Consider the following 57,671-nt stretch of genomic DNA (forward strand, 5'->3'; position numbering starts at 1 on the left):
GAGGACGGCGACCGCGAACGCGATGTCGGTGGCGGCGGGGATCGCCCAGCCGCCCCGTGCTTCGGCCGGGCCCATCAGGTTGATGAGCGTGTAGATGACGGCGGGGACGGCCACGCCACCGGCGGCGGCGAACATCGGCACGAGCGCCTTGCCGGGGTCGTTGAGGTCACCGGTGACGAACTCCTGCTTCAGCTCCAGGCCAGTGAGGAAGAAGAAGACGGCGAGGAGCCCGTCGGCCGCCCAGTGGGCGAGGGACAGCTTCAGGTCCAGCCAGGGGGTCTCGAACCCGACTTCGGTCTGAGCGAGGGAGGTGTAGAAGTCGTTGAAGCCGGCGTTGGCGAGGATCAGCGCGATGAGGGTCGCGATCATCAGGGCGATGCCGCCGGCGGATTCCTTCGTGAGGATGTTCTCCACGCGGGAGTACTCGCGGTAGGTGCCGCGCTCGAGGATGCGGTGGGGGACTTTGTGGGGTTCGCCGGCGAGGGGCTTGTCGGGAGTGTTCACTGCGCGGTCTCCAGGTGGGTGAGGAGGGCGGCGAAGAAGTCCTCGCAGGCCGCGAGCTGGTCGAGAGAGACGAATTCGTTGGCGCCGTGGGCCTGGGCGATGTCACCGGGGCCGATGACCACGGCGCTCATGCCGGCGTGCTCGTAGATCCCGGATTCGGTGCCGTAGGTGACCTTCTCGGCCTGGACGTCGCGGCCCAGCGTCTTCGCGAGGGTGGCGGCGGGGCCGTCGGGGGCGGCGTCCAGGGGGTAGAGGAGGGAGTTGATGGTCAGCTGCGCGCCCACCTTCTTCGCGGCCGACGGGTCCGCGGGATCGTCGGGGACCGCGGCCTTCATGGCGGTGTCGAGCTCGTCGATCTTCGCCTGGATGTCGCGGACCACGGCGGGGACGTCGACGCTGGGAAGGGCGCGGAACTCGAACGTGAGGTGCGCGTGGTCGGGGACGGTGTTGCCGGCGATGCCGGCGTCGACCACGTTGACGCCGCCCGTGGTGTGGGGGACGGGGAACGCGTCGTCGCTGGGGCCCTCCTCGACGAGGCGGTCGATGACCTCGCGGTGGTACCAGGTGATGAATTCGCCGGCGTAGCGGATGGCGTTGAGGCCGCGCGGCAGCAGGGACGAGTGGGCGGCGATGCCGTGGAAGGTCGCCTGGAAGGAGTTCATGGACTTGTGGGAGGCGATCGCGGTCATCATGGTCGGCTCGCCGACGAAGGCGACGCGCGGGTGGATGCCGAGGGCGTCGAGCTGCTTGACGAGTTCTCGGGCGCCGTTGCAGGTGGTCTCCTCCTCCCACGTGGCGGCGAAGATGACGGGTTCGTCGAGGTCAGCGGCCTGGAAGCGGCCGGCCATCTGGGCGAACACGGCGAGGTAGGACTTCATGTCGCAGGTGCCGCGGCCGTAGAGGAGGCCGTCGCGCTCGGTGGCGGTGAAGGGGTCGGAGTCCCAGTCCTGGCCGTCCACGGGCACGCAGTCGGCGTGGCCGGCGATGAGGACGCCGCGGCGCTCACCGGCAGCGGGTGCCTCGGCTGCGTCGGCGGAGCTGGTGGCCCCGTCGGCCGACGGGTTCGCGCTGGTGGCGCCGTCGGTGGGGGAGTCGAGGCGGTCCACCCCGCCCTTGCCGACCCCGGACAGCTCCCCGATGAGGTCGCGGGAGAGCTGGTCGCTGGGGGTGAGGGCGCGCTCGGGGAGGAGGGCGCCGACGGATTCCTGGCCTCCGTCGGCCCCGCCGGCCTGGTGGCGGGAGGGGAAGACGCCGATGAGGTTCGCGTTGATGCCGTCGTCCTCACGCAGTACGTGCGTGATCACGCCGTGGTCGCTGAGCCACCGTTGGAGGAGTTCGATCGCGGGCACGTTGCCGTCGCGCGAAGTGGTGTCCAGGGCGATCAGCTGCTCGACCGCGGCGCGCGGAGTGTCGGGCAGTGAGATGTTCACGTCGTCGGGAAGGTCTGCCATGGCGCCACTCTATGCCCCACCTCCTGGGTCGGGCAGGGGCGTCCGCCCGGAGCTGTCCGGTACCCCGTGGACGGCGGTCTGGGAGATGATATGGGTCACCCACCGGTGTAGAGTGTGCCGGTTCCACTGGAAGCACCCGATGCCCTCGGGCGCCGATCACGAGGAAGGCCACTCATGTCCTCCGCAACCCCCACCAGCGGCGCCGGCGGCACCCCGAATGCCGCCAGCGGCGCGACCACTGCGCCCGAGCACGGCGGCGGCGAGCTGAAGAAGGCCATCGGCCCGAAGCTGCTGCTCCTGTTCATCGTCGGCGACATCCTCGGCACCGGCGTCTACTCCCTGACGGGCAAGGTCGCCGGCCAGGTGGGCGGCGCCGGCTGGATCCCCATCATCATCGCGTTCGGCGTCGCACTGCTGACCGCCTTCTCCTACCTCGAGATGGTCACGAAGTACCCGCAGGCCGCCGGCGCAGCGCTCTACGTCCACAAGGCGTTCGGCATCCACTTCCTCACCTTCATGGTGACGTTCGCGGTGCTCTCCTCCGGCATCACCTCCGCCGCCACCAGCTCCGTGTTCCTCGCGAAGAACTTCCTCGCCGCGTTCCACCTCGACACGTCGATGAGCGAAGCCTCCGCCTCCACCCTCGTCACCGTCATCGCGGTGGTGTTCATCAGCCTCGTGGCGCTGATCAACCTGTACGGCGTCAGCGAATCGGTGAAGGCGAACGTGGTGCTGACCGTCATCGAACTGTCCGGCCTGGCGCTGGTGCTGGGAGTCGGCTTCCTCGCCATCGGGCAGGGCAACGCCGACCTCTCCCGCGTGGTCCTGTTCGAATCGCAGACCGACAAGTCCCTGTTCATGGCGACCATCGGCGCCACCGCCCTCGCGTTCTTCTCCATGGTCGGCTTCGAGGACTCCGTCAACATGGCCGAAGAGGTGAAGGACGCCCCCAGCACCTTCCCGAAGATGCTGCTGGCGGGCCTGTCCATCACCGGCGTGGTGTACGTGCTGGTGTCCATCACCACGGTCGCCGTGGTGCCGATCGGCCCCCTCACCGAGTCCGACACCCCGCTGCTCGAAGTGGTGCACCACGGCGCCCCGGGCCTGCCCATCGATGACATCTTCCCGTTCATCTCGATCTTCGCTGTCGCCAACACCGTCCTGATCAACATGATGATGGCGTCGCGCCTGCTGTACGGCATGGCCCGCCAGGGCGTGCTCCCGGGCTTCCTGCGCGGCGTGCTGAAGACCCGCCGCTCCCCGTGGAGCGCGATCATCTTCTCCACCGTGCTCGGCGTGGGCCTCATCCTCGCCGTCCGCTTCGTGTTCGCCGAGGACACCATTGCCGCGCTCGGCGGCACCACCGCCCTGCTGCTGCTCGCCGTGTTCTGCCTGGTGAACATTGCGGTGCTGGTGCTGCGCCGGGATCGCGTGGACCACAAGCACTTCACCACCCCCACCGTGATGGCGGTGCTCGGCGCAGTGACCGCCGGGTTCCTCGTGGGGCCGTGGGCGCAGGACCCGAAGAACTACACGATCGCCGCGGGCCTGCTCGGTGTGGGTCTCGTGCTGTACGTGATCACCTACCTGTACAACGGTGCTGTGCGCGCCCGCCGCACCCGCTTCCACAACCCTGACGAGATCGGCAAGGAATGACCCGATGAAGATCCTGCTCGCCTACGTTCCCTCCGCCACCAGCGAAGCCGCCTTCGAGTACGCAGTCGCCGAAGCCGCCGCCCACGGCGGTGAGCTGCTCGTCCTCGCCTCCGAATCCAGCGGTGTGGCCCGCAAGGACCGCGCCGTCACCGACCGCCGCCCCCTCACCGAGCGGCTCGATGAGACCGGCCTGGAGTACACCATCCGGACCGTGCCGCGCCGTGACGACCCCGCCGACGACATCCTCCGCGCCGTCCGCGACGACGCCGTGGACCTTGTGGTGATGGGCATCCGCAAGCGCACCCCGATCGGCAAGATCCTCGTGGGCTCCACCTCGCAGCGCGTGGTCATGGAGGCGCCGTGCCCGGTGGTGCTGGTGAAGCCGAAGGACTTCGTGCAGCCGCAGGGATTCTGAGCAGGGGTCTGGCGAGGATGCTTGCACACTGCTAGCATGCAGGTATGTCCACTCTGTACATCCGGGATGTGCCTCCCGACGTTTCCGCAGTTCTCAAGAAGCGTGCGGCTCTTAGTGGTCAGTCCCTGTCCGCGTATGTGGTGGACGAACTGACCGCAGTGGCTGCTCGACCATCGAAGGACGAACTCATGGCACGTCTTGATTCCATCTCGAGGTCGAGCGCCCCGACACGAGACGAGATTCTGAGCGAGCTGCACAAGTGCCGCCCATAGCCGTTCTCGATGCGTCTGCCATCGTCGAGATGCTGGTCGGGGAAGCCGACAGAACGTGGTGGTCCGACGTCCTCGCGTCCGACCTCCACGCCCCGCAGCTTCTCGACATCGAGGTGATGAGCGTCCTGCGAGGCTTGGAACGGGGGCGTCGGATCACAGCAGAGTCGGCTGAACAAGCGTGGGCAGTCATGAGTGATCTTTCGATCACGCGCCATCCGTTCGCCGTGACCGCTCCACGCGTCTGGGAGCTGAGGCACCAGTTCACTACCTACGATGCGTCGTATGTGGCGCTGGCCGAGGCGCTCGATGCGCGGCTGCTGACGTGCGACCGAAAGCTCGCAGCCCCCGGCCATCGAGCTCTCGTCACCGTGCTCTGATCCGCTTCTGCTCAGATCTACAGCGACGCCTGCCACGCCTCGTGCAGCGCGGCGAAGCGACCGCCGGCGTCCACGAGCTCGGCGGGGGAGCCGTCCTCGACCACGCGGCCGTCGTGCAGCACGAGCACGCGGTCGGCGATCATCACGGTGGACAGGCGGTGCGCGATGATCAGCGCGGTCCGGTTGCCGAGCAGGCGCGTGAGCCCCTCCTGCACCATCCGCTCCGATGGGATGTCCAGTGAACTGGTCGCCTCATCGAGGATCAGCACGCTCGGGTCGGCGAGGAACGCGCGAGCGAACGAGATCAGCTGCCGCTGACCCGCGGACACCCGCCCGCCGCGCTTGTTGACGTCCGTGTCGTACCCGTCGGGCAGCGCCTCGATGAACTCGTGCGCCCCGATGGCTCGGGCCGCCGCTTCGATGTCCTCGCGGCTCGCGCCGGGGCGCCCCAGTTCGATGTTGTCGGCGATGGTGCCGGAGAACAGGTACGCCTCCTGCGTCACCATCACCACGTGCCGCGTCAGCTCCAGGCCGGTCATGTCCCGCAGGTCGACGCCGTCGAGCTCCACGGTGCCGCCGGTGACGTCGTAGAAGCGGGAGATCAGCTTCGCGATCGTGGACTTGCCGGCGCCGGTCTGGCCCACGAGCGCCACGGTCTGCCCGGCCGGGATGTGAAGGTCCAGCGGGTGCAGCACGAGGGGCCCGTCGGCGCTGTAGCGGAAGGACGCATCGCGGAAGTCGATCTCCCCGCGGCCCTGCTCGATGCGGCGCGCCCGCTCCGGCTGCGGGTCCTTGACGGTCGGCTCCTCCCACAGCAGCGATGCGATCTTCTCCAGCGCCGCCACCGCGGACTGGAACGAGTTGTAGAACCCGGCGATCTCGTCGATCGGCTGGAAGAAGCGGCGGGAGTACAGGACGAGTGCCAGCAGAGCACCGACGGACAGGTCACCGGAGAGCACCCGCAGGCCGCCCACCACGAGCACGGCGGTGATGGTGAGGTTCGCCAGCCACCGCAGGGACGGCTGGTAGATGCCGAACACGTTGATGGAGCGGACCGTGGCGGCGCGGTAGTCCTCCGCGAGCTGCGCGTACCGTTCGTTGTTCTCCTCTTCGCGGCGGAACGCCTTCACGGCGCGGATGCCGTTCATCGCCTCCACGAACTGGACGATCAGCCGCGCCGAATGGGTGCGGATCGCGCGGTACGCCTCCCGGGACGCCCGCTGGAACCACACGGTGACCGCCACGCACGGGATCAGCATGATGAGCATGACGGCGCCGGTCACCCAGTCCATCCAGACGATCGAGACGGCGGTGAAGACCATCGACAGGCTGGAGCCGATGAGGATCGGCACACCGAATTCGAGGAGTTCTCGCAGGGCCTCCATGTCCGAGGTCTGGCGGGACACGATCCGGCCCGAGGTGTAGCTCTCGTGGAACTCGAGGCTGAGGCGCTGCGTGTGCCGGAACACTCGGCGCCGCAGCTCCAGCAGCATCTGCTGCCCGATCACGGTGGACTGGCGGATGTACCCGAAGGTGAGGGCACCGGCGATGACAGCCGCGGCCACGTGCAGCGCGGCGGCGGCGAGCGCCGGCCCGGAGCGGCCCTCCATGAGCGCAGGCAGGCCGTTGTCGATGCCCCAGGCGATGATGGCGGGCCCGGCGACCACGGCGATCTGCGCCGCCACCACCATGATCGCGACGAGCACGAACTGCAGCTTCACGGGGGCGAGGAGTTCGCGCAGCAGCTGCATGGAGCGGCGGCGGGACTCACGGTTCTCCTCCGCGGTGACGGGGACGGCGCCGTCGGCGTCGAGGCCGTTGCCCTTCGCGGAGGTGCTGTTCGCGGCGGTGCTCATCGTGCCTCCATCCCTTCCGCGGCCTCGCCGCTGATCGCTTCGATCTCGCCGGTGAGGGTGTCCACCGAGGTGTTGCGGCGGTTCTCCTCCTGCTGGTGCGCGATCACGTACCGGTACCGTTCGGACGTCTCCATCAGCTCCGCGTGCGTGCCGACTGCGGTGATTCGGCCGCCGTCCAGCAGCGCGACCCGGTCGGCGAGCGCCACGGTGGAGGTGCGGTGCGCCACGATCAGCGTGGTGGTCTGATCCAGCACCTCGCGCAGACGCTCGGTGACGCGCTCTTCGGTCTTGGTGTCGAGGGCGCTGAGGGGGTCGTCGAGGAGGAGGACTTCGGGTCGGGCGGCGATGGCGCGGGCCAGGGCGAGGCGCTGCCGCTGCCCACCGGAGAGGCTCAGGCCCTCCTCGCCGATCGCGGTGTCGACGCCGTCGGGCAGGTCGTAGGCGAAGGAGGCGTCGGCGGTGTCGAGCGCGAGGTGCAGCAGGTCCTCGCGCTCCTGGTCGCTGAGGGCGGCGTCGGCCCCGAGGAGCACGTTGGTCCGCACGGAGTCGGAGAAGAGGGTGGCGTCCTCGAATGCGACGGCGGTGCGGGTGTGGAGGTCCTCGAGCTGGAGGTCGCGCAGGTCGGTGCCGTCGATGGTGATGGCGCCTCCGGTGACGTCGTACAGGCGGGCGACGAGCTGCAGCAGGGTGGACTTGCCGGACCCGGTGATGCCGACCAGCGCCATCGTCTCCTTCGGGCGGATGGTGAGGCTGGCTCCGTCGATGATGTCGGGCATGCGGTCGGGGGCGTCGGCGTAGCGGAAGTGGACGTCCTGCAGGACCACTTCGCCGCGCGCAGTGGGGGAGGGGGAGGCCGACGGGTGCTGCGCCTGCCCCGGCTCCGGCGAGGTGATGGTGTTCTCGGCGTCCATCACCTCGAAGTGGCGGTCGAGGGCGGTGGAGGTGTTGACGAACATGCCGAGCAGCTGGCCGAGCATCCGCACGGGCCCGGTGACGAGGACGGCGGTGGTGAAGTACGCGGCGAGCTGGCCCACGTTCATGTGCCCCGACGCCGTCAGATGCAGGCCCACCAGCAGGGACAGACCGGTCGCGATCTCCGGCAGGGTGAACATGACCATGTCGAAGCGGGCGATGGCGGTGGCTTTGCGGACCTCGGTGAGGCGGAGGTCGTCGGCCTGCGCGGTGAAGCTCTCCAGCGCGGTGGGGCCGCGACCGAACGCCTTGAGCACGCGGATGCCCTGCACGGACTGCTCAATGGTGGTGGCGAGGTCACCGGTCTGGTCCTGCGACTGCCGGGACAGCTGCGAGAACGTGCGGCTGAACCGGTAGGAGTAGATGCTGACGGGCACGGCGGCTGCGATGAAGATCAGCGCCAGGATCCAGTTCGCCTTCACCAGCAGGGCGAGGCCCACCACCACGGTGACGATCGTGGTGACGCCCATGATCATGCCGAACGCGATGAAGCGGCGGATGAGGTTGGTGTCGGTCATCGCGCGGGACAGCAGCTGCCCGGAGCCCCACTGGTCGTGGAAGGCGACCGGCATGTCCTGGATCTTGCGGTGCAGCCGGACCCGCAGGTCCCGCTCCACCGTGGTGGCGGGGCCGATCACGAAGATGCGGCGCAGGAACAGCAGGAGCGCCTCGAGGGTGCCGAGCGCGAGGACGATCGCGCCGCCGGTCCACACCACGGAGGCGGGGCCGCCGGGGCGCAGGTCGGAGTTGACCATCTGCTCGAGCACCTGCGGGATCATCAGGGCGAGCACGGAGGAGCCGAGCGCCACGATGAGGCCGAGGATGAGGCGAATGCGGATGGGGGCGATCAGGATCCAGAGTCGTCGCATCGCCAGCCGCATCGTCTATCGCTCTCCTTCGTGTTGCACAGGCCGCCCATCCTATGTGATGCAGGTCGCCTGCCGCACGTGGTTTCGCAGGTCAGCGCTTCGGAGCGACACCATCGACGGCGTCGATCGCCTCCCCGGAGGTGGCGCGGACGAGGGTGCGCTCGCCCACGAGCACGATCGGAAGGGCATCGAGCCCGCCGAGTTCGGCGGTGAGGGTGCGGGCGTCCGCATCGTGCACCACGTTCACCCAGCTGAAGCGGTCGTCGTTGGACCGCAGCGCCACCTGCATCTGCGCGGAGCCCTTGTTGGACGGGGCCCACAGGATGATTCCGTGGCCGTCGGCGCGCCGCGTCAGCGCCTGCGCGAGCGGTTCGTGCAGGCCCCGGCGCAGCGGTGAGGTCCAGAACGCCATGAATGCGCCGAACGCCAGCATCACCGCACCGTAGACGGGGTGAGAGGAGGCTGTGAGCAGAACGCCGATCGCCGTGAACACGAGGAACAGGGCGACGGGTTTGACCCACAGCCGCCCGAGCGGCAAGGGGGCAGGAGTGATGCGGCCGGGGCCCTCCGGGGTGGGGGAGGGGGCCGACGGGTTCACGGATCGCGACGACATGTCCCCATCGTCCCACGTGGGCAGTTATCCACAGTCCGCGGAGCCCATCGCCATCGGTGCGCGGGCCCGGCAAGAATGGATGCCAGAGGGAGAGGAAACGGCCCCGGCGCTGCTGAGGGGGATAGCGCCGGGGCCACTTCATTGCCCGACCAGATCGAGCAAGGGGTTACACGGTGCCGGTGCGCAACGCTTCCTCTAGGTATTCGGCCTGGCGCATTGCCAAAGCGACGATCGTGAGTGTCGGATTGGCAGCGGCGCCGGTTGTGAACACCGAGCCGTCGGAAACGAACAGGTTCGGAATGTCGTGGGCCCGGCCGAAGGCATCGACTACACCATCGTCCGGACGCTCACTCATACGGCACGTCCCGAGATTGTGTGTGGACGGGTATGGCGGAGTGCGATGAGTCGATGTCGAACCCACTGCTTCGTAAAGGGCCTCCGCTGCGCTGTAGGCATGTTCGCGCATGGCTAGATCATTTGGATGATCGTCGTAATGCACATTTGCGACCGGCAGGCCGAACTGGTCGCTGACAGTGGGGTTCAGCGTGATCGCGTTGGACTCCTGCGGCATGTCTTCACCCACCAGCCAGCAACCAGCCGTATTCGCATAACCGTCGAGGATGGACGTGAAGTTGCGTCCCCACGCTCCGGGCTCTGCGAAACTGGCCAGGAAAGCCGGCCCCAAGGAGATTGTTTCGATGTAGTAGCCGCCGGCGAAGCCGCGGCCGGGATTGTGAACGGATTCATCGGCGATCAGGCCAGCCATGGTCTCACCCCGGTACATGTGCACAGGCTTCGAGAACTGTGCGTATACGCTGCCCGTCAGGTGGCGCATGTAATTGCGGCCGAGCTGCCCCGAGGAGTTCGCAAGGCCGTCCGGAAACAGAGCATTTGCGCTCTGCAGAAGCAGACGCGGGTTTTCGATGGCGTTGCCTGCTACACAGACCACGGCGGCTGCCTGACGCTGCAGGTTGCCGTCTTCGTCGAAGTAGAGGACCCCTTCGATTCGGCCCTTCGAGTCCGTGGTCAGCTCGGCGACATGGCAGTTGGGGCGAAGATCGAGCTTTCCAGTCTTGACAGCACGCGGGATCTCTCGCACCATCGTCGACCACTTCGACTTGTTCTTATCGCCCTGGAAGTTGAAGCCATCCTGGATCGACGCCGGCCGGCCGTCGTAGGGTGCCGCGTTGGTGCCGTAGGGACCGGTTGCGTAGTGCTTGTAGCCCACCTTCTCCGCACCCCCGGCGAGCACCTTGTAGTTGTTGTTCGCCGGCAGCGGCGGGCGCCCGCCGCGATGTGTGGATCCGATCGCGTCCTCGGCACGCGTGTAGTACGGCTCCAGATCCTCATAGCTGATGGGCCAGTCGAGAAGATTCGCACCGTCGATTCGCCCGTAGGTGGAACGGGTCTTGAACTCGTGGGGTTTGAAGCGCGGTGTCGCGCCCGACCAGTGAGTGGTGGTCCCGCCGACGGCCTTCACGATCCACGCGGGCAGGTTGGGGAAGTCCTTGGCGATGCGCCACGACCCGGAGGTCGTCCTCTGGTCAGTCCACGCCATTTGGTTGAAGGCTTCCCACTCAAGGTTCACGTAGTCCTCGTTGTGCAGGTAGGGGCCCGCCTCCAGCAGCACGCATTCGATGCCCATTCGTGTCAGTTCGTAGGCCATGGTGCCGCCACCGGCTCCGGAACCCACGATGACGACCGACGGGGTTGTGAGCTCGATCTTCTTCATTGCCCGCTCCTCCCGGTCCGGTTCGGCTGTCCTGACTGTCGGTTCTGCCCCACGGGTACTGCAGCCGGTCGGACATCTGCGGCGCCGCTGGCGCCAGGGATTGGGGAAATGACATGAGCCAACGGCTCGCCTCCGTACTCCTCGATCCGAGGTTCCGGCAGCCAATCGAGGTCGTTGAAGCCGCGGTCGATGTATCCGCCCTTGTCGAAGGAGGGGCCTTCATACCCGAGCGTTGCCCACACCTCCTCGTCCTCGTACAGGTTCACAACGGCGTTCTGCCGCACGAACCCGAAGAACGGTGTGTGCTGGATCTGCATGAGCAGCGGGTGTGCCTCGTCGGGCTCCATGTCGATGAAGGTGCCGTTGGACAGTGCTTCCAACGACCGCAGCCCTTGGTGGAGCTTCACTTCGGCCCACGGTGACGCGGCGGCTTCCCGCAGAACGATGTCCGCGGTCCGCTCATACGCCGTGATGGGCACCGAGTCATGCGGGAAAATGGCCCGGATCAGATGGGTGAGATAGACCTTTTCGTCTGGGAGTTGGCCTGCTCTTCTCCCGGTTTCAGTCTTCTTCGACTGCATGACCCCTCCTTAGGTCGTGACGTGATGGCCGCCACAGTAGGAAGAGGGGTCTGGGTGCTCAAGAGGTGTTCTCAGGGCACGAGAATCAGCCTCCGCGGGAGTGTCAGAGTCGGTTCGCGCCCAGGCGGTACGCCCGTGAGGCCCGCGCTGCGGAGGCACGCAGCCGTGATTCGATGTGGCGCTGCCGCCCGTCGTAGGCACCCGACGGAGCCGATATCGCCAGTGACCCGATCAGCAGTCCGTCGCCTGCCCGAATCGCAGCAGCGGCACACGATATCCCTGGCTGGAACTCTTCGTGCTCCCACGCAACACCGCTCTCGCTGATCGCCGCCAGCTCCTCAAGGAGCTCGTTCGGATCGGTCCTGGTGTTCGGGGTGTGCTGCTGAAGAGGAGTCCCAGACACGCGTTCGTGCTGCTCGTCGTGGGAGAGGGATGCGAGGCCGATCTTTCCGAATGCCGTCGCGTGGGGACTCTCATGGAAGCCGAACCCCATCTTCCCCAGACGGGGCGCGTCAGCGGAGTCGGCGACGTCGACCACGACGAAATCGGTGCCGCGATGGACTGCCAGGTAGCAGGCGAGATGGAGGTCATTGTGGAGGCTGCGCACCTCTCGGCGGACAGCGAGCGGCACACCGATATCGTCGTGGAGGCCCTTTGCCAGCACGTGCAGCCGGTAGCCCAGCGCAAACCTGCTTTCGGCGCGGAGATGCACCATGTACCCGAGGTCGATGAGTTCGCTGCATGCCCGGTACACCGTTGGGAGTGGGATGGAAGTCCGTTCCGCGATCGACTTCGCGGAGGCGCTTCCCTGAGACGCGACAGCTTCGAGGATTGCGAACGTCCGCTCCACCTGTCCGTGAGGTGGGTTCTGAGCCGCCTGAAGATCCGCCATTGCGCAAGGCTAGCCCACGAGCAGCGGCGCTGAGGGCTTCTTGCGCGATGAGAAGAGCTGTGGAAGTCGAGGGGCGGCACAGCCCAGGATGGGCACATCGTCCGAGGCAGTCCACCAGTTCAGGAAAGGGAAGACGATGATCCTTATCAATGTGAAGTTCGAGGTCAAGCCGGAGCATGCGGACAATTGGCCCTCAATCTCCGAGGAGTTCACCGAGGCGACTCTGCAGGAACCGGGGAACCTGTGGTTCGAATGGTCGCGCAGCGTCAAGGACCCCAACACGTACGTTCTGATCGAAGCGTTCACCGACGAGGGAGCCGCCCCTCATGTCGAGTCCGAACACTTCAAGGCAATGCAGGAGGAGTTCCCCGCCTATCTGGCGTCGACTCCGCAGATCGTATCGGTCCAGGTGGAGTCCGACGGCTGGGGCCCCATGGGCGAGATCAGCGTCGAGTGACCGGCGGGTCGTGAGGGTCTGATCGATCGGTCGACCGGGCCCTCACGCCAGCGTCGTCGGTCCTACCCTGGAGTCCTCTGTTGTTGCGGCTCCCCCATGCAGTTGTGAGGTGGTTCAGTGTGATGCCCGTGAGCGCAACCGTCATCGGCCTGATGTCCGGCACGTCCCATGACGCGATCGACGCCGCCGCAGCCCAGATCCATCTCGAGGACGGCGCAGCCGGACCCACCCTCGTGCTCCGCCCCCTCGGCCTCGTCTCCGCACCCTACGAACCCGGCCTGCGCCGCGCCATCACCGCCGCCCTCCCGCCGAATCCCACCAGCATGGGCGCGGTGTGCGAACTCGACACCCGCATCGGCCAGGCGTTCGCCGACCTCGCCGCCCGCGCGGACACCGAGCTCTGCGACGGCCGCGCCGACCTCGCCGTCTCCCACGGCCAGACCCTCTTCCACTGGGTCGAGGGCGGTCAGGTCCGCGGCACCCTGCAGCTCGGGCAGGCGGCATGGATCGCGGAGCGCACCGGCCTGACCACCGTCAGCGACCTGCGCTCGCGGGACGTCGCCGCCGGCGGCCAGGGCGCCCCACTCGTCTCGCTCATCGACGTGCTCTGGCTGCACGGCCTGCAGGCCGGCGAGGCCGACGGGATCGCACCGGCCGGCAGCGCAGCCGCCGTGAACCTTGGCGGCATCGCCAACGCCACCGTGCTGCGCCCCGGCGCCGACCCCATCGCCTTCGACACCGGCCCCGCGAACGCCCTCCTCGACGCCGCCGTCCACGACCGCACCGGCGGCCGTCAGAGCGCCGACGTCGACGGTCTGCTCGCGCTCGCCGGCAGCACCCACCCGCGCCTGCTCGAAGCGCTGCTGGCCGACGGGTTCTACGAGCGGCCCGCCCCGAAGACCACAGGGAAGGAACTGTTCCACCCGGGCTACATCGCTGAGCGCGCCCGCGCCGCCGACCCGCCGGTCGACCTGGATGAGCTCAGCCTCGAGGACCTCGCCGCAACCCTGACGGAGCTGACCGGGCGCACCCTCGCCGGCGCGCTGACCAGCGCGAACACCACCGGTGCGCCGGGCCTGGTGGTGCTGTCCGGCGGCGGCACCCGGAACCCGGCGATCGTCGCCGCGATCCGCCGGCACCTTCCCGCATCGAACGTCCGCATCAGCGACGAGCTCGGGTTCGACTCCGCCGCGAAGGAAGCGCTCGCGTTCGCCGCGCTCGGCTTCTTCACCGTCCACGGCCTGCCCGGCGCCCTGCCGTCCTGCACCGGCGCCGGCCGCGCCGCCGTCCTCGGGTCCATCACCCCCGGTACGCGCGGCGCCCCGCCGCTGAGCGGGAGCCCATTCGGCGCCGCGAACCCGTCGGCCCGCGTTCCCGCCCCCATCGCCCTCCGAATCGAGCAGCCATGACCCACCACAGCACAGTGCCCGGCGCGATCCGCGACGCCGTCGGCGACCCGAAGCGCCTCACCACCCGCCTCATCGACCGCGCCGCCCGCGCCGGCGACGCCTCCCACTACCTCCTCACCCCCAGCGCCGTCATCACCGCCGCCGACGCCCCCGAAGTGGGCCGGATCCTCGCGGCCGCCACCGCCAGCCGCACCCCGGTCACGATCCGCTCCGGCGGCACCAGCCTCTCCGGCCAGGCCTCCACCGACGGCATCCTCATCGACGTCCGTCAGCGCTTCCGCACCATCGACGTCCTCGACGGCGGCGAGCGGGTCCGCGCCGGCTCCGGCATGACGATCGCCCAGGTCAACAACCACCTGCGCCGCTACCGCCGCCGCCTCGGCCCCGACCCGGCCAGCGAAGCCGCCGCCACCATCGGCGGTGTCATCGCCAACAACTCCAGCGGCATGGCCTGCGGCACCGAACAGAACACATACCGCACCCTCGAATCGATGTGGCTCGTGCTGCCCACCGGCACCCTGATCGACACCGCTGACCCGCACGCCGACCGCCGCCTGCGCGACCTGGAGCCCGACATCCATGACGGCCTGCTCCGCCTGCGCGAGCGGATCCGCTCGAACCCGGCGTCCGTCGCAGCGATCCGGGAGCGCTTCGCGCTGAAGAACACGATGGGCTACGGCATCAACGCCTTCCTCGACGCCGAGCACCCCATCGACATCCTCCGCCTGCTCATCATCGGCTCCGAAGGCACCCTCGGCTTCGTCGCTGACGCCACCTTCCGCACCGTCGGCGTGCCCCCGTTCGTCACCACCGGCCTCGGCGTGTTCCCCAGCCTCGACGCCGCCGCCCGCGCCCTGCCGGCGCTCGTCGACTCCGGCGCCGCCACCCTCGAACTGATGGACTCGACCTCGATCACCGTCGGCCAGGAGCTCGCGGATGCGCCGCCGGAGATCACCGGGTTCCGGCCCGACGGCGAAGCCGCCCTCCTCATCGAATACCGCGCCGAGACTGCAGCGGCCCTGGCCGACCAGCAGGCCGCCGCGGGCCGCATCCTCGCCGGTCAACAGCTACGGGATCAGGTCCGGTTCAGTGAGGACCCCGTCGGCCGCGCGTCCGCGTGGGCGCTGAGGAAGGGGCTGTACGCCTCCGTTGCCGGTGCGCGCCCCATCGGCACCACCGCACTCCTGGAGGACATCGTGGTGCCGCCCGCCTCCCTCGCCGACACCTGCGCTGACCTGCAGGACCTGTTCGCCGAGCACCGCTACGGCAGCAGCGTCATCTTCGGCCACGCGAAGGACGGCAACATCCACTTCATGCTCACCGACCGCTTCGAGGGCGATGACGCGCTCGGCCGCTACGACCGGTTCACCGAGTCCATGGTGGACCTCGTGCTCTCCCACGGCGGCAACCTCAAGGCCGAGCACGGCACCGGTCGCGCGATGGCGCCGTTCGTGCACCGCCAGTACGGTGACGAGCTCTACGACGTCATGGTGCAGCTCAAGCGCCTCATCGACCCCGCCGGCATCATGAACCCCGGCGTCATCATCAGCGACGACGCCGACGCGCACATGGCGAACATCAAACTGAACCCGCCGGTGGAGGACGAAGTGGACCGCTGCGTGGAGTGCGGCTACTGCGAACCCGTCTGCCCCAGCCGGGACCTCACCCTCACACCGCGGCAGCGGATCGTGGTGCGCCGCGCCGCCGAAGCAGCGCTTGCCCGCGGTGACCTCGACACGGTGGCGGAGCTCCGCGCCGACTACGACTACGAGGGTGTGCAGACCTGCGCGGTGGACGGAATGTGCGCCGTCGCCTGCCCGCTGGGCATCGACACGGGTGCGCTCGTGAAGCGCCTGCGCCGCGAGAAGGCGAACCCGATCCACGCCGCCGCGTGGGCGGGGGCGGCCCGCGCCTGGGCGCCCGTCAGCCGCGGCGCCGCCGGTGCGCTGGACGCCGCCGGGGCACTGCCGCCGTCGGTCCCCGGGGGTCTCTCACGCGCCGGCCGCGCTGTCCTCGGGGCCGACGTGGTGCCCCGTTACACACCGGACCTGCCCGGAGGCGGCGCCGCCCGCCACCTGCTCGGCCGCACGCTCGGCGCGCGCGACGGGGACCTCGTGGGCATCTACCTGCCGGCGTGCGTGTCCTCCATGTTCGGGCCGGCCGACGGATGCGGCAGCGACAGCAGCTGCGGCGACGGTGGCTGCAGTGACGGCGGCTGCAGTGGCGGCGAGCGGGACCGGCACGGCGTGGCCGGCGCCCTCGGCACGGTCCTGGAGCGGGTGGGGCTGCGAGTCGTCATCCCGGACGGCATAGACACGCTGTGCTGCGCCACCCCGTGGACGTCGAAGGGGTACGCGGCGGGCGTCGGCGCGATGCAGCGCCGAGTCAGCGGCGCCGTGCGGCGCGTGGTGCGCGAGCTCAGCGCTGCCGGCGCCCCTGCCGATCTGCCGATCATCTCCGACGCCTCCAGCTGCACCGAGGGCTACGCCTCCATGCTCGCCGACCAGGGATTCCGTGTGGAGGATGCGGTGGAGCTGGTGGCCCGCGAAGCACTGCCGCGCCTGCTGTGCACCGGGGCCGACGGGACCGCCCCCACCGGTGCGGCGCTTCAGCCGCAGGTGGAGGAGATCGTCCTGCACCCCACCTGCTCCTCCACGCAGATGGGGCTGAACCCTGCGCTCATCAAGGTCGCCGAAGCCGTTGCGGACACGGTGACGGTGCCCGCGATGTGGTCGTGCTGCGGCTTCGCGGGCGACCGCGGCATGCTTCACCCGGAGCTCACGGACGCCGCCACCGCTGACGAGGCCGCCGAGGTGCGCCGAGGCGTCGACACCGCTGATGACCGCGACGCCGCAGAACTGCGGGGGAGCGGCGCTGCACGCGGCAGCCGCGCGTTCGCGTCCTGCAACCGCACCTGCGAGATCGGCATGTCCCGTGCTACTGGCGAGGACTACCGCCACATCATCGAGCTGCTCGCCGACGCGGCCCGCGCCGGCTGATAGGCGGAATCCGTCGGCCCCTCAGGTCAGCGGTGACGCGGGCCCGCTGCAGGGGGAGATGGCGCTGCCGTGGTGGGCGGCCTGGTGGCAGAGGATGCCGGCGAATTCGCTGATCGCGGGGATCTTCATCGCGCCGGGGCGGTTCACGATGCCGATCGTGCGGGACGGGACGCCGTCCACGGTCCGCACCACCACGTCGTGGTTCGGGGCGGATTCCAGCGAGACGTCGGACATCAGCGCGATGCCGGTGCCGTGCGTGATCAGGCGCTGCACCACGGTGGAGTCGTCGGTGGAGTAGCGCACGCGCGGCGTGAAACCGGCGGCATCGGCAGCGCACATCAGGTTCGCGCTGCAGCGCTCACAGCCGGCGATCCACTCGTCCTCCGCGAAGTCGGACAGCGACAGGTGCTCCTTCTGGGCCAGCGGGTGGTCCTTCGGCAGCACGAGCCGGACCTGGTCCTCCAGAATCGGGGTCCACTCCAGGCGGCCCTCGTCGTCGAGCTTCGTGTCGGGGTAGCGGAAGATCATCGCCACGTCGATCGTGTTCGCCGCGATCCCCGCGATCGCCTCCGGCGGCTCCATCTCGTTGAAGCTGAGGGCGATGCCGGGGTGGCGCTCCGTCATCTCCGCCAGCGTGGGCGGCAGCAGCACCGCAGCGGCCGACGGGAACGTGGTGAAGCGGACCCGGCCCTTCTTCAGCGCCACGATGTCCTCCATCTCCGTAGTCGCCGCCTTCATCGTCTTCGCGATCTGGGCCGCGTGCACCGCCAGGCGCGTGCCCGCCTCGGTGGGGGTGACGCCGCCGGAGGAGCGCAGCAGCAGCTGCATGCCCGTCTCCTTCTCCAGCGCCGACAGGTGCTGGGAGACGGCGGGCTGGGTCCAGCCGAGTTCGCGCGCGGCGGCGCCGATGGAGTGGTTCTTCACAACGGTGTCGAAGATGAGCAGCCTGCGGGGATCCATGCCCGAAGCCTACTACCGGGCCCGTCGGCCGCTGAGGCCCCGCCGGGGCGCCGACGGATGCGGCTTTCCGCACACCCCGCCTTGCAAAAACCCCATTTACGCAACACCGAGGTTGCACAAACGCGTGACCTGTGGGCAGACTGATCCCGCGAACTGAGGTTCGCCTAACCAAACCACCACGACCGTGCTTTCCCAGCCGGCCCACAATCCCGGAGACCTCATGACCGACTTCCGCACCCGCGCCACCGCCTTCTCCCGCCGCTCCGTCCTGCGCACCGGCCTCGCCGGCGCAGCCGCCGCCGCTGTCACCGCCACCCTCGCCGCCTGCGGCAGCTCCTCCGCCGATTCCGGGAAATCCGACTCCGGGAAGTCCGGATCCGCCTCCGGCGGGACCGTCGAGGTCACCACCGCCCGCGGGAAGGCCACCGCCCCGAAGAACCCCGGCAAGGTCGCCGTGCTCGACATCAGCCTCGTGGACACCATGGTGGAGCTCGGCCTCACCGACAGCATCGTCGCCCTGCCGAAGAAGAACCTCCCGGAGCGCCTGAAGTCCCAGTTCTCCAGCGACAAGATCGTCGACACCGGCGCCCTGAAGGAACCGGACTTCGACTCCATCGCCCAGGCCGGCCCCGACCTCATCATGATCGCCGGCCGCACCGCCGGCCTCTACGACCAGCTCACCCCCATCTCGAAGAACGTCCTCGACTTCACGGTCGACCCCAAGGACTTCCTGAAGAGCTTCACCGCCACGACCGAACAGATCGGCGCGGTCTTCGGCAAGGAGAAGGAAGCGAAGAAGAAGATCGAGGAGATCGACGCTCGCGTCGAGGACATCAAGAAGAAGGCCGAGAAGCTCGACGGCACTACCGCCATCCTCATGGTCTCCGGCGGCAAGGTCAGCACCTACGCCCCCGGCTCCCGCTTCGGCGGCATCATCTACGACGCCCTCGGCTTCAAGCCGATGGTGGAGTCCACCAAGGACGCAGCCCACGGCGACACCATCTCCTTCGAGTTCATCGCCGAGAAGAACCCGGCCCGCGCATTCGTGGTGGACCGCGACGCCGCCATCGGCGACGAAGGCAAGGGAGCCAAGGCCGTCCTCGACAATGACGTGGTCAAGCGCGCCGACGCGTTCAAGAACGACGCCGTCGTGTACGTCGACGCCCACGCCTGGTACATCTCCAGCACCGGCATCGCCTCCTTCAACTCCATCCTGGACGACGCCGAGAAGGGCCTCGCAGCAGCCAAGTGACCGCCCGCGCCCTTCCCGTCGTCCCCCGGCGGGAGAGAACAGCGAACGCCGCCGCACTGATCGCCTGTGCGGCGGCTGTCGCCGTCCTCGCCGCCTGCTCCCTCGCCGTCGGCGTAGGACGCCTGTCCCTCTCCGACCCGGCCGCCTCCTGGGACCTGATCAGCCAGTCCCGCCTGCCGCGCACCGTCGCCCTCATCCTCGCCGGCGCCGCCATGGCGATCTGCGGCGTGGTCATGCAGATGCTGACCCGCAACCGCTTCGTGGAGCCCTCTACGGCCGGCACTACTGAATCCGCCGCATTCGGCCTGCTCATCGCCACCCTCGTGGCGCCCGGTCTGCCGATCTGGGCGAAGATGCTGTTCGGCACCGCCGCGGCGGTCGCGGGAACCGCCCTGTTCATCTCCATCCTGCGGGCGGTGCCGATGCGCAACGTCCTCATCGTCCCGCTGATCGGCCTCATGCTCGGCGGCATCATCTCCTCCGTCACCACCTTCATCGCCTACCAGGGCAACCTGTCCCAGGGCCTCGGCGCATGGATGAGCGCGGACCTCTCCGGGGTGGTCAAGGGCCGCTACGAGATGCTGTGGCTGCTGGCGCTCGTGGTCATCGCCGTGTGGATCATGGCGGACCGCTTCACCGTCGCCGGCCTCGGCGAGGACTTCACCACGAACCTCGGCCTCAACCATCGCCGCGTCATGACGATCGGCCTCAGCCTGGTGGCTCTGGCCACCTCCGTTGTGGTGATCATCGTGGGTGCGATTCCGTTCCTCGGCCTGATCGTGCCGAACATCGTGGCCCTGTTCATCGGCGACAACATCCGCCGCGCCATCCCCTGGGTCGCGTTCCTCGGCTCCGGCATCGTGCTGGCCTGCGACATCGTCGGCCGCCTCGTCCGCTACCCCTACGAAGTGCCGCTCGGCGTGGTGATGGGCATCGCCGGGTCGCTGATCTTCCTCATCCTCCTGCTGAAGAGGAGCACCCCCGTTGACTGACTCCCGCTACGAGACCCGCTCCGCGGAGGTGGAGGGGCCGACGGATGCCGGCCTCGGATCTAGCCGCGCTCTGCGGCTCCCGTCGGCCCTGCGCAGCCTGCAGGCCCTCGGCCCGTGGGCCCGCATCGGCATCGCCGCCGCCCTAGCCGTCGTCCTGATCGGCGTGTTCCTGACCATCGACCTCGGCGGTGCGTGGCAGTACATCCTGCGCCGTCGGTCCATGACGGTGCTGACGATGGTGCTGGTGGGATCCGCGATCGGGATGGCGACCGTCGGCTTCCAGACCATCACCCACAACCGCATCCTCACCCCCTCCGTGATGGGCTTCGACGCCCTGTTCATGATGGTGGTGACGGTGACGATCGTGATGTTCGGCGCTGCCCGCATCCAGCAGGCGGAGGACTGGACAGTGTTCGCGATCCAAGCGGCCGTCATGATGATCGTCTCCACCGCTCTCTACGGGTGGCTGCTGATCGGGGCGAGGCGCGCCCTGCATGTGCTGCTGCTGGTCGGGATCATCCTCGGGGTGCTGCTGCGCTCCCTCATCAGCTTCATTCAGCGCCTGCTGGACCCCAACGAGTTCCAGGTGCTGGAGGACATGAGCTTCGCCAGCTTCAACCTCACCACCGTGCCCGCGCTCGCCACCGCCGTGGTGCTGCTCGGCATCGGGATCGCGGTGCTGCTGCGTCTGCACCGGGTGCTCGATGTGATGGCGCTGGGCCGCGACCTCGCCGTGGGCCTCGGCATCCCGTACCAGCGGATCCAGATGCTGGTGCTGATCGCGGTGACCCTGCTGGTGTCCGCGGCGACGGCGCTCGCGGGTCCCACCACGTTCTTCGGCCTGCTGGTCGCGCACATGGCGTACGCGACGGTCGCCTCCGAGAAGCATCGCCACACACTGCCGATGGCGGCGGTGATGAGCGTGATCGCGCTCGTGGGCGGCCAGCTCATCCTCGAGCGCGTCCTCGGCTTCGCCACCGCCCTCAGCGTGGTGGTGGACTTCGCCGGCGGCCTGCTGTTCATCCTGCTGCTCATCCGCAAGAAAGGGCTGTGAGCCATGATCATCTGCGACGGCGTCACCAAGAGGTACGGCACCACCACCGTGGTGGACGATGTCCGCCTGCTGATCCAGACCGGCGGCCTCACCTCCATCATCGGCCCCAACGGCGCCGGCAAGTCCACCCTGCTGTCGATGATGGCGCGCCTGCTGACGATGGACGGCGGGCGCGTCAGCGTGGACGGCCTGGATGTTGCCGCGACGGATTCGGCGGTGCTGGCGCGGCGGCTCGCGATCCTGCGGCAGGACAACCACCTGGACATCCGCCTCACGGTGCGGGACCTGGTGGCGTTCGGCCGCTACCCCCATTCGAAGGGCCGCCCCACCATCGAGGACCGCGTGCACGTGGACCGCGCCCTGGACTACATGGACATGGGCCACCTGGCGGACCGGTTCCTTGACGAGCTGTCCGGCGGTCAGCGGCAGCGGGCGTTCGTGGCGATGACGCTCGCCCAGGACACGGAGTACATCCTGCTGGACGAGCCGCTGAACAACCTCGACATGCCGCACGGCGTCGCGATGATGAGCGTGCTGCAGCGGGCGGCGAAGGAGCTCGGCAAGACCGTGGTGGTGGTCATCCACGACATCAACTTCGCCTCCGCCTATTCGGACCGCATCATTGCGATGCGGGAGGGCCGCGTGATCGAACAGGGGACGCCTGCCGAGATCGTGACGCCGCCGGTGATGCAGGAGGTGTACGGCCTCACCGTGGATGTGGTGGAGCACGGCGGTCACCCGTTCGCGCTGTACTTCCATGCGAGTGCCGTGCGCCCCACGGACGAGGCAGAAGCGGCGCCGAGCGGCCAAGAGACGGGTCGCGTGCGGTAAAGAAGGGGTCAATTCCTGGTCAGCTGTCTAGGCGGCCGACGGGACCGGGGCGGCCGGACCAGCTGAGACCGGCTCGGAGACCGTGCTGTGACCTTTGCTGTGTCCGATCTGGTCGACCAATCGGTAGATGCGTCGTAGTGTTGGAAGGTCTGCACTTGTGCAGTCGCTATTCTGACGGAGACGATCACATCTCGGAAACGACGGTACGCCAGTGACTATTGAAGACTTCTTCCGGCTTCTCCTGCGCAACGCGCTGCTGATCAGTCTGCTCACGCTGCTCGGCCTCGCGGGTGGCTATGCCTTCTCGTACACCAAGCCCACGGTCTACGAGGCGACGGCGCTCGGCTACGTGACCGCCCGCGTTGAGACGGACGCGAACGGGCAGGAGATCCCCATGGGCGGCAGCGTCCCCGCTGCCGGTGGGGACGCGGAGAAGTACGGAACCGCGCAGACCTATCTGCCGCTGTTCAACACCCCGACTGTCGGCCAGGCCGTCATCGACGATCTGGGCCTGCAGGGCACCAGCGCCCACGCGATCGCCTCGAACCTGACGGCATCGATCGACCCGAACGTTCCGATCATCACCGTGAAGGCGCGCGCCTCCTCCCCGCAGCGAGCCCAGGAGATCGCGAATTCGTCCATCACCGCCGTGAACCGCGAGGGCGCGTTCCTGCTCACCGGTGACCGCGACTCCAAGGACGCGCCGATGACCCTCATCTCGTATGAGGCGGCGGACGTCCCGAGCGCCCCCGTTGCGCCGAACCGGATGAAGTTCGCCGCGGCCGGTGCCGCCGCCGGTCTGGTGCTGGCGCTCGCGCTGTCCTGGCTGCGCAACCGCAACGATTCCCGCGTGCGCACCGTGGACGACATCAAGTCGAAGACCCCCGTCACGGCGCTCGGCGTGCTTCCGGACTCCCGCGACCTCACTCGTTCGAAGTCCGGGGAGCTGCCGGAGCCGAAGGAGTTCCACTCGAAGGAGGCGCTGCGCAAGCTGCGCACGAACCTCCGCTTCGCCAACGTGGACAACCCGCCGCGCTCCATCGTGGTGTCGTCGTCCGCGCCCGGTGAGGGCAAGTCGACCGTGGCGGCGAACCTGGCGCGCGTCATCGCCCGCTCCGGTGAGAAGGTCATTTTGATCGACGCTGACCTGCGCCGCCCCACGGTCGCGAAGGCGTTCCAGGTGGACGGCGCGGTGGGCCTGTCGCAGCTGATCGCCGGTTCCGTGGACCTCGAGGACGCGCTGCAGCCGTCGGGAGTGCGCGGCCTGTCCATCCTGCCGGCGGGCCAGATTCCGCCGAACCCGTCGGAGCTGCTGGGCTCCAACCGCATGGCGGACATCGTGTCGCGCCTGTCCGCGGACCACTTCGTGGTGATCGACGCCCCGCCGATCCTCGCCGTCACCGACGCTGTTCTGCTCAGCCGCCACACGGACGGCGCCCTGATCGTCGCGGTCCCGGGCCGCACCCGCGTGGAGGGGCTGAGCCGCTCCATCGAATCGGTCCGCGCCGTCGGCGGCACCGTGCTCGGCGCGGTCATGAACCGTGCCTCCGGCAACCTCATCACCCGTCTCGCCTACGGTGACGCGGAGTACGGCTACTCGGCGTACGGCTACGCGGCGACCACGTACACGTACACGGAGGACCGCAAGGGCAACAAGGTGCGCCGCCGCAAGCGCAAGCTCGAGGAGGACCTCGAGGCGCCGGAGCACGGCATCGGTGAGGATGCGGAGATCCGCCCCGCCGGTGTGCCCGCGTCGGCCGCGATCGCTGCGGCGCCGGCAGCTGCCGCCAAGCCTGCTCCCGCGGCTGCGAGCCCCGCCCCTGCAGCCGAGCGCCCTGCGCCCGCAGCCGAGCGCCCTGCGCCGTCGGCGCCCGCCGCAACCGCTGTTCGGCCGACGGATGCTGACGAACCGGCGACCGGACCCGTGCGCCGCTCCCGCCTCGGCCGTCGCGCCCGCTCCCTCGGAACGGACGAGCAGAACTGATGGGCTCCTCGCGGCGCAGCGTCGGCGTCATCATCCCCAGCTACGGACCGCTCGATGACGCGGCCCGCGTGCTGGCTGACCTCGCCGACACCGCCCCGGCAGCCCGGACCGCTCCAGCCGCCCCGCAGCGCATCCTCGTGATCGACGACGCCTTCCCCGGCGGCATCGACGCGAGCGTCCTGCCGGGCCGAGCCGAACTGATCCGCCGCGAGGAGAACGGCGGTTTCGGCGCCGCCGTCAACACGGGACTGCGCATCCTCGACGAGGACGGCATCGACCTCGCCCTCGTCCTCAACTCCGACCTGCAGCTCCCGCCGAACTTCCTCCCGGACCTGCTCGAGCACGCCGAACCGTGGCAGCCCGCCGTCATCGGCTGCCGCAACGAGACCGAGGACGGGCACAGCGGGTACGCCGCCCGGCACTTCCCGACCGTCGGCCACCAGGTGGTGGAATGGCTGCACCCCCTTGCCTCCCAGCGGCACCGACGGATCCTGCACACCGCCGTGGGCCACGACATGGACGCCGAAGCCGGCACCGGCATGATCCCCGTGGACTGGGTGAGCGGCGCCGTCATGCTGCTGCCCGTTGCCGAGGTGATGGCGGCCGGCGGCCTCGACGAGGACTTCTTCATGTACACCGAAGAAGTGGACCTGCAGAAGCGCCTCGCCGAGCGCGGCATCGCCCGCCTCCTGGACGCCGACCTCACCGTGGTGCACGCCGGCGGCGGCAGTTCGGGCGGGGAGGAGCGCCGACGGGGCTGGCTGACCAGCGCCCGCGACCTGTACGCCGCGCGCCACCTCAGCACCCGTCGGCTCCGCGCCGGCCTCACCGCCGCCAGCGTCATCAACCTCGGCTGGAACAGTGCCCGCCGCGCCGCCGGCCGGGACGTGCGACCGCTGGAGAACTTCCGCTTCGAAATGGGCCTGCTGCGCACCGCGCGGGCCTTCACCGCTGAGCGCACCCGCACCGGAAGGACCCGCTGACATGATCCGCAAGCGCCGAGCAGAGACGACTCCGCGCCGCGCTCGCCACACGGGGCTCGCACACCCCGAGTCCCTCAGCGACTGGCAGCAGTGGCAGGACTCCCAGCGCCGCCTCCAGATCGCGAAGGCCGCCGTCACCGGCCGGATCAGGAACCGCGGCCGCGCCCCCGAAGCGCCCGCCGCCCCGGCGCTCACCCTCACCGAACGCGCCGGCACCACGTCGGGACGCCTCCTGATCCCCATCGACACGCTTTCCGCGACCTCACTGAATGCCTGTCTGAGTGTCCTGCCGTATGTCTCAATGTCGGTGGCTGTGCTGCATCCTGCGGCGCTGGATCTCACGAGTGTCCTTGGCGCCGGTTTCGTCCAGCGAGCGCTGGACTGCCCGTCGGACCCCGATGTGGTAGCAGCGCAACTCGTCAACGATGCGCCCACCGCGGTTCTCACCACTTCCACGCACCTGGATGCGGGCGCAGTTGCTGATGAGGTCAGTCGGCGTGCTGGAATCTCGCAGTACGTTGTGCAGCACGGCGCCCTCACCCCGTTTGCGCCGCCGCTGCCGCGGGAGGCGCATCTGCTCGCCTGGACCGACGCCGACGCCGACTTCTGGACCTCCTCCCGCCGCGACATCACCGCCACCACGGTGGGCAGTCAGCATCTGTGGGAAGCTGCCCAGAACCCCCTCGAGGACGACATCGACGAACGCCCCATGTTCCTCGGCCAGCTGCACGGCGCCGAACTGCCGCGCACCGTGTCCGGCGGCGCCGCCGTCCGCTTCTGCCGCTCCACCGGCGCCCTCTACCGCCCGCACCCGCGGGAGGAGGACGCCCTGTCCCGCGCCCAGCACTGGACGATGAAGAAGGCCGGCATCGAGTTCGCGGACACCAGCGTGCCCCTGTCGCAGGTGCCGAACCAGGTCGTCGCCGTGTTCTCCACCGGTGTCCTCGAAGCGTCCGTGCGCGGCATCCCCGGCTGGGTGTACGCCGAGCGGCCGCCCATGTGGGTGGTGGAGTTCTGGCGCCGCTACGGCATGGCCACGTGGGGGTCCTCGGAGCCGACGGCGCCCCCCGCGCTCATCGACGCCGAACCCGCGACCCTGATCGCCCCTGCCCTCGGCGGTGCCGCGTGAGCATCCTCGCCGTCATCCCCGCCCGCGGCGGATCCAAGGGGATCCCCCGCAAGAACCTCCTCGAAGTGGGCGGGCAGCCCCTCATCGCGTGGACTATCGCGCAGGCCATCGGCGCCGGTGAGGACGTCCACGTGGTCGTCTCCACGGAGGACGCCGAGATCGCGGAGGTCGCCGCCTCCTACGGTGCCCATATCATCGACCGTCCCCCGGAGCTCGCCGTGGACACCGCCCCCACCGAACCGGTGATCCTGCACGCCATGGACCAGGTGGAGAAGGACGGCATGGAGCTGGAGGGCGTGATGCTGCTGCAGGCCACCAGCCCCGTGCGGCGCCCGGACACGATCCGCCGCGCCATCGACCAGTTCCGCACCACCGGCGCGGACAGCCTCGTGGGCGTGACGCCCCAGTCACCGTTCTTCTGGCACCCGCCGACGGGGCAGGACCCGTCGGCCCGCGCCGACTACGACTGGCGCAACCGGCCCCGCCGACAGGACCTCCAGCCGCAGGAGATGTTCTACTTCGAGAACGGCAGCCTGTACCTGACGGCACCCCATATCTACCGTGACACCGGCAACCGCATCGGCGGCACGATCTCCCTCTTCATCCTCGACGAGGTCGAAGGCGTGGACATCGACACCATTGCCGACGTCGCAGCTGCCGAGCAGATGCTCGCCCGGATCGGATGGACACTCACATGATTCTCGACCGCTCAACCGCCCCCTACCTCGTAACCGACCAGGACTCGATCCTGGAGGCACTAGCCCGCATCTCGGAGAACCGCAGCCGGGTCGTGTTCGTCGCCGATGAGCACGGCGCGGTGCAGGGGTCCCTGACCGACGGGGACGTGCGCCGCTGGCTCGTCACCCAGACCACTCCGGACCTGCAGCAGCCGGCTCTGTCCATCGCGAACCGCGACTTCGTGCACGCCCGCTACGGCACCCCCGTCCCGCAGATCGAGGCGCTGCTGCGCCCCGGGGTGGACCGCATCCCCGTGCTGGACGCCGCCGGCCGCCTCGTGTCCGTCGGCTCCGCCGGCGAGGACACCCTCACCATCGGATCGCGCACCATCGGTCCGGGCCGCCCCGCCCTGATCATCGGCGAGATCGGCAACAACCATCAGGGCGATGTTCAGCTCGCCAAGCGCCTCGTGGACGAATGCGTCCGCGCCGGTGTGGACACGGTGAAGTTCCAGCTGCGGGACATGGCCTCGCTGTACCGCTCCGGCGGCGGCCACTCCCACGGGGAGGACCTCGGCCCGCAGTACACGATGAACCTGCTGGCGAAGTACTCCCTCAGCGTGGAGGACATGTTCCGAGTGTTCGACCACTGCGCGGACCGCGGCGTGGACGCCATCTGCACGCCGTGGGACATCGTCTCCGCCGACGCCCTCGAACGCTACGGCCTGCCCGGCTACAAGATCGCCTCCGCGGACCTCACCAACGATGAGCTGCTCGGCCACGTGGCCGACTTCCACCGGCCGATGATCGTCTCCACCGGCATGTCCACGGAGCAGGAGATCACCGGCGCCGTCGACATCCTCCGCGGCCACGGCGCCCCCTACGCCCTGCTGCAGACCCAGTCCACGTACCCGGCGCCGTTCAAGGACGTGAACCTGAAGTACATGGACCGCCTCGCCGAACTGGGGGACTGCCTCGTCGGCTACTCCGGGCATGAGCGCGGCTGGCACGTGCCCGTGGCGGCGGTGGCGCGCGGCGCCGCCATCATCGAGAAGCACGTCACGATCGACAAGTCCCTCGAGGGCAACGACCACAAGGTGTCGCTGCTGCCCGATGAACTGGAGCGCATGGTCCGCGAGATCCGCGACGTGGAGGAGGCGCTCGGCTCCGCGCAGCCGCGTGAGCTGTCCACCGGTGAGCTGATGAACCGCGTGAACCTCGCGAAGTCCCTGGTCGCGGCCCGTGACCTGCGCGCCGGTGACACGGTCACCGCCGCCGACGTCGACGTGAAGTCACCCGGGCGGGGCCTGCAGCCGAACCGTCGCGACGCCCTCATCGGCACCACCCTGCACCGTGACGTGCCCGCCGGGGACTTCTTCTACCCGGGTGATCTCGCCGGGCAGGCGCAGGAGCACCGCACGTACGCGTTCCGCCGCCCGTGGGGTCTGCCGGTGCGGTTCCACGACTTCCGGGACCTGCTGAAGGTGTCGGAGCCGGACTTCCTGGAGTTCCACCACTCCTCGAAGGACATGGACCTGGACCCGTTGGACTTCTTCGCCGCGGACGAGACGCTGCCGGGCTTCTTCACCGCCCACGCCCCCGACCTGTACGCCGGGGACTTCCTCATCAACCTCGCCTCCGATGACGAGGAGATCTTCGAGCGCTCCATCCGGGAGGTGCAGAAGGTCATCGACATGACCCGCGACATGCGCCGCTTCTTCCAGGTGAAGGACGACCCCATCGTCATCGTCACCATGGGCGGGTTCCTCCCGGACCGGCATGTGCGCCCCGAGGAGCGCATGCCGATGTATGAACGGATCCAGCAGGGCCTCGAGCGCGTGGACGAGGAGGGCGTGCGCCTGACCGCGCAGACCCTGCCGCCGTTCCCGTGGCTGATGGGCGGGCAGCAGTTCCACAACCTGTTCATGGACCCCGAGGACACCGTCTGGTTCTACGAGAAGTACGGCCGCCGCCTCACGTTCGATGTGTCCCATTCGAAGCTCGCCGCGAACTTCGCGCACCGCCCGTTCAGTGAGTACGTGGACGCGATGGTGCCGATCTCCGACCACCTGCACGTGGTGGACTCCGTCGGCGTGGACGGTGAGGGCGTCCAGGTGGGCGAGGGCGAGGTGGACTGGCGCGACTTCGCGGAGCGGATCGACCGCCTGAACCCGTCGGCCCCGTTCATCCCGGAGATCTGGATGGGCCACGTCAACAACGGCGAAGGCTTCTTCACGGCCTTGGACCGCCTGCAGCAGTGGATGTGAGGGGCACGCCCGCGCCCGCCGCGGGTCCGCTCGTGCTGTGGGCGGCGCCGGTGGCGGAGGTCGGCGGGGTGGCGCGCCACCTGCTGGACGTCGCCCGCGCCGGCATTCCCGGCCACCGGCTCGTGTTCGCGGTGCCGGAGGGGCCGCTCGCCGGGCAGCTGCGCGCGGCGGGGGCCGCTGTGGTGACGGGCCCGATCGGGGCGGCCGACGGGGCACGCACCGCCGTCCCGGCGCTGCGCCGCATCGTGTCCGCGCTTCGCCCGCAGATCGTGCACACCCATCTGGCGTTCGCGGACCTCGCCGTCAGCGCCGCCACCGCCGGCATCGACGTGCGGCGCGTCTCGACGGAGCACGGCATCGCCGCCGATTCCCGCCTCTACCAGCGCTCCGCAGCCTCGGCACGGGTGAAGGCGCGCCTGCACTCGGCGCGGCTGAGGCGAACGGACCACGTGATCGCGGTCAGCGAGTCCACCCGGAAACAGATCCAGCGGCAGTGGGGGAGCGGCGCCCCCATCACGGTGATCCGCAACGGCATTGACCGGCCGGGCTCGCCAGTCGCCCCGGCGGCGGGCCTGCGGATCCTGTCCCTGTCCCGCCTCGCCCCGGAGAAGTGCCTCGACTGTGTGCTGCGCGGCTTCGCCGAACTGCACCGCAGCCACCCGGAGGCACGGCTCACCCTCGCCGGTGACGGCCCCGAACGCGGTGCCTGCGCGGACCTCATCACCCGCCTCGGACTCGACGACGCCGTCACCATGCCCGGCGTCGTCGACTCTGACTCAGCGCTCGCCGACCATGACGTGGTGGTGCAGCTGTCCGCGTGGGAGAACCTGTCGTACACGCTGCTGGATGCAGCAGCCCGCGGGCTCGGTATCGTCGCCACCGATGTGGGCGGCAACGCGGAGATCACCGGCGGGACCGGGCTGATCCAGGACCCGTCGGACGCCCCCGCGGTGGCGCACGTCCTCCAGCAGCAGGGCCTGCAGCCGTCGGAGCGGCCCGCGCTCGCGGAGACGATTCCCTCCGTGCAGGCGATGGTGGAGCAGATCTCCGCCGTGTACCGTCGGATGCTGACCGACCGGCCGATCAGGGAGGTGAGCCGCCGGTGACCCACGACCAGCATCCCGTGCTTCCCGGACGCCGCGACCGCGCCGCCGAGACCGCCACCGCGGTGCGCGACCGCCTCGGCGAGTACGCCCGTGAGACCGGCAGCATCCGCATCGCCGAATTCGTGCTGTTCTTCCTGCTGATCTCCGGTCTCGGCCCTCTGGGCGGCGGCAGCGCGGCCTACACCCTCATCGTGCCGGCGCTGTGCGTGCTCGCGTTCATGCGGCGGCCGCGCGTGGAGCTGAAGAACCAGGAGCTGCTGATCGCGGCGCTGATCCTGGCGATGCTGTACCTGTTCCTCGTGTCCATGTGGGGCGTGCAGGACGCTGCCATCGCGGCGGACTGGCAGGGCCGCCTGATCAAGTTCAGCGCCTTCACAGCGGCCCTGTTCTTCCTCGCCTCCGGGCGCATCGACCTGCGCTCCGGCATCGCCGGGATGACCACCGCGCTGGTGCTCAATGTTCCCCTGTTCTTCATGGGGCTGGTGTCCGCGAACTACGGCAAGTACCTGACGGGCTGGCTGGGCGATAAGAACGTGGCGGGGCTGACGTACTGCATCGTCGGGCTGATGGCGTTGCACTATGTGAAGCGGCCGGGACCGCGCGCCATCACCTTCCTGTTCTTCACCGGTGCGCTGTGGCTGACGGGTTCGCGGACCTCGCTCGCTGCCTACGCGGCGGCGCTCGGATGGGTGCTGATCGCCCCGAAGTTGCCGGTGGTGGGCCGCTGGCTGTTCGCTGTCATCATCGCGTTCGTCGTCAACCTGATCTCCGAGGACTATTCGCAGATCGGCGTGTTCTCCGATCGTGAGGGCTCGGACCTGCTGCGCGCCCGCATCGACGAAGCGTCCCAGATCAAGGCGGAGAGTGCGCGGTTCGTCGGCAACGGGCTCGGAGACGCGGTCGTGTCCATGGACGGCGGCACCTGGTTCTTCCACTCCTCGTATCTGACGGCGCTGGTGGAGGGCGGCTGGCCCTGGCTGATCTTCGTGGTGGCGGTCAGCGTCATCGTGATGGTGCAGCCGTTCCGGCAGAGCCCGAGCGCCGACGAATTCTACGCCCAGGCCGTGGGCATCGCGATCCTCATCTGCGCGTGGCGGCTCGGCGAAGTGTTCTACACGCCGATGTGGATGATTGCCATGGCGTTCGCGATCTACGTGCAGCAGAAGGGGCGCATACAACGCGAGGTCAGCGACCCTGGGCCGGGCTGGGCGAGCAGCAAGCACGCTGCGGATCCAGCCGCCGAGTATGGAAGGGAAGGGTGATCCTCGTGAGCAACGCCATTGATGTCTCCGTGGTGGTCTGTGTGCGCAACGGAGCGGCCACGATTCAGCGACAATTGGACGCGCTTGATGCGCAGATCGAGCATCCGCCGTTCGAAGTGGTCGTTGTGGACAATGGGTCAGCCGACGGCACCGCTGACCTCGTTCGACAGTGGGTCGGCCAACCGGTGCATGCGGCCGAGCGGATCACCCTGGTGTCATCCGGCTCCGCACCGAGCATCCCTCACGCGCGCAATATCGGGGTGCTCGAGTGCTCGGGACGGGTCATCGCGTTCTGTAACGCCGACGATGCAGTGCGGCCGCACTGGGTGGCAGCGATGTCAGCAGCTGTGACAAGCAGAGAGTTGGTCGGCGGTCGCCTCGTTCTGTGGAACACGGCCGGCGAACGAGTCCACAAGGAATTCGGGTCGGGGTTGGTTGCGACTTCCTACTTGCCCACAGTGGTCGGAGCGAACTGTGCGGTTGCACGGTCAACCCTTCTGGCTGTGGGCGGGTTCGATGAGTCCCTGCCTCCCTACGGGTTCGACGACGTTGACTTCTCCTGGCGTGTCCAGGAAGCGGGGTTCCCGCTGGTCTACGCACCTGGAGCCGAGGTGGACTTCACCCTTTCCGACACAGCCGCGAGTGTGCGCAAACGTTTCCTGCTGGGGCAGGGACGGGTTCTGATGGCTCACCGGTATCCGCGGTACGACTCAGCGCGCTACACCCCATGGACCACTGTTCGCGAGCTTCTGCAGTCGGCCGGAGCTCTGGCAGACGGCCTCGTCCGACATCGGTCCCTCGACAGACAGACAGCATCGACGGTCATCGCGAATGCGGGGCGCACATACGCAGCCATGCGCCACCGTGTGACGGGTCTTCCTTCTCGTAGGCTGATTCCGGAGCAGAATCGGTGACGATGGCGAGCGCCCCCACGATCGCGATCGCCGCGAACAACGGCGACATCGGCGGCGGTGAGGTCATGCTTCTCGCCATCGCTGAAGCACTCCGGGAGATCGGGCACCGCCCGCTGGTCCTCGGGCCGACGGAGCCCTCCGAGATCATCGACGCCGCCGCTGACCGCGGATTCGCGACCCACGCGATCCCCGCGTCCTCCCGCCCCGCATATATGGTCGGCCTCGCGCTGTGGCGTCTGCGGAACCGCCGCTCCGGGGGCCGGGCTCTGCCCCTGTGGTGCAACGGGCTCGTGCCGTCGCTCGCCACCGTCGGCCAGGGGCCCCGCCTGCTCGAACTGCATGCCCTGCCCGCCGGCGTCAACCGCTTCGCCGCTGCGGTGGCGCTGGCCGACTCCGCCCCGCTCGTGGTCCCGTCCCGCTTCATGAAGACACGTTTCCCGCGTGCCCGAGTGCTGTGGAACTGGGTGGAGGATCCCGGCTTCGCGCCGGCGCGGGACGGTGGCGCGGGAGAGCAGCCGAACGTGCCGGATCCCGGCGCCCCCATTCGCATCGGCTTCCTCGGCCGGCTCACCCGCGACAAGGGCGTCGACGTCCTCCTGCACGCCTTCCGGACCGTCCAGCAGCAGAGCCCCCGCCCAGTCGAGCTCGTGCTCGGCGGGGAGAACCGCTTCGGCACCAGCGAGGACGACCGCGTCATCCAGGGCCTCATCGACCACACCGAGGACGTGCGCGTCCTCGGCTGGGTGCCGCGCGGGGAGCTGTTCGCCCAGGTGGACCTGTGCGTGTTCCCGTCGAGGGCGGAGGAGACGTTCGGCCTCGTCGTCGCGGAGGCGATGGCGGCGGGGATGCCGTTCATCATCAGTGACGCGGGTGCTCTTCCAGAAGTGGCCGGTCCCGAGCACCCCTTCAGGGCACGAAACGGTAACGATTCCGACCTGGCGCGGGTTATCCTGAAGGCGATCGACGAGCTCGGCGATGACCATGCATCGCTTCTGCGCAGGGCCCGCCGGAGGTACGAGGAGGACTTCTCACCAGAGGCGGGCACCCGCCGGCTTCGAGAGCTCCTGACCGACCTGACATGGGCGAGGAGCGGCTGAGCGCCGATGACCCCCACACCGACCATCGCCATAGCGAGCAATGCCGGCACCATCAGCGGTGCGGAGACGATGCTGCTCGCCATCGCCGACGGCATGCGAGTCCTCGGCCACCGCCCCCTGGTGATCGGCCCCGCCTCCCCCTCCGAGCTCGTGGACCGCGCAGCCGCACACGGCTTCGACACCCACCCCGTGCCCGCCGCCACAACGCGCGCCTACCAGCGCGGGCTCGCCGCCTGGCGCCTGCGCAACCTCCGCATCCCCCTCTGGTGCAACGGCCCCGTGCCGGCCGCCGCCACCATCGGGATGGGGCGCCGCATCATTGAGATGCAGGACCTGCCGGTCACGATGTCCGGGGCCCAGGCGCGCATCGTCACCGTCGGAGCAGACCGCGTCATCGTCCCCTCCGCCTTCATGGCGGCCCGCATCCCCGGCGGCCACGTGATGATGAACTGGACGGAGGACCTGCCGTTCATGCCGCGGGAGCTGCCGGCCGACGGCCCCCTCACCCTCGGCTTCATGGGCCGCCTCACGCCCGAGAAGGGTCTCGATGTCCTCCTGGACGCCGTCCACATCCTGAACGACCGCCTCGGCGGCGACTACCGGCTCGTCATCGCCGGTGACGACATCGGCGACGACGCCGACTTCCGCTCCCTGCAGCGACAGCTGAGCGCCCTCGGTGACCGGGTGGAACTCGCCGGGCGCCTCAGCCGGGAGGAGTTCCGCACGCGCGTGGACCTCGCTGTGATCCCCTCAGTCGCACCCGAATCGTTCGGCCTGGTCGCGGCCGAAGCCCTCGCCATGGGTCTGCCGGTCGTCGTCTCCGACGCCGGCGCCCTGCCCGAGGTGATGGGGGAGATGCACCCGTGGATCGCCCGATCCGGTGACGCCTCCGCCCTCGCCGACGCCATCCGCGGCGCCGTCAGCGCCACCCCCGTCCAGCACACGGCGATGGTGCAGGAGGGCCGCGACCGCTGGGAGGAGATGTTCTCCCCGCGCGCCGGCCACCGCCGCCTCCGCCGCCTCCTCCTCAACCCCGGAATAGCGCATGTCTGATCCCACCGCACGAGCCGCCCACCGCGACCGCGTCGACGCGCCCGTCGCCTCCGTCATCGTCCCCTCCTACCGAGGCGCGGACCGCGTGCCCGCCCTCCTCGACTCCCTCGCGGCCCAGCAGGACGGCACGCCGCCGTTCGAGGTGATCGTGGTGGTCGACGGCGTGGACGACGGCACCCCCGCGATCGTCGATGCCGAGACCCGCATCGATGCCCGCGCCATCGTGTTCCCCGAGAACCGCGGACGGGTCGCCGCCCTGAACGCCGGCTTCGATGCAGCCCGCGGTGATGTCCTCATCCGCTGCGATGACGATCTCGTCGTCCCGCCCGGCTACATCAGTGCTCATGTCCGCGCCCACGTCGGGGAAGGGGAGTGCGCCGCGGTGGGCCTGACCCGCGACATCCACAACGACTCCGCCTACGCCCGCGCCTACGGCCGAGCCGCCGCCGTGGCCTCCGCTCGCCGCGCCGGCGCCCTTCCCGCGGACCAGCGCTGGACCCTGTGGGCCGCCAGCTGTTCCGTGCCCCGCGCCGTCCACGACCGTCTTGGCGGCTACTCCAGCGCGTACACCTCCTACGGATGGGAAGACATCGACTACGGGTGGCGCTTGCACGACGCCGGCATCCCCATCGTCATCGCCGGTGGAGCCGACGCCGAGCATCACGGGCCCGCCCGCTCCGCAGCGGCGCGGTCCGCGAAGGCGTTCGACTCCGGCAGCGCCCGCGCTCTGTTCCACCGGCGGCATCCGTCGGCCCCGCTGCCCACCCCGACCACCCCGCCGGGCCTGTGGGGAAGGGCTGTGGACCTCGCGGCCCGCACGATGCGCCGCGGCCCCGGCGCCCTGCCCGCAATGGCCGACCGCGCAGCCCGCGTTCTGCCCGCGCCGGTCGCGCGCAAAATCATCGCCGTCAGTGTGGAGGGCGCCGCCCTCGCCGGCCATCGGCATGCTGAGCGCACCGCCCTGGCAACCACCGATCACGCCGGGGCCCGCCGCCCCCGCATCGCCATCGCCCACGACTACCTCACCCAGCGCGGCGGCGCCGAACGCCTCGTGCTGTCGATCGTGCGCGCCTTCCCCGACGCCGAGGTCCACACCCTCTTCTACGAACCGGACCAGACCTACCCCGAATACCGTGACGTCAGGATCCGCACGTCCCCGCTGAACGGCATCGGACTGTTCCGCCGCGATCCGCGCCTCGCCCTGCCGCTGCTCGCACCGGCCGCCTCCGCCCTGCGGATCGACGCCGACCTCGTCATCGCCTCCTCCTCCGGCTGGGCGCACGCGTTCGGCCGCACCGGCGCCATGGCCGTGTACTGCCACAGCCCCGCCCGCTGGCTGTACGTGGCCGATGACTACCTCGGCTCCGCCGGCCGCCTCTCCCCGCAGCGCCTCGCCCTCGCCGTCCTCACCGCCCCGCTGAAGGCGTGGGACCAGCGCGCCGCCCGCGCCGCGGACACCTACCGCGGCAACTCCACGGTGGTGCGTGAGCGCATCCGCCGCGTCTACGGCATCGACGCCCCCACCCTGTTCCCGCCGTTCTCCCCGTCCGTCGCCGACGGTGAGCAGACTATGCCCGCCGGCGTCACCGGCTGGGGTGAGGACGGCGGCCACTACCTCGTGGTGTCCCGCCTGCAGCCCTACAAGCACGTGGACCGCGTCATCGCGGCGTTCCGCGACACCCCGGAGCGCCGCCTCATCGTGATCGGCCGCGGCCCCCTCCGCGACCAGCTGCGCTCCGACGCGCCCGCGAACGTCCGCCTCCTCGAAGACCTCACCGACGCCGAGATGCGCTGGGCGTACGCCCACGCCCGCGCCCTCATCGCCGCCAGTCACGAGGACTTCGGCCTCACCCCCCTCGAAGCGGGAGCGCACGGCATCCCCACCATCGCGCTGCGCGCCGGCGGCTATCTCGACACGATCCGCGAAGGCACCAACGGCCTGTTCTTCGACGCCCCCGTCCCCGCCGATATCCGCGACGCCGTGGACCGGTTCGAGCAGCACCCGCCGTTCGGGGCCGACGGGATCCGCGCCCACGCCGAGACCTTCTCCGAAGAGCGGTTCATCCGCGAACTCCACAGACTCGCCGACCAGCTCGCCCCCTCCAGCACCCCCTGACCAGAGAATCAGACCGACAGAAGGAACAGCTATGCACATTGCGATCACCGGAGGCGCCGGCTTCATCGGCCGTCACGTTGCCGCCCAGCTCGTCGATGCAGGGCACACCGTCATCGCCCTGGACAGTCTGCTCGACCAGGTCCACGCAGACCCCATGGCTGATGCTGATGCCTTTCCCGGCAGGGTCGTGAAGGGGGACATCCTCGACGAGTCAGCCTGGGCTGAGCTCGGTGAAGCGGAAGGGCTCATCCACCTGGCGGCGGAGACCGGTACCGGCCAGTCCATGTACGAACAGGACCGGTACCGGCGCGTGAACGTGGACGGCACTCGGCGGGCAGCGCAGTTCGCCGTGGAGCACGACATCCCGATCGTGTCCCTGAGCTCTCGTGCCGTGTATGGCGAGGGCCGCACATTGTGGCCCGACCGGGGGATCGTCTTCGGCGAGCGCCGGGGCCCCGGCGCCGTCGCCGAGGCCTCCCGGGAGAGCGATGAGCACCACCCAGTCTCCGTGTACGGTGAGACCAAGTCGGAGGCGGAGGCAGTCCTCTCCAAGACCACCGCGAACCGCGTCCCTTCCGCGATCATCCGCCCCCAGAACGTCATCGGGTACGGCCAGGCCCTCCATAACCCGTACACCGGCGTACTCGCGGCGTTCCTGGCCCGCCTGCGTGAGGGCCGGGCGATCTCCATCTATGGTGACGGTCTGCAGACACGGGACTTCGTCCACGTGAGCGATGTGGCCCGGGTGATCGCCTGGGCACTGCAGCACTGCGCCGACACCGGGGAGGACATTGTGGTCAACACCGGAAGCGGCGAGCGCATCACTCTGTTGGACCTCGCCCATTTCGCCATCGACGCCTCTGGGCGCACCGACGTAGCGATCGAACACGTGGATGTGGAGCGCGCCGGCGACATCCAGGATGCGGCTGCTGACCTCACCCGTCTGCGCGAGCTCGGCGGTCCGATGCCCGCTGTGAGCCCCCGGGACGCGGTCGCCGACTTCATCCAGTCGTCCTGGCAGCAGCCCGGTGCTGACTCGACGGTGTGGGATGATGCGCTCGATGAACTGCAGGACAAGGGGCTCACCTCGTGAGAGGGGCACGACTGCTGATCCTCAGCCCCGCCTTCCACGACTACGATCGGGCGTTCAGCGCCGCATTCGAGCAGCTGGGCTACCAGGTCATGGTGCACCTCTATGACCACAACGCCACTGTCGCAGCGAAGGCGCGAACCAAGCTCCTGCACGAACTCCCGGAGAGGCTCGGAAGGGACACCACCGAACAGCGCACGCGAGCTATCACCGACTCGGCGATCCGTGCGCTCCGTTCTGTGAAGCCTCAGGCTGTCCTCGTGATCAAAGGGGACGTCCTCGCCGACGATGTCTGGTCGGAGCTGGACGCCATGGGGATCCCCCGGGCACTTTGGCTCTATGACGAACTCCGCCGTACCCGGTGGGACCGCAGCGCCCTTGCCGGCATCCCCTTTGTGGCGAGCTACTCCGCTCATGACACCGATGAGCTGCGGGAAGCGGGGATGAACGCCCATCATGTGCCGTTGGGGTTCGACCATCTGATGCAGGTGCGGCCGGCAGGTACTCGGACGGGGGAGTTCACCTTCATTGGTGCGCGGTATCCGAACCGGGAGACGGTGATGACCCGCCTCGCGGATGCGGGGATCCCCGTGCGGGTCTACGGCCGTGACTGGTCCAAGGACCCCCGTGATGTGCTGCGGACCTGGGGCTCTTCCCGCCCTGCCCTGCCATGGGGACGCGATCTCCGGCGCGCTGACGCCTACCAGGTGATGCGGGACGGTGCGGCGACCCTGAACATCCACGGCGACCAGGACGGCTTCACCATGCGCACCTTCGAAGCGTGCGGTGTGGGAGCCGTTCAGATCATCGACCGAGCGGACGTCGAGGGCCTGTACGAACCGGGCCGCGAACTGCTGGTCGCCAGCAGTGCAGACGAAGCAGTGGATCAGGCGCAGCGCATCGTCACCGACCCCTCCTGGGCCCGCACGATCAGAGAAGCCGGCAAGCGCCGGACCCTTGCCGAGCACACCCTTGTCCACCGAGCCGAACAGCTCGCCGCCGCATTCACCTGCTGAGAAGGGGGCCACGATGTCCGCTCTGATGAACCGTCTGGTCAATGCACCCGCATCACTGCGCTGGCACACAGGTGCACTGCTGACCCGCGCCCTGTACAGACGCGCCTTCGCCGCCATTGGGGAAGGAACGGTCATCGCTTCCCCACGGCGTCTCACCGGAACCGATCGCATCAGCATCGGATCGCGCGGGGCCGTCTACGAAGGTGTATGGCTCGGAAGTGAGGGGGCCCCCTTGCGGATCGGGGATGACGTGTACATCGGGCATGACGTCCACATCCACGCACTCAGTCCGGTGACGATTGGGAACAGATGCATGTTTGCCGATGGGGTCTTCATCAACAGTGGTGACCACGACCGCAGGGATCGTTCTCAAGTGCGTCCCACGGGCCCCATCACCATCGGCGACGGAGTCTTCCTCGGTCAGCGTGTCATCGTCCTCGGCGGCGTCACCATCGGTGCGGGAGCAACCGTCGGCGCCGGTGCGGTGGTGACCCGCGACGTCCCCGCCGGCGCTGTGGTGGCTGGAGTTCCTGCGCGCCCGATCGGCTGATTCCCCACGGCCTCGACCACACGGTAGGGTAAAGCGTGCGAAACGACGTGATGACGACCGAGGAGGAGGTGCTGATGAGCACGGTCGACGCGACTCGCGCCGCCACAGTGCAGCCGACCGCCTCACGGGGTCGCTGCATCTACCGCATCGTCCAGGTCACCGCCGACCTCATCGGCCTCGGCCTTGCCCTCCTCATCGCCTATCTCATCCGCCAGTCCGTCCCCGGTGTGGAGCACGCCAACGACCTCTCCAACCATCTTGGGGACGGTGTGTGGGCGCTCGCCCTCGGATGGCTCATCGCCATCGCGCTGATGGGCGGCTACAACCCCCGCTTCGCCACCACCGGCACCGAGATCTACTCCGCGATCCTGCGCGCCACCGTGGTGGCCGCCGGCTTCTCCGGCATCGCCCTGTTCCTCACCGGGCAGCCGCTGAGCCGCGTGTTCTTCACGATCTTCTTCATGATCGGGCCGGTGTTCCTCCTGGCCAGCCGGTTCGTGATCCGCCGCGTCATCAACGGGATGCGCGCCCGCGGGCACCTGCAGTCCCGTGTGGTGCTGGTCGGATCCATGCCGCACGTGGATGCGATCGCCCGCACCATCACCCGCGAGACCTGGCTCGGGTATGACATCGTCGGCGCCATCACTCCACCGCACGACCCGCGCCGCCGCTCCCGCCTCGGCATCGACGCCCTCGGCACCACCGACCACCTCGCCGACATCGTCCGCGAGCACCGCCCCTCCGTGCTGCTGTTCACCGCCGGCTCCATGATGACCAGTGACGAGTTCCGCCGCATCGCCTGGGACCTCGAAGCGTTCGACCTCGACGTCATCGTGGTGCCGGGCATGAGTGAGATCGCAGCGGACCGCGTCATGATGCGCCCCGTTGCGGGCCTGCCGCTCGTGCACCTGGAGCCGCCGCGCGCCCGCGCCTCCCTCAGCTGGTCCAAGCGCGCCTTCGACATCGTCTCCACCGCCGCCGGCCTGATCCTCATCTCCCCGCTGCTGCTCGCCATCGCGCTCGCGGTGAAGCTCGGCGACGGCGGTCCCGTCCTCTTCACCCAGCAGCGCGTGGGCCGCGACGGGCAGCTGTTCAGCTTCCTGAAGTTCCGCTCCATGGTGCCGGACGCGGAGAAGGTGCGCGCCCAGATGCTGGAGAACGCCGACCGCGACCGCGGCAACGCCGTCATGTTCAAGATGGCCGAAGATCCGCGCATCACCCGCGTGGGCCGTGTTCTGCGCCGCTACTCCCTGGATGAGCTGCCGCAGCTGTGGAACGTGCTGCGCGGCGACATGTCCCTCATCGGGCCGCGCCCCGCACTGCCCAGCGAGGTCGAGTCGTACCACGACGATGCGCACCGGCGCCTGTCGGTGCGGCCCGGCATCACCGGCCTGTGGCAGGTCAGCGGCCGCTCCGACCTCTCCTGGGACGAGACGGTCCGCCTCGACCTGTTCTACGTGGACAACTGGTCGTTCGCACAGGACATGTCGATCCTGGTCCGCACGGTCCGCGCTGTCATCGCCTCCGAAGGGGCGTACTGATGAGCACCCGGCCCGCCTCCCTGAGCGCCCGCCTGCGCATTCTCGGCGCGCTCATTCTGCTCGCGACCGTCGTCGCCGTCGGCTCGCTCCTCACCACGGCGGACGGCTGGGGCGTGAACCGGCTGAACGTCGCCGTCTGGCAGGCACTGCTGGGGCCCGTCGGCCTCACTCGGTTCATCACCCCGGAGGCCTTCGCCGCTCTCATGAACATCGTGCTGTTCATCCCGATCGGCTTCGCCCTCCATCTGCTGATCCGCACCCGCTGGTGGATCCTCGCCCTCGCGATGGCGTCCATCGCGGTCGAGACGTATCAGTTCTCCATGGGCACCCGCATCGCCAGCATCGGCGACGTCGTCACCAACACCCTCGGCGGCGCCATCGGCGTCCTCACCGGCCGGGCGGTGGTGCAGCGCGCGCTCAGGACCGGCGCCGCACCATCTGCAGCAGGCGCCGCCCACCGCGCCGCAGACGATCCAGCCATTCCTGCCGCACCTCACGGTCGCTCGGCTGATGCCCCAGGCGCAGAGCGAGATGGTCACGATTGATATGAGCCGCGCTCCACGCCACCGCCAGCTTTCCGCGCACACCGCGCGCGTCCTGAAGCCGCGCCGACCACACCTCCGTGGGGTTCGCGCCGGAGATCACCGCATCCCACAGGTGGAAGTCCTGCATGCTGCGGGCGCGCTCGCGCCGCACCCCGTCGCCCTCATCGGTGAGGACCAGCAGCGCCGCCAGGCCCTGCAGCTCACCGGCGCGCGCCTCCAGCGCCGCCCGCTCCTGCGCGGTCGCGGAGGTCCACGTGCGGTCGAAGTCGTGCTCGGCCTTCGGGCCGTCGGAGCGCGCCGCATGCATCAGCAGCAGCAGGGCCTGGTCGCTGCGGCTCGGCACCTGCACGGTGCGGCCGCCCAGGTCCATGCCGTCGCGCTGGGCCCACAGGGCCGTGAACACGTCGGCCGCCTCGGCGGCGAGACCGGGGTAGGAGCGGTGCAGATCGGTGGTGCCCCACACCGGGTGGTACAGCGTTGCCGCGTGAGCGAACACGGAGCCCTGCTCGAAGCTGGTGCGCATCTCCCACCCGGTCGCCTTCATGGCGGCGAGGTACGCCGCCACATGCGCGGGCCGAACCAGGACGTCGCAGTCCGAGGAGACGCCGCGGCCCTCCGCCAGCTCCGGGTGGATGGCGCTGCCCTTGATGTGCAGGACGTCCGCGCCGCAGCCGTCGGCGAGGTCCTGCAGCAGCGCGTGCGTGATGCGCAGGCGCGGCTCCACCGGTGCGTTGGTCGACAGCTCCTCCATGCCGCCCATGCTACTGCCCGCCCGACCACCGAGGATGGTGACCGATGCTGAGGATCGACGGCTTCGTCCAGCACTACGCCTGGGGATCCACCGATGTTCTGCCCCAGTTCCTGTCCCGCCCCGCCGACGGGCAGCCGTGGGCGGAGATCTGGTTCGGCGCGCACCCGCTCGCCCCCTCCACCATCGCCGACGGCGCCCGCGGCCTGGACGCGGTCATCGCCGCCGCCCCGCGCCGCATGCTCGGCGACTCCGTGATGCGCGCCTTCGGGCCCGCTCTGCCGTTCCTGCTGAAGCTCATCGCCCCCGCGCAGCCGCTGTCCCTGCAGGTGCACCCGTCGAAGGAGCACGCGCAGGAGTCGTTCGCGGCGGAGAACGCCGCCGGCATCCCCCTCGACTCGGGCGACCGCAACTACCGCGATGCCAACCACAAGCCCGAAATGCTGATGGCGCTCACCCCGTTCGAGGCCCTCTGCGGATTCCGCACCCCCCGCAAAGCCCTCTCCATCGTGCGGGGGCTGGACACGCCCCTGTCGGAGCAGCTGACGCAGCTGATCACGGAGCACCCGTCGGCCCACGGGATGCGCGCCGCCTTCCGCCGCCTGGTCACGCCGGCGCTGTCCCCGTCGGCCGAGGAGGTGGGGGCGCTCGCGGAGGCCTGCCGACGGAGGCTGGACAGTGGAGAGTCGCCGTCCCCGCGCATCGATGCGACCGTGTCGACCCTGCAGGCTGTGCACCCGGGGGACCCGGGGGTGGCGGCGGCGCTGCTGATGAACCCGGTGTCGCTGCAGCCGGGGGAGGCGATGTTCGTGCCCGACGGCATCATCCACTCCTACCAGTCCGGTCTCGGCATCGAGATCATGGCCTCCAGCGACAATGTTCTGCGCGCCGGCCTCACCTCGAAGAAGGTGGATGCGAACGAACTGCTGCAGTGCGCGTCGGTGGCGGCGGCGCCGCCGATCCGCATCGGCCCGGAGCAGCTGACGGAGAACACCGCCGCGTACTTCTCCCCGATCGACGACTTCGAACTGTCCATCACCACGCTGCCGGACGGCGCCAGCTTCTACCCGTCGATCCGGGTGCCGGGGCAGGGGCCGCGGATCCTGCTGTGCATCGAGGGCGATGTGCTGCTGCAGAGCGACTCCGGTCGAGCCCGTGTCCGTCCCGGCGACGCCGTGTTCGTCAGCGCTGATGATGGCGCGGTGTCGGTGGGTGGTCACGGCCGGATCGTGCAGGCGAGCGTGCCGTGATGAACGACCGTGCTGCCATCGATGACCGCGCTGCGCCCGGCGGGGGAGTGCGCTACCGTGCCCGCCCGTTCGGCTTCGACATCGACCCCGGCGGTGAGGAGGCCTGGGTGGGGATCTTCCCCTCCGGGCCCTACACCCATGTCAACGCGGCGGCGCTGCTGCTGCTGATGACGCTCGAGGAGGCGGAGGAGGCCCTCACGGCCGACGAGGTCGCTGACCGGATGCGCCGCGACATGCCCGATATGCCGTCCCATGCCGCCGAGCAGCTGCGCACTGTGCTGGAGGAGTTCGCCGCCGACGGGCTGGTGGACACCGCATGAGCACGACCCCCGCGCCGCTGCACCTGGAGGTCGCGGACCTGCCGGTGGTGCTGCGCTTCGCGCCCGCCGCCGAGCCCGACCGCGGCACCGCCGCGATCGCCGCGCAGCTCGCCGAGCTGTGGGAGCCGCTGGTCACACGCTCGCCGCGAGATCCCGCACCCGCCGGCATCACCCTGCGGGTCGGCATCACCGGCGAAACCGGCGACGACGCCGACGGCGCGGACACGATCCAGCTGCCGCCGAACTTCGCCGATTCCTCCTACATCGTCTCCGGCCGCGTCACCACCGCCCTCATCGAACACCTCATCGGCGAGCGGCTGCTCCTGCACGCCGGCGCGGTCGACCTGCCGGGCGTGGGCATCGTGATGGTCACCGGCGCCTCCGGCGCGGGTAAGTCCACCGCCACCACGGTCCTCGCCGCCAGCGGCGGCTACATCACCGACGAGCTCACCATCCTTGACCCGCGCTCCCTGCAGATCGACGCCTACCCGAAGCCCCTCTCGCACGTGTACACGATCGACGGGGCCAGAATCGGCAAGCGCGACTTCACCATGGCGGAGGTCGGCATCGACCGGGTGCTGACCGGCCGCGTCGGCGCGCCGTCCGTGTTCCTCCTGGTGAACCGCGATCAGGACGCCGACGGCGTCACGTTCGAGACGATGCGCATGGTGGAGGCGGTTGCGGAGATCAGCGGTCAGTCCTCCTCGATCTGGTTGATCCCGAACCCGCTCGGCACCCTGGTGCGCCTGCTGCAGCAGACCGGCGGCCTGCTGCGCGCCACCTACGCCGAGTCTGCGGACCTGCCGGCCGCGCTGGCGGAGCACCTGCGCGGACCCGATGACGCACCGGCAGACGCCCCGACCGGGGCGTCATTCGAGTGCGACATCGTGGACCCGCCGGCGCATCTGCGGCCGGCCGAGGCACCGGACCCGTCGGTCCTTGGTAGCGACTCCGCTGCGGGCACCGCCGGGGCTCCGCTGCGCTTGCTGCCCTTCCACCAGGCGGTGTGGACAGCCGACGGCTGCGTGGTCCTCACCGGCGGCGACGCCCCCACGGCCGTGGTGCTGGAAGGCCTCAGCGCGCTCCTGTGGAGCCTGCTGCTGGAGGCCGACGAGGACGCCGACGCCCCCGCTGATCTCACCGAGGCGGACCTGCTGGCGCTGCTGCGCGCCGAGATCGGCGACCACCCCGACTCCGAGACGATCCTCGCCGAGGTGCTCGCGCTGCTGCGCAGCCACGCGCTGCTGGTGTAAGCGGAACTACTCGGCGCTTGCCGGATCTGCCGCGGAGGCGGCCGTGGCCTGCCCCTCCTCCAGTTGCGCGCGGATGTCCTGCACGAACTCGATGACGGTGTCCGACCCGGCGACAGGCCCGCCGGCGAGGTAGTCGTCCGCGCCGAGCAGCACCGCGGAGGGGCGGCCCATGAGGTCCATCATCTGGCCGATCTCGTTGTCCGGGTCGTACGCGTCGAGTCCGTCGAGGTGCTGCGCGGTCCCCTCATCCATCCCGCCGGGATCCGTCGGCAGCACCGCCAGCACCCGAACCAGCGGATGCAGCTGCTCGGACCACTCCCGGATCATCGGCATCAGTCGCACGCACGGCCCGCAACCCGGGTTGAGGAAGATCAGCAGCAGCGCCTGCGTCTGCGTCAGGGTCCGCAGCGGCGGCCGCGTCCCGTCCGGCATCGTCAAGGCGACGTACGGAGTGGGGAGGCGCACGTAGTCGCCGAGCTCGGCATCCGGGTCGTCACCGCTGTGCGCGCCAGGCGCAGCAGCCCCCGTCGGCCCGCCGTTCGCGCTCGGCCCCGTCGGCGCCTCACCGGCGAGGCGGTTGCTCGACCCGGCAATCAGCACCGCCACCGCGGCCGACGCGCCCACGACCGCGGCCAGCACGATCGCCGCCGACGGCGCCACCGACGCCAGCAGACCCGGCGCGGCACCCAGCCATGCCGCACCACCGGCCACCACGGCGATCGCCGACAGCAGCACATTGCGCACCAGCGTCCCGCTCGTCACCTCCGGGGAACCGAGCGTGCCGAAGCAGGAGCAGGAGACGGCATCGCCGCGCCGCAGCGCCCCCGCGATCACCGCGGTGAACGCCGCCATCAGCACCAGCGCGAGGCCCGCACCCGCGACGGCGACCCACCGCACCGGCACCCACAGCGCCGCCGCGGCCACCAGCTCCAGCACCGGCACCGCCACCGCGATCACCGGGTGCAGGGGCCGCGCCGGGATCCGCAGGGAGATCAGCGCCGAACGCGTCCCCGGCAGGTCCAGCAGCTTCGCCGCGCCGGACAGGGCGAACACGAAGCTCAGCAGCATGCCGAACCCGGCGGCGCTCGCCATCGCGGCGCTCGCGACGGCAGTGCCCGTCATCGCGGCGCTCGTCATGCGCGGCGGCCCGCGCGGATCAGCGCGTCAGCGAGCGCGGTGGCGGCGGCGTCGATCTCGTCGGCCACGCGGGAGAACACCCCCGGATCCTTCCGGTACGGGTCCTCCACCTCCATGACCTCGGCGTTGCCGCGCCGCGCCACGGTCTGCACCGCGCTTGCCGGGTCGGGCCCGTCGAGCTCGTCCGCGATCGAGGGCGCCGCGCCCATCAGCACGGTCTTCTTCGCGGCCCGCGGCCACTCTTCGGTGATGAAGCGGCGCTGGCGGCGCGACATCACCAGAATCAGGTCCGCGTCCTGCACATCGAACGCGTCGATCTGGTGGGCGCGGAACCCGTCGGCCCGCATCCCCCTCTTCTCGAGTTCGACCACCATCGCCGGCTCCACCGGGTGCCCCTCCAGAGCGCCGATGCCGGCGGAGGACACGTCGATGCCGGTGCCGGCGAGGCGTTCGCGCAGAACGATCTCGCCGAACGGTGATCGGCAGATGTTTCCAGTGCATACAATCAGGATTCGGCGGACTCCCGTAGCCTGGATCACAGGAGCGCCGGCTGAGGATTCGGCCATGCGCCCAGCCTATTGCACCCGCGTCGCGCCCGCCCCCGCACCCGCTCACGAGGAAGTGAGGAACACGTGACCTCCCACGCCGACATCGACCGCGCCCTCGCCGCCCTCCGCGACGGCTTCGCCAGCGGCATCACCCGGCCCGTTGACGCCCGCCTCGAGCAGCTCGCCCGCCTCCAGCGCGGCATCGAACGCGATGGCGACCTCCTCGCCGACGCCCTCGCAGCCGACCTCGGCAAACCCCGCGCCGAATCCCTCATCACCGAACTCGGCACGCTCACGCAGGAGCTCTCCCACATCCGCCATAACCTGGCGTCCTGGCTGCAGCCCTCCGCGTTCGGCCTCGGCACGCTCCTCATGCCCGCCTCCGGCCACATCCACCGCGAACCCCTCGGCACCGTCCTCGTCATCGCACCGTGGAACTACCCGATGCAGCTCAGCCTCATGCCCGTGATCGGTGCGATCGCCGCCGGCAACACGGTGATGCTGAAGCCGTCGGAGATCACCCCGCACTGCTCCGCCGCCCTCGCCCGCCTCGTCGCCGAGCACATGGACGAGCGCTGGGTGCAGGTGATCGAAGGCGGCATCGACGAGACCACCCACATCCTCCGCCAGCGCTTCGACCACATCGTCTTCACCGGCAACGGCACCGTGGGCCGCGTGGTGGCGCGCGCCGCCGCCGAGCACCTCACCCCCACCACCCTCGAACTCGGCGGCAAGTCACCCGTCTACGTGGACCGCGGCATGGACCTGAAGGCGGTCGCGGCCCGCCTGACCTGGGCGAAGTTCACCAACGCCGGCCAGACCTGCGTGGCCCCCGACTACGTGATGGGCGAAAGCGCCGTCCTCACCGACCTCGCCGACGAGATTCAGCGGCAGATCACGCACATGTACGGCGAGGACCCGCAGACCAGCGGGCAGTACGGCCGCATCGTCAGTGACAAGCAGTTCGACCGCCTCAGCGGCCTCCTCGATGCCTCCCGCGACCGTGTCGTCCACGGCGGCGGCACCGACCGCGCCGACCGCTTCATCGAACCGACTCTGCTGCGGCTCCCGTCGGCCTCCGAGGGCGCCCTCGAGACCCCCATCATGGGCGAGGAGATCTTCGGGCCGCTGCTGCCGCTGATCCCCGTCACCGGCGTCAGCGAAGCGATCGGCATCATCACCAGTGGCGACAAACCGCTCACCGCGATGGTGTTCACCGACGACCCGGAAGTGGAGCGAGCCTTCACCGAGCAGACCTCCAGCGGCTCGCTCGCCGTCAACGTCGCGCTCGCCCACGCGGGCAGTTCGCTGATGCCGTTCGGCGGCGTCGGCGAATCCGGGATGGGCACCTACCACGGCCGCGCCAGCATCGAGGCGCTCACGCACCCGAAACCGGTGGTCAAGAAGCCGCTGAAGCCGGAGACGCTCAGCATGATCTTCCCGCCGTACGGGCGCCGCACCGGCCTGCTCGGCCGGCTGATGGGGGTGCGGCTGCGCCGCCGCTAGTGCGCGGCCTGCTCCTCGGAGGCCGACGGGTTCGCCGTCAGCATCGACGCCGGGATCAGCGCCAGCAGCGCCGCGCAGCCCGCGACCAGCAGCGCGAAGCCCACACCCGCGGTCAGCGCCGCAGCGGGCTCGACGCCGGAGTGCGCCGCGGCCTCGGACCGCAGCGCCATCAGCATCACCATCAGCGCCGTGCCGGCACCGGCCGCCACCTGCTGCAGCGTGCCCACGGCAGCCGATCCGTGCGAGTACAGGTGCGGCGGCAGCGTCCCCAGCGCGGTGGTGAACAGCGGCGTGAACAGCAGCGCCAGCCCCAGGCTCATCACGATGTGCGCGGTGAGCACGTACAGGGTGCCGGTGTCCGTGCTGATCCGCGACAGCGCCAGCAGCGACGCGGCCAGCAGGATCGCGCCGGGGATCACGAGGGGGCGCGGCCCCACCGCGTCGTAGGCGCGGCCAACGGAGCGGGACAGCAGACCCATCAGCAGACCGCCCGGCAGCAGCATCAGCCCCACCTGCAGCGTCTCGTAGCCGAGGGCACGCTGCAGGAACATCGGCAGCAGGATGATCACGCCGAACATGGCGCCCATCGCGAGGATCATGACGATCAGAGCGAGCCGGAACCGCGAATAGGTGAAGGTGCGCAGGTCCAGCAGCGCCGAGTCGGTGCGCTGGAGCTGCAGCTGGCGCCGGATGAACACGGCCAGGGCGAGCACGCCGATCACGAGCGCAATGACCGGGGCGACGGGCAGGGATCCGTCGGCCCGCGGGGCGGCGATGGTGCCGAGCCCGTAGATCAGCCCGCCGAACCCGAACGCCGAGAGGATCACCGAGACGAGGTCGATGCGGGTGCGGCTGGTTTCGGACACGTTCTCCACCCAGCGGGCGCCGGCGGCGAGCATGAGCGCCGCGATCGGCAGGACCACGAGGAACAGGAACCGCCACGGCGCCACCTGCAGCACGAGGCCCGAGATGGTGGGGCCGATCGCGGGTGCCACGGAGATGACGATGGAGATGTTGCCCATGACAGCGCCGCGGCGGTGCGGGGGCACGAGGTTCAGCACGGTGGTCATCAGCAGCGGCATCATGATCGCGGTGCCGGAGGCCTGCACGATGCGGCCCAGCAGCAGCGGGGTGAAGCCGGGGGAGAGGGCGCTGATGGCGGTGCCGGCGGTGAACAGGCCCATGGCCAGCAGGAACACGGTGCGCGTGGTGAGCCGCTGCAGCAGGAAGCCGGTGGTGGGGATGACGATCGCCATCGTCAGCATGAACGCGGTCTGGAGCCACTGCGCGGTGGTCTCCACGATCTGCAGGTCGCCCATGATGTTCGGCAGGGCGACGGACAGGATCGTCTCGTTGAGGATCACCGTGAACGCGGCGACGATCAGCAGGGTGATGACGCGGCGGTTGCGGGCGGTGTCGTCGGGCTGCGCGGGCGCGGCTGCGACGGTTTCGGCTGCGGCGGTCTCGGTTTCGGAGGAGGGGGATTCGTGCACGGGGGAACTCTACGGGCCGACGGGGCCGACGTGTAAGTGCGCGGTGACTGCGGGGTGATGAACGTCCCCGCTGGGCGCGCTCTGCGCTCCTGGTCCACGCGCCCTCCCTGCGCCTGTCAGCGGCACGCTTGTGGACAACTGTCCGCACCGAAGATATGGAAACAAATGTTCTAAGAGGACTTGATCGCGAACGGTTGCCGGGGTAAAATCGAACATAGGTTCGAAGAAGTGGCCTGATCGACGATGATCCGGCCCGGTACTGCTGATGACCGAGGGGGTGAGCGCAGTGTCGCTGCTGGCTATGCCCGACCCGTCCGACGATGACTCCGAGCACTCGGAAGACCGGACCGTGCACCCGCACCCGCACCCGCACCCGCACCCGCACCCGCCGCGGCCGGGCCGGTCAGCGCCCGACAGCACGCCCGAGCCCACGGAGAAGTCAGAACCCAAGTCGGGCAAGCCGCCGACGCCGATCACTCCCCGCCTGCCCATCCGCAGGGACACTCTTGACTCCCGCCTCGAGCAGGCGCGCGGCGGCGAGTTCACGCCCACTCTCGGCCGCCGCTACCGGGAGCTGTGGGATATCCAGGCCGAACGCGCCGCCCTCCAGGTGCGTGAATACCGCGCACTCGCCGGCCTGTGGATGCTGGACCCTGACGCGCGCGGCGCTGCCGTGGGTGATGGCGCAGAAATCGAAGCCGCCCGAGCCGGTGTCGCCATGCGCGACACCGTGCACCGCGCTGAGCGCCGCATCGAGAACGGCCACCGCGCGGTCGTCGGCTTCCCGCAGCTGCTCGACCAATTGGAAATCGGCGCGCTCACCGTGGAGATGTTCGAGTACGTGCTGCGCGTCAGCGACCAGCTCACGATCGAGTCCCTGAACACGGCGGATGAACTGATGCAGGAGTGGGACTTCGGCATGTCCCCGGACTCGTTCCGCCGTGAGGTCCGCCTGCTCGTGCGCTACCTCCTATCCCTCGAAGAAGAGGCGGCGGAAGAAGCTGAGGCGCCGGCGTACAGCGTGCGAGTGGAAGGGCCGGACCCGCAGGCGCCCGGGTCGATGTCGATCGTCATGACCGGTGAGATCCCCGAAATGCTCGGATTCTCCAAACGGCTCGACGAGGCCGCCCGCGCCGTCAAGAAAGCCCAAATCACGGCGCTCAGGGAGAACCGCGACATCCCCTTCGATCCGGACGGTGAGGTTGCCCGGACCGGCGAGCCGATGACCATGGACGAGATCCGCGGCCGCCTCGCCGCCACCGCCGAGTTCAGCACCGACGGTGTCGACATCAACCGCGACCGCTTCCGCCTGAACATCCTCGTGCCCATGATGACCCTCGCCGGCAGGAGCCAGCTGCCCGCCACGATCGACGGCATCACTCCCATCCCCGCGGACTACGCGCGCGAACTCGCCGCCGGCCACGACACCTGGTACCGGCTGCTCACCGACCCGGTGACCGGCACCATCGCTCCCGTCGCCCCCACCCGCTACACCCCGAGCACCGCCATGCTCGAGCACCTGCGCACCCGCAACCCGATCTGCGCCTTCCCCGGCTGCAGCAAACGCACCCACAAGGTCTCCGAAGCCGACCACATCATCGAGTTCGACCACGAAGACCCCCACCGCGGCGGCCGCACCGAACTCGACAACCTGCACCTGCTCTGCCGTCGCCACCACCAGCTGAAGACAGCGAAGCATTGCCGCCCCAGTCGGCGCACAGGAAGCCACCCGCGCCCGTCGGGCAGCGGCACGGCGTCGTCGGCCGGCAGCCGCATCACCGACTGGGACCTCGGGGGAGGGGTCCGCGCCAGCGTGTCCGAGGACCGGGACCTGCTCACCGCCGCCTTCACCACCACGATGTGGAAGGCATGGGAAGTCGAGCAGTACCGCACCGGCAAGAAGATCGGGCCCGCGCCGCCGCCCCCGCAACCGCCCGAATCCAGGACGCCCGAACAGCCCGAACGGCACGCACCGGCCGAGGAGAACAGCGAAGCGGAGCCGACCGAGGAGGCGAAGAAGAACAAACCAGCGAAGCCGAAGGACCCCACGAAGCCGACTGAGGAAGCGACGCCGACGAAACGTGCCCGGCGCACCCCCGTGCCGCCGGAAGAACTCGGCCCGCCGCCGTTCTGACCAGCCCAGCCCCGCGTCTCAGCCCTGCGCGCCCGCGCCCTCCGGCGCGTCGTCCAGGTGCATCCAGTCGTCCGTGCGGGTGCGCCACCACAGCGTCACCGCGCGGGCACCCAGGAACACCACCGTGAACGCCGCCCACAGCAGCGGCAGCCCCACTGGCGCGCCCGACACCTCAGCGAACACCCACGATCCCGCGACCCCGTCGGTCCCACCAGCACCGCCGGCGACGGACGCCGCCCACCAGATCGCCGCAGCGAACGGCAGATACGCGCACATCGTGATCACACCGGCCTTCGCCAGGTACTTCGCGTCGCCCGCGCCCATGAACACACCGTCCAGCACGAACACATACCCCGCCAGCGGCTGCGCCAGAAGGAGCACCACCATCGTCCAGAACAGCACCACCTGCACCTCCGGATCCGGTGTGAACACCCCCGGCACCACGAACACCGCCGCAGCCAGCAGCAGCGACACCACCGCACCGCCCAGCACCGACCAGCGGATCAGCGTTCGCATCACCGTCGTCACCGACGCCCGATCCCGCGCCCCCAAGTACTTCCCCGTCAGCGCCTGCGCGGCAATCGCCAGCGAATCCAGAGCCAACGACGTCAGCATGAACACCGTGTTCATCAGCTGGTGCGCCGCCAGCTGCACATCACCGAGCTTCAGCGCAGCCGCCGTCGTCGCGAGCACCACGATCCGCAGCGTCAGCGTCCGGATGAACAGCCACCGGGCCGACGACCACACCGACCGCACCCCACCCAGATGCGGCCGCAGCGGCGACGCATGCTCCCGGGCACCGCGCACCACGATCACGATGTACGCCGCGGCCATCAGCCACTGGCATACCACCGTGCCGACCGCGGACCCCGCGATGCCGAGATCCAAAGCGAAGATCAGCACCCAGTTCAGCGGAATGTTGGCCACCGCGCCCGCCACCGCAATGATCAGCGTGATCGTCGTGTTCTGCAGGCCGCGCACCAGCCCGCTCGCCGCCTGGATCATCAGCATCGCCGGCAGCCCGAACGCCGAGATCCGCAGATACGTGGTCGCCTCCCGCATGACTGCGTCCGACGGCCCGAACAGTCCCAGCAGCGCCGGGCCGCCCACCACCAGGCCGATGAGGCACACCGCGCCGATCAGCAGCGCCAGCCACGAAGCGTCCACGCCCTTCGCGATGGCGCGGCGCATGTCCCCGGCGCCGACCGCGCGCGCCACATCAGCGGTCGTCGCGTACGCGAGGAAGATCGCGAGGCCCACGATCGTGGTGAGGACAGTGGACGCGAGACCGAGGCCGGCAAGGGACGGCGTGGACACGTACGCCACGAACGCGGAGTCCACGAGCACGAACAGGGGCTCGGCGACGAGGGCGCCGAGAGCGGGCACGGCGAGGCCGAGGATCATGCGGCTGGACGGCGGCGCGGCGACAGGCGCGGGTGAGGCGGGGGAGGCGGGCATGCCGCTCATGGTAACGGCCGACGGGAACCGGGCAGCGAGCCATTCTGCGCGTGTGGAATTGCGCTCACCGACTTCTGTTCATGGGCCCGGAAGGGCGCCGTGTGCGAGGGTAAGAGCAGAGATCGAGCATTCGGGGAGAACACGTGCATCTTCTGTCCCACATCAGCCTGCGCAACCGTCCGTTCACCGCGCTGGTCAGTGTGGTCGTCACCATTCTCGGCATCCTCGCGATGCTCACGATGCGGCAGGAGCTGATCCCGTCGGTGGAGCTGCCGCAGGTGCAGGTGATCGCGACGGAGCCGGGCGCCACCTCGAAGCAGATGCGGGAGCGGGGCGCGCAGCCGATCGAGCAGTCGGTGCAGGCGCTGGAGAACGTGGAGGGCACGTCGTCCACGTCGCAGTCGTCGCTGACCCGCATCACGATCGACCTCGAGTACGGCACGGACGTGGCGCGGTCCGCGAACCAGGTGGAGGCGAACCTCAACCGGATCAAGGACCAGCTGCCGGAGGGCATGGACACGCAGGTGGTGGCCGGCGGTTCCGGTGACATCCCCGCGGGAATCCTCGCCGTGTCCTCTGAGCTGGACCCGGCGGAGCTGAATGCGCGCCTGTCCTCGCAGGTGATCCCGGAGCTGGAGCGGATCGACGGCGTCGCCTCCGTCGTGGTGGTCGGCGGGCCCGAGCGGATCGTCCGCATCACCCCCGACCAGGCGAAGCTCGACGAACACGGCCTCACCACAGGTGACATCCAGAAGGCCATCGACGACAACGGCCTGTCCATCCCCGGCGGGCAGGTGGCCGACGGGTCCCGCACCCTTGACGTGACGGTCGGCGAGAGCATCGATTCGGTCGACAAGCTCAAGGAGATCCCCGTGACCCCGTCGGCCGGTGGCGGCGCGGCGGGCCCCGACGGCCAGCAGGGCCAGCCCGGCCAGGACGGCCAGATGGGTCAGGACGGCCAGCAGGGTCAGGCGGGTCAGGACCCGCAGGCACCCGCTGAGCCGGTCGCGCTGTCCGAGATCGCGAAGGTCGAGGAGACCACGAAGACCGCCGAGAACATCTCGCGCACCAACGGCCGCGACTCCCTCGTCATGATGGTGATGCCGACCTCCGATGCGAACCTCGTGCAGGTGTCCACCGACGTCAACGCGACGATGGACCGCCTGCGCGGCGACATCGGCGGCGACGCTGAGATCTCCACCGTGTTCGACCAGGCGCCGTTCATTCAGCAGTCCATCGCGTCGCTCGCTGAAGAGGGCCTGCTCGGCCTGGTGTTCGCAATCGCGGTGATCCTGCTGTTCCTGCTGGCGATCCGGCCCACGATCGTCACCGCCATCTCGATCCCGCTGTCGCTGCTGATGGCATTCGTCGGGATGATGGTCTCCGGCTACACGCTCAACATGCTGACGATGGCTGCGCTGACCATCTCCATCGGCCGCGTGGTCGACGACTCCATCGTGGTCATCGAGAACATCACCCGCCACCTCGACGAGGGCCCCGAGAAGCCGACGCCGGCGCAGCGGATGCGCGCCATCGGCGTGGCGGTGCGCGAGGTTGGCGGTGCCATCACCGCATCCACCCTCGCCACCGTGCTGGTGTTCCTCCCCGTCGCCGTGGTCAGCGGCATGGCGGGCGAGCTGTTCCGCCCGTTCGCGCTCACCGTCGGCATCGCGATGCTCGCCTCCCTGTTCGTGTCGCTGACGATCGTGCCGGTGCTGGCGTACTGGTTCCTGCGCCCGACGCGCCGCGGGCGGAAGAAGGCGGAACGGGCCGCGCAGAGCGCGCAGGCGGCGGAGACGCCGGAGGGGGCGCCGGCCGACGGCACCCGCCGCGACCCGCTGCTGTCCCGCATCTACCGCGCCGTCCTCGTGTGGACGCAGCGGCACACCATCATCACCGTGGTGCTCGCGCTCGCGGTGCTGGTCGGCACCGGCTTCCTGATGCCGCTGATGAAGATCAACCTGCTGTCCGATTCCGGTCAGAACATGGCCGCCTACTCGCAGACCCTGCCGAACGGCACCAGCCTGGAGGCGACCGGCAAGAAGGCCGCTGAGGTGGAGAAGAAGGTGATGGCTGTTGACGGCGTCGACACCGTGCAGACCACCATCGGCGCCTCCGACTTCGGCATGGGCGGCGCCGCGAACGAGGTGTCCTACTCCATCACCACGGACGTCAAGGCCGACCAGGAGGCTCTGCGCAAGGACATTCTGAAGGCGATGCAGTCCGTGCCGGACGCCGGTGAGATCGAAGAGACCGCCATGGGCGGCCCCACCGGCTCCAACGACGTCACCATCGAGATCTCCGCCGCCACCGCGAAGGAACGTCAGCAGGCGAACGACATCCTCATGAAGGAGCTGACGAAGGGGAAGCTCCCCAGCGGCATCGACCGCGTCACCAGTGACCTCGAAGCGGACCAGCCGACCGCCGTGGTCGCGGTGGATCGGAAGAAGGCCGCTGAGGCGGGCCTGAGCGACTCCGCGATCGTCGGCATGGTGGCGCAGCAGCTGGTGCCGCAGGGCATCGGCACCCTGTCCACGGCCGACGCGGACCTGGAGATCCAGCTCGCCGACCAGAAGAAGGCGGAGACCCTGGAGGATCTGAAGAAGATCGAGATCGCCGGTAAGCCGATCACGGACTTCGCTGAGATCCGCGAGGAGCAGATCCCGCCCACGATCTCTTCGAAGGACAATCAGGACACGGTGACGATCTCCGTGACCCCGTCGGGCGATGACACCCGCGACGCGGTGGCCCGCGCCCAGGCCGCGATCGACGCCACCAAGGACGACCTGCCGGAGACGGCGCGCGCCCAGATCGGCGGCGCCTCCGCCGAGATCGACGACACCTTCACCCAGCTCGGCATCGCGATCCTCGCCGCGATCCTGCTGGTGTACGTGCTGCTGGTGTGGATCTTCAAGTCGCTGATCCAGCCGCTGATCCTGCTGATCTCCATCCCGTTCGCCGCCGTTGGCGCGTTCGGGCTGCTGATCCTCACGCAGGTGCCGCTCGGGCTGCCGTCCATGATCGGCCTGCTGATGCTGGTGGGCATCGTGGTCACCAATGCGATCGTGCTGATCGACCTCGTCAACCAGCGCCGACGCGACGGCATGGGCGTCGAGGAGGCGATCCTAGACGGTGCGCAGAAGCGTCTGCGGCCGATCCTCATGACCGCCGCCGCAACGATCTTCGCGCTGATCCCGATGGCGTTCGGCCTCACGGGTGAAGGCGGCTTCATCTCGCAGCCGCTCGCGGTGGTCGTCATCGGCGGCCTCGTCTCCTCCACGGTCCTCACCCTGGTGATTGTGCCGGTGCTGTACCGCATCACCGAGGGCTTCGGGGAGCGCCGCCGGCTTCGGGAGGCCGACGGGGACGCCACCGCCAGCGGGGCGGACGAGAGCGCACCGGCCGACGGGGCCGCGCACGGCAAGCGGGCGCGGCGGATCGAGGACTGAGCGGGCGGTCCGGCGGGTAGGGTTGCGGCATGAGAGCTGATGAACAGCAGGTGGATCTGCTCTATCTGCGGACCGGGGGAGTGGGCTGGGGGCCCATTGACCAGCTCGCGGACCTCATCGCCAGGCTCCTCCCAGCGAACTTGACCGTTGTCGCCGACGTCGGCCGCCCTGGACGACTCCGGCAGCTGTCGTGCCTCCTGCCGGCGACTCGAAGGCGGAACGGTCGCCACCTGCTCGTCCTCGCGTCGGTTCCCGGCCAGCTCGTCTACACCAGCAGCCGCGACTTGTGGATCCGTGGCTATGAATCCGTCTCGGCCTGGGTGATCGACAGCTTCTGGACCGACCGGATCTCCCGCTTCGCGCGGCGAACCGGCCGGTTCGACCATGTCTTCATCACCGATCGGGACCTGCTCGGCGAGTGGCAGGATGCCGTTGGCACAGTCACATGGCTCCCCTGGGGTGCCGACTGCCTCGCCGTCCCCACCGCGGATCCGTCGGCTGACCGCCCTGTGGACCTGCTGCGCACGGGGCGCCAGCCTGCCGCCTGGGATGACGATGCCGCCACCGCGGACGCCGCCCGCCGGCAGGGCCTTGTATTCGCCGGGCGGCCTCCCTTCCACGAGGACCCCGCCGCGAACCAACAGGCGCTCACGGATGCGCTGCGCGCAGCCAAGTTCGCCCTCGCCCACACGAACCTCGTCGACGATTCCACGTATACACACCCCACCCGCGAATACATCACCGGTCGGTGGATGGCTGCCCTCGCGGCCGGAACCCCCGTGGTGGGCCGCGCCCCAGCAGCCGCCTCATGGACGCTGTGGGACGACGCGTGTCTCGACGTCGACCCGTTCGACCTCGAGAGCGGCATGGAGCAGATCGCCCAGTACGCCGCCGCGTGGTC

General features: G+C 69.5%; 47 protein-coding genes and 2 pseudogenes (1 of these 49 running past the window's edge). 35 read left to right on the forward strand and 14 right to left on the reverse strand.

The window, feature by feature from the left end:
• Both FHX50_RS08790 and FHX50_RS08795 read right to left on the reverse strand, forming a co-directional pair.
• A partial coding sequence (locus FHX50_RS08790; protein ID WP_343064076.1) for a Na+/H+ antiporter NhaA occupies window positions 1-504 on the reverse strand: 504 nt, incomplete at its 3' end.
• A complete protein-coding gene (locus tag FHX50_RS08795; protein ID WP_183376702.1) occupies window positions 501-1,955 on the reverse strand; it encodes a M20/M25/M40 family metallo-hydrolase in 1,455 nt (484 codons plus the stop codon). The genes FHX50_RS08790 and FHX50_RS08795, both read right to left, overlap by 4 nt.
• Window positions 1,956-2,129: 174 nt before the next feature.
• On the opposite strand from FHX50_RS08795, the gene FHX50_RS08800 reads away from it, so the two are divergent.
• The 4 genes from FHX50_RS08800 to FHX50_RS08810 are packed head-to-tail and all read left to right on the forward strand — an operon-like array spanning window position 2,130 to window position 4,675.
• Window positions 2,130-3,611 carry an APC family permease gene (locus FHX50_RS08800; protein WP_183376704.1) on the forward strand — a complete coding sequence of 494 codons (1,482 nt, stop codon included), beginning with the start codon at window positions 2,130-2,132 and terminating at the stop codon, window positions 3,609-3,611.
• A 4-nt stretch (window positions 3,612-3,615) separates the two neighbouring features.
• Window positions 3,616-4,026, forward strand: coding sequence for a universal stress protein (locus FHX50_RS08805; protein WP_183376706.1), 411 nt, complete (start codon window positions 3,616-3,618; stop codon window positions 4,024-4,026).
• 44 nt (window positions 4,027-4,070) lie between these two features.
• A complete protein-coding gene (locus tag FHX50_RS12450) occupies window positions 4,071-4,298 on the forward strand; it encodes a FitA-like ribbon-helix-helix domain-containing protein (protein ID WP_415830005.1) in 228 nt (75 codons plus the stop codon).
• On the forward strand, window positions 4,286-4,675 hold the full coding sequence (locus tag FHX50_RS08810; protein ID WP_343064077.1) for a type II toxin-antitoxin system VapC family toxin: 390 nt from the start codon (window positions 4,286-4,288) through the stop codon (window positions 4,673-4,675). Before FHX50_RS12450 ends, FHX50_RS08810 begins: the two co-directional genes overlap by 13 nt.
• A gap of 17 nt (window positions 4,676-4,692) precedes the next feature.
• On the opposite strand, the gene FHX50_RS08815 is transcribed toward FHX50_RS08810, so the two are convergent.
• The 6 genes from FHX50_RS08815 to FHX50_RS08840 all read right to left on the reverse strand — a co-directional run bounded on the left by FHX50_RS08815 (window position 4,693) and on the right by FHX50_RS08840 (window position 12,190).
• Window positions 4,693-6,531, reverse strand: coding sequence for an ABC transporter ATP-binding protein (locus FHX50_RS08815; RefSeq protein WP_183376708.1), 1,839 nt, complete (start codon window positions 6,529-6,531; stop codon window positions 4,693-4,695).
• Window positions 6,528-8,384: an ABC transporter ATP-binding protein gene (locus FHX50_RS08820; protein WP_183376710.1), complete on the reverse strand. Its 1,857-nt coding sequence runs from the start codon at window positions 8,382-8,384 to the stop codon at window positions 6,528-6,530. The genes FHX50_RS08815 and FHX50_RS08820 overlap by 4 nt, the downstream gene beginning before the upstream one ends.
• 79 nt (window positions 8,385-8,463) lie before the next feature.
• Window positions 8,464-8,985: a hypothetical protein gene (locus FHX50_RS08825; protein WP_183376712.1), complete on the reverse strand. Its 522-nt coding sequence runs from the start codon at window positions 8,983-8,985 to the stop codon at window positions 8,464-8,466.
• A 166-nt stretch (window positions 8,986-9,151) separates the two neighbouring features.
• Window positions 9,152-10,717, reverse strand: coding sequence for a GMC family oxidoreductase (locus tag FHX50_RS08830; protein ID WP_183376714.1), 1,566 nt, complete (start codon window positions 10,715-10,717; stop codon window positions 9,152-9,154).
• Window positions 10,714-11,298 carry a hypothetical protein gene (locus FHX50_RS08835; RefSeq protein ID WP_183376716.1) on the reverse strand — a complete coding sequence of 195 codons (585 nt, stop codon included), beginning with the start codon at window positions 11,296-11,298 and terminating at the stop codon, window positions 10,714-10,716. Before FHX50_RS08835 ends, FHX50_RS08830 begins: the two co-directional genes overlap by 4 nt.
• Window positions 11,299-11,401: 103 nt before the next feature.
• Entirely contained in the window at window positions 11,402-12,190 is a 789-nt protein-coding gene (locus FHX50_RS08840; protein ID WP_183376718.1) for an IclR family transcriptional regulator, read from the reverse strand.
• Window positions 12,191-12,326: 136 nt separating this feature from the next.
• On the opposite strand from FHX50_RS08840, the gene FHX50_RS08845 reads away from it, so the two are divergent.
• The 3 genes from FHX50_RS08845 to FHX50_RS08855 all read left to right on the forward strand — a co-directional run bounded on the left by FHX50_RS08845 (window position 12,327) and on the right by FHX50_RS08855 (window position 17,055).
• The gene (locus tag FHX50_RS08845) at window positions 12,327-12,647 is read left to right on the forward strand and encodes a putative quinol monooxygenase (RefSeq protein ID WP_183376720.1); all 321 of its coding nucleotides are present in this window, start codon (window positions 12,327-12,329) and stop codon (window positions 12,645-12,647) included.
• Window positions 12,648-12,775: 128 nt separating this feature from the next.
• Window positions 12,776-14,056 (forward strand): anhydro-N-acetylmuramic acid kinase, encoded by a 1,281-nt coding sequence (locus FHX50_RS08850; protein WP_343064078.1) that lies wholly within the window; start codon window positions 12,776-12,778, stop codon window positions 14,054-14,056.
• Window positions 14,053-17,055, forward strand: a complete 3,003-nt coding sequence (locus tag FHX50_RS08855; RefSeq protein ID WP_183376722.1) for an FAD-binding and (Fe-S)-binding domain-containing protein — start codon at window positions 14,053-14,055, stop codon at window positions 17,053-17,055. The genes FHX50_RS08850 and FHX50_RS08855 overlap by 4 nt, the downstream gene beginning before the upstream one ends.
• 21 nt (window positions 17,056-17,076) lie before the next feature.
• Here the strand turns inward: FHX50_RS08855 and FHX50_RS08860 are convergent, their stop codons facing one another.
• Complete coding sequence (locus FHX50_RS08860) at window positions 17,077-18,015, reverse strand: LysR family transcriptional regulator (protein ID WP_183376723.1); 939 nt, start codon at window positions 18,013-18,015, stop codon at window positions 17,077-17,079.
• Window positions 18,016-18,235: 220 nt separating this feature from the next.
• Here FHX50_RS08860 and FHX50_RS08865 point away from each other — a divergent pair, with 220 nt between their 5' ends.
• The 21 genes and pseudogenes from FHX50_RS08865 to FHX50_RS12290 all read left to right on the forward strand — a co-directional run.
• The gene (locus tag FHX50_RS08865; protein WP_183376724.1) at window positions 18,236-19,267 is read left to right on the forward strand and encodes a siderophore ABC transporter substrate-binding protein; all 1,032 of its coding nucleotides are present in this window, start codon (window positions 18,236-18,238) and stop codon (window positions 19,265-19,267) included.
• A complete protein-coding gene (locus FHX50_RS08870; protein WP_343064079.1) occupies window positions 19,264-20,259 on the forward strand; it encodes an ABC transporter permease in 996 nt (331 codons plus the stop codon). Before FHX50_RS08865 ends, FHX50_RS08870 begins: the two co-directional genes overlap by 4 nt.
• Window positions 20,252-21,313 carry an iron chelate uptake ABC transporter family permease subunit gene (locus FHX50_RS08875; RefSeq protein ID WP_246370938.1) on the forward strand — a complete coding sequence of 354 codons (1,062 nt, stop codon included), beginning with the start codon at window positions 20,252-20,254 and terminating at the stop codon, window positions 21,311-21,313. The genes FHX50_RS08870 and FHX50_RS08875 overlap by 8 nt, the downstream gene beginning before the upstream one ends.
• A 3-nt stretch (window positions 21,314-21,316) precedes the next feature.
• Window positions 21,317-22,144 carry an iron ABC transporter ATP-binding protein gene (locus FHX50_RS08880; RefSeq protein WP_183376725.1) on the forward strand — a complete coding sequence of 276 codons (828 nt, stop codon included), beginning with the start codon at window positions 21,317-21,319 and terminating at the stop codon, window positions 22,142-22,144.
• A 211-nt stretch (window positions 22,145-22,355) separates the two neighbouring features.
• Window positions 22,356-24,128, forward strand: coding sequence for a tyrosine-protein kinase domain-containing protein (locus FHX50_RS08885; protein ID WP_259922400.1), 1,773 nt, complete (start codon window positions 22,356-22,358; stop codon window positions 24,126-24,128).
• A complete protein-coding gene (locus FHX50_RS08890) occupies window positions 24,128-25,111 on the forward strand; it encodes a glycosyltransferase (protein ID WP_183376726.1) in 984 nt (327 codons plus the stop codon). Before FHX50_RS08885 ends, FHX50_RS08890 begins: the two co-directional genes overlap by 1 nt.
• A 1-nt stretch (window position 25,112) precedes the next feature.
• The gene (locus tag FHX50_RS08895; protein WP_183376727.1) at window positions 25,113-26,240 is read left to right on the forward strand and encodes a hypothetical protein; all 1,128 of its coding nucleotides are present in this window, start codon (window positions 25,113-25,115) and stop codon (window positions 26,238-26,240) included.
• Window positions 26,237-26,938, forward strand: coding sequence for a cytidylyltransferase domain-containing protein (locus FHX50_RS08900; RefSeq protein WP_183376728.1), 702 nt, complete (start codon window positions 26,237-26,239; stop codon window positions 26,936-26,938). Before FHX50_RS08895 ends, FHX50_RS08900 begins: the two co-directional genes overlap by 4 nt.
• Entirely contained in the window at window positions 26,935-29,184 is a 2,250-nt protein-coding gene (locus FHX50_RS08905) for an N-acetylneuraminate synthase family protein (RefSeq protein WP_183376730.1), read from the forward strand. Before FHX50_RS08900 ends, FHX50_RS08905 begins: the two co-directional genes overlap by 4 nt.
• Window positions 29,181-30,290, forward strand: coding sequence for a glycosyltransferase family 4 protein (locus FHX50_RS08910; protein ID WP_343064080.1), 1,110 nt, complete (start codon window positions 29,181-29,183; stop codon window positions 30,288-30,290). The genes FHX50_RS08905 and FHX50_RS08910 overlap by 4 nt, the downstream gene beginning before the upstream one ends.
• Window positions 30,287-31,552 (forward strand): ABC transporter permease, encoded by a 1,266-nt coding sequence (locus FHX50_RS08915; protein WP_183376734.1) that lies wholly within the window; start codon window positions 30,287-30,289, stop codon window positions 31,550-31,552. The genes FHX50_RS08910 and FHX50_RS08915 overlap by 4 nt, the downstream gene beginning before the upstream one ends.
• A gap of 5 nt (window positions 31,553-31,557) precedes the next feature.
• Window positions 31,558-32,466, forward strand: a complete 909-nt coding sequence (locus FHX50_RS08920; protein ID WP_183376736.1) for a glycosyltransferase family 2 protein — start codon at window positions 31,558-31,560, stop codon at window positions 32,464-32,466.
• A 2-nt stretch (window positions 32,467-32,468) separates the two neighbouring features.
• Window positions 32,469-33,563 carry a glycosyltransferase family 4 protein gene (locus FHX50_RS08925; protein WP_183376738.1) on the forward strand — a complete coding sequence of 365 codons (1,095 nt, stop codon included), beginning with the start codon at window positions 32,469-32,471 and terminating at the stop codon, window positions 33,561-33,563.
• Window positions 33,564-33,569: 6 nt separating this feature from the next.
• Window positions 33,570-34,616 (forward strand): glycosyltransferase family 4 protein, encoded by a 1,047-nt coding sequence (locus tag FHX50_RS08930; RefSeq protein ID WP_183376740.1) that lies wholly within the window; start codon window positions 33,570-33,572, stop codon window positions 34,614-34,616.
• Window positions 34,609-36,732, forward strand: a complete 2,124-nt coding sequence (locus FHX50_RS08935; protein WP_183376742.1) for a glycosyltransferase — start codon at window positions 34,609-34,611, stop codon at window positions 36,730-36,732. Before FHX50_RS08930 ends, FHX50_RS08935 begins: the two co-directional genes overlap by 8 nt.
• 31 nt (window positions 36,733-36,763) lie before the next feature.
• Entirely contained in the window at window positions 36,764-37,825 is a 1,062-nt protein-coding gene (locus FHX50_RS08940) for an NAD-dependent epimerase/dehydratase family protein (RefSeq protein ID WP_183376744.1), read from the forward strand.
• Window positions 37,822-38,838 (forward strand): glycosyltransferase family protein, encoded by a 1,017-nt coding sequence (locus FHX50_RS12375; protein ID WP_183376746.1) that lies wholly within the window; start codon window positions 37,822-37,824, stop codon window positions 38,836-38,838. Before FHX50_RS08940 ends, FHX50_RS12375 begins: the two co-directional genes overlap by 4 nt.
• A gap of 25 nt (window positions 38,839-38,863) precedes the next feature.
• Window positions 38,864-39,166 (forward strand): annotated as a pseudogene (locus tag FHX50_RS12455) (acyltransferase); the annotation flags it as partial.
• 45 nt (window positions 39,167-39,211) lie between these two features.
• On the forward strand, window positions 39,212-39,388 hold the full coding sequence (locus FHX50_RS12145; RefSeq protein ID WP_343064081.1) for a DapH/DapD/GlmU-related protein: 177 nt from the start codon (window positions 39,212-39,214) through the stop codon (window positions 39,386-39,388).
• Window positions 39,389-39,462: 74 nt separating this feature from the next.
• Entirely contained in the window at window positions 39,463-40,929 is a 1,467-nt protein-coding gene (locus FHX50_RS08955; protein WP_183376750.1) for a sugar transferase, read from the forward strand.
• Window positions 40,929-41,309, forward strand: a pseudogene (locus tag FHX50_RS12290) (VanZ family protein); the annotation flags it as partial. The gene FHX50_RS08955 and the pseudogene FHX50_RS12290, both read left to right, overlap by 1 nt.
• A gap of 37 nt (window positions 41,310-41,346) precedes the next feature.
• Here the strand turns inward: FHX50_RS12290 and FHX50_RS08960 are convergent.
• Window positions 41,347-42,225, reverse strand: a complete 879-nt coding sequence (locus FHX50_RS08960; protein WP_183376752.1) for a nucleotidyltransferase family protein — start codon at window positions 42,223-42,225, stop codon at window positions 41,347-41,349.
• A 44-nt stretch (window positions 42,226-42,269) separates the two neighbouring features.
• On the opposite strand from FHX50_RS08960, the gene manA reads away from it, so the two are divergent.
• From manA to FHX50_RS08975, 3 genes are read left to right on the forward strand one after another with little or no spacing between them, the layout of a single operon-like run.
• Window positions 42,270-43,472 carry a mannose-6-phosphate isomerase, class I gene (manA, locus tag FHX50_RS08965; protein WP_183376754.1) on the forward strand — a complete coding sequence of 401 codons (1,203 nt, stop codon included), beginning with the start codon at window positions 42,270-42,272 and terminating at the stop codon, window positions 43,470-43,472.
• Complete coding sequence (locus FHX50_RS08970; RefSeq protein ID WP_183376756.1) at window positions 43,472-43,792, forward strand: hypothetical protein; 321 nt, start codon at window positions 43,472-43,474, stop codon at window positions 43,790-43,792. Before manA ends, FHX50_RS08970 begins: the two co-directional genes overlap by 1 nt.
• Window positions 43,789-45,045, forward strand: a complete 1,257-nt coding sequence (locus FHX50_RS08975; RefSeq protein ID WP_183376758.1) for a hypothetical protein — start codon at window positions 43,789-43,791, stop codon at window positions 45,043-45,045. Before FHX50_RS08970 ends, FHX50_RS08975 begins: the two co-directional genes overlap by 4 nt.
• Window positions 45,046-45,051: 6 nt before the next feature.
• Here the strand turns inward: FHX50_RS08975 and FHX50_RS08980 are convergent, their stop codons facing one another.
• Window positions 45,052-46,167 (reverse strand): TlpA family protein disulfide reductase, encoded by a 1,116-nt coding sequence (locus tag FHX50_RS08980; RefSeq protein ID WP_183376760.1) that lies wholly within the window; start codon window positions 46,165-46,167, stop codon window positions 45,052-45,054.
• A gap of 11 nt (window positions 46,168-46,178) precedes the next feature.
• Window positions 46,179-46,748 carry an arsenate reductase/protein-tyrosine-phosphatase family protein gene (locus tag FHX50_RS08985; RefSeq protein WP_183376762.1) on the reverse strand — a complete coding sequence of 190 codons (570 nt, stop codon included), beginning with the start codon at window positions 46,746-46,748 and terminating at the stop codon, window positions 46,179-46,181.
• A gap of 12 nt (window positions 46,749-46,760) precedes the next feature.
• Here FHX50_RS08985 and FHX50_RS08990 point away from each other — a divergent pair, with 12 nt between their 5' ends.
• On the forward strand, window positions 46,761-48,236 hold the full coding sequence (locus tag FHX50_RS08990; RefSeq protein WP_221187304.1) for an aldehyde dehydrogenase family protein: 1,476 nt from the start codon (window positions 46,761-46,763) through the stop codon (window positions 48,234-48,236).
• Here the strand turns inward: FHX50_RS08990 and FHX50_RS08995 are convergent.
• Window positions 48,233-49,729 (reverse strand): DHA2 family efflux MFS transporter permease subunit, encoded by a 1,497-nt coding sequence (locus FHX50_RS08995; RefSeq protein ID WP_183376766.1) that lies wholly within the window; start codon window positions 49,727-49,729, stop codon window positions 48,233-48,235. The genes FHX50_RS08990 and FHX50_RS08995 overlap by 4 nt on opposite strands.
• Window positions 49,730-50,006: 277 nt before the next feature.
• On the opposite strand from FHX50_RS08995, the gene FHX50_RS12380 reads away from it, so the two are divergent.
• Window positions 50,007-51,863, forward strand: a complete 1,857-nt coding sequence (locus tag FHX50_RS12380; protein ID WP_183376768.1) for an HNH endonuclease — start codon at window positions 50,007-50,009, stop codon at window positions 51,861-51,863.
• 18 nt (window positions 51,864-51,881) lie between these two features.
• Here the strand turns inward: FHX50_RS12380 and FHX50_RS09005 are convergent, their stop codons facing one another.
• Window positions 51,882-53,321: an MATE family efflux transporter gene (locus FHX50_RS09005; protein WP_183376770.1), complete on the reverse strand. Its 1,440-nt coding sequence runs from the start codon at window positions 53,319-53,321 to the stop codon at window positions 51,882-51,884.
• Between the two features lie 143 nt (window positions 53,322-53,464).
• On the opposite strand from FHX50_RS09005, the gene FHX50_RS09010 reads away from it, so the two are divergent.
• Window positions 53,465-56,770, forward strand: a complete 3,306-nt coding sequence (locus FHX50_RS09010; RefSeq protein WP_183376772.1) for an efflux RND transporter permease subunit — start codon at window positions 53,465-53,467, stop codon at window positions 56,768-56,770.
• A gap of 29 nt (window positions 56,771-56,799) precedes the next feature.
• Window positions 56,800-57,671 carry the 5' portion of a glycosyltransferase family 1 protein gene (locus FHX50_RS09015; RefSeq protein WP_183376774.1) on the forward strand. The gene runs 178 nt beyond the window's last position, so 872 of the gene's 1,050 nt are visible here — the first part of the coding sequence; its start codon is at window positions 56,800-56,802; its stop codon lies off the right edge, out of view.

Origin of the sequence: Helcobacillus massiliensis (assembly GCF_014191425.1) — a bacterium.
GTDB lineage: Bacteria > Actinomycetota > Actinomycetes > Actinomycetales > Dermabacteraceae > Helcobacillus > Helcobacillus massiliensis.

What these genes read in the sequence shown, in the direction of transcription:
- FHX50_RS08795 (WP_183376702.1), bottom strand. Translation starts at nt 1,955, where the DNA reads ATGGCAGACCTTCCCGACGACGTGAACATCTCACTGCCCGACACTCCG.
- FHX50_RS08800 (WP_183376704.1), top strand. Translation starts at nt 2,130, where the DNA reads ATGTCCTCCGCAACCCCCACCAGCGGCGCCGGCGGCACCCCGAATGCC.
- FHX50_RS08805 (WP_183376706.1), top strand. Translation starts at nt 3,616, where the DNA reads ATGAAGATCCTGCTCGCCTACGTTCCCTCCGCCACCAGCGAAGCCGCC.
- FHX50_RS12450 (WP_415830005.1), top strand. Translation starts at nt 4,071, where the DNA reads ATGTCCACTCTGTACATCCGGGATGTGCCTCCCGACGTTTCCGCAGTT.
- FHX50_RS08815 (WP_183376708.1), bottom strand. Translation starts at nt 6,531, where the DNA reads ATGAGCACCGCCGCGAACAGCACCTCCGCGAAGGGCAACGGCCTCGAC.
- FHX50_RS08820 (WP_183376710.1), bottom strand. Translation starts at nt 8,384, where the DNA reads ATGCGGCTGGCGATGCGACGACTCTGGATCCTGATCGCCCCCATCCGC.
- FHX50_RS08825 (WP_183376712.1), bottom strand. Translation starts at nt 8,985, where the DNA reads ATGTCGTCGCGATCCGTGAACCCGTCGGCCCCCTCCCCCACCCCGGAG.
- FHX50_RS08830 (WP_183376714.1), bottom strand. Translation starts at nt 10,717, where the DNA reads ATGAAGAAGATCGAGCTCACAACCCCGTCGGTCGTCATCGTGGGTTCC.
- FHX50_RS08835 (WP_183376716.1), bottom strand. Translation starts at nt 11,298, where the DNA reads ATGCAGTCGAAGAAGACTGAAACCGGGAGAAGAGCAGGCCAACTCCCA.
- FHX50_RS08840 (WP_183376718.1), bottom strand. Translation starts at nt 12,190, where the DNA reads ATGGCGGATCTTCAGGCGGCTCAGAACCCACCTCACGGACAGGTGGAG.
- FHX50_RS08845 (WP_183376720.1), top strand. Translation starts at nt 12,327, where the DNA reads ATGATCCTTATCAATGTGAAGTTCGAGGTCAAGCCGGAGCATGCGGAC.
- FHX50_RS08855 (WP_183376722.1), top strand. Translation starts at nt 14,053, where the DNA reads ATGACCCACCACAGCACAGTGCCCGGCGCGATCCGCGACGCCGTCGGC.
- FHX50_RS08860 (WP_183376723.1), bottom strand. Translation starts at nt 18,015, where the DNA reads ATGGATCCCCGCAGGCTGCTCATCTTCGACACCGTTGTGAAGAACCAC.
- FHX50_RS08865 (WP_183376724.1), top strand. Translation starts at nt 18,236, where the DNA reads ATGACCGACTTCCGCACCCGCGCCACCGCCTTCTCCCGCCGCTCCGTC.
- FHX50_RS08880 (WP_183376725.1), top strand. Translation starts at nt 21,317, where the DNA reads ATGATCATCTGCGACGGCGTCACCAAGAGGTACGGCACCACCACCGTG.
- FHX50_RS08890 (WP_183376726.1), top strand. Translation starts at nt 24,128, where the DNA reads ATGGGCTCCTCGCGGCGCAGCGTCGGCGTCATCATCCCCAGCTACGGA.
- FHX50_RS08895 (WP_183376727.1), top strand. Translation starts at nt 25,113, where the DNA reads ATGATCCGCAAGCGCCGAGCAGAGACGACTCCGCGCCGCGCTCGCCAC.
- FHX50_RS08905 (WP_183376730.1), top strand. Translation starts at nt 26,935, where the DNA reads ATGATTCTCGACCGCTCAACCGCCCCCTACCTCGTAACCGACCAGGAC.
- FHX50_RS08925 (WP_183376738.1), top strand. Translation starts at nt 32,469, where the DNA reads ATGGCGAGCGCCCCCACGATCGCGATCGCCGCGAACAACGGCGACATC.
- FHX50_RS08930 (WP_183376740.1), top strand. Translation starts at nt 33,570, where the DNA reads ATGACCCCCACACCGACCATCGCCATAGCGAGCAATGCCGGCACCATC.
- FHX50_RS08935 (WP_183376742.1), top strand. Translation starts at nt 34,609, where the DNA reads ATGTCTGATCCCACCGCACGAGCCGCCCACCGCGACCGCGTCGACGCG.
- FHX50_RS08940 (WP_183376744.1), top strand. Translation starts at nt 36,764, where the DNA reads ATGCACATTGCGATCACCGGAGGCGCCGGCTTCATCGGCCGTCACGTT.
- FHX50_RS08955 (WP_183376750.1), top strand. Translation starts at nt 39,463, where the DNA reads ATGAGCACGGTCGACGCGACTCGCGCCGCCACAGTGCAGCCGACCGCC.
- FHX50_RS08960 (WP_183376752.1), bottom strand. Translation starts at nt 42,225, where the DNA reads ATGGAGGAGCTGTCGACCAACGCACCGGTGGAGCCGCGCCTGCGCATC.
- manA (WP_183376754.1), top strand. Translation starts at nt 42,270, where the DNA reads ATGCTGAGGATCGACGGCTTCGTCCAGCACTACGCCTGGGGATCCACC.
- FHX50_RS08970 (WP_183376756.1), top strand. Translation starts at nt 43,472, where the DNA reads ATGAACGACCGTGCTGCCATCGATGACCGCGCTGCGCCCGGCGGGGGA.
- FHX50_RS08975 (WP_183376758.1), top strand. Translation starts at nt 43,789, where the DNA reads ATGAGCACGACCCCCGCGCCGCTGCACCTGGAGGTCGCGGACCTGCCG.
- FHX50_RS08980 (WP_183376760.1), bottom strand. Translation starts at nt 46,167, where the DNA reads ATGACGGGCACTGCCGTCGCGAGCGCCGCGATGGCGAGCGCCGCCGGG.
- FHX50_RS08985 (WP_183376762.1), bottom strand. Translation starts at nt 46,748, where the DNA reads ATGGCCGAATCCTCAGCCGGCGCTCCTGTGATCCAGGCTACGGGAGTC.
- FHX50_RS09005 (WP_183376770.1), bottom strand. Translation starts at nt 53,321, where the DNA reads ATGCCCGCCTCCCCCGCCTCACCCGCGCCTGTCGCCGCGCCGCCGTCC.